Annotated in this window: 46 protein-coding genes (1 of these 46 running past the window's edge); 19 read left to right on the top strand and 27 right to left on the bottom strand. The window is 66.9% G+C overall.

What is annotated here, in order from left to right; genetic code table 11:
• Positions 1 to 153: 153 nt before the first annotated feature.
• From B4920_RS20580 to B4920_RS20590, 3 genes are read left to right on the top strand one after another with little or no spacing between them, the layout of a single operon-like run.
• Positions 154 to 672, top strand: a complete 519-nt coding sequence (locus tag B4920_RS20580) for a FixH family protein (RefSeq protein WP_079436560.1) — start codon at positions 154 to 156, stop codon at positions 670 to 672.
• 13 nt (positions 673 to 685) lie between these two features.
• Positions 686 to 826, top strand: coding sequence for a DUF3149 domain-containing protein (locus B4920_RS20585; protein ID WP_079436619.1), 141 nt, complete (start codon positions 686 to 688; stop codon positions 824 to 826).
• Between the two features lie 48 nt (positions 827 to 874).
• Positions 875 to 1117, top strand: a complete 243-nt coding sequence (locus tag B4920_RS20590; RefSeq protein WP_079436561.1) for a hypothetical protein — start codon at positions 875 to 877, stop codon at positions 1115 to 1117.
• 100 nt (positions 1118 to 1217) lie between these two features.
• On the opposite strand, the gene B4920_RS20595 is transcribed toward B4920_RS20590, so the two are convergent.
• The gene (locus B4920_RS20595) at positions 1218 to 1661 is read right to left on the bottom strand and encodes a universal stress protein (RefSeq protein WP_079436562.1); all 444 of its coding nucleotides are present in this window, start codon (positions 1659 to 1661) and stop codon (positions 1218 to 1220) included.
• Positions 1662 to 1939: 278 nt separating this feature from the next.
• Here B4920_RS20595 and B4920_RS20600 point away from each other — a divergent pair, with 278 nt between their 5' ends.
• A complete protein-coding gene (locus B4920_RS20600) occupies positions 1940 to 3577 on the top strand; it encodes an alpha/beta hydrolase (RefSeq protein WP_088179519.1) in 1638 nt (545 codons plus the stop codon).
• On the opposite strand, the gene B4920_RS20605 is transcribed toward B4920_RS20600, so the two are convergent.
• A complete protein-coding gene (locus B4920_RS20605) occupies positions 3559 to 4089 on the bottom strand; it encodes a DNA-deoxyinosine glycosylase (RefSeq protein ID WP_079436564.1) in 531 nt (176 codons plus the stop codon). The genes B4920_RS20600 and B4920_RS20605 overlap by 19 nt on opposite strands.
• Positions 4090 to 4195: 106 nt before the next feature.
• Here B4920_RS20605 and B4920_RS20610 point away from each other — a divergent pair, with 106 nt between their 5' ends.
• Positions 4196 to 5353 carry an HD domain-containing phosphohydrolase gene (locus tag B4920_RS20610; RefSeq protein WP_088179520.1) on the top strand — a complete coding sequence of 386 codons (1158 nt, stop codon included), beginning with the start codon at positions 4196 to 4198 and terminating at the stop codon, positions 5351 to 5353.
• Positions 5354 to 5358: 5 nt separating this feature from the next.
• On the opposite strand, the gene B4920_RS20615 is transcribed toward B4920_RS20610, so the two are convergent.
• Together B4920_RS20615 and B4920_RS20620 are read right to left on the bottom strand one after the other, a co-directional pair.
• Positions 5359 to 6573, bottom strand: coding sequence for an MFS transporter (locus tag B4920_RS20615; RefSeq protein ID WP_079436566.1), 1215 nt, complete (start codon positions 6571 to 6573; stop codon positions 5359 to 5361).
• Positions 6574 to 6586: 13 nt separating this feature from the next.
• Positions 6587 to 8281: an AarF/ABC1/UbiB kinase family protein gene (locus B4920_RS20620; RefSeq protein ID WP_079436567.1), complete on the bottom strand. Its 1695-nt coding sequence runs from the start codon at positions 8279 to 8281 to the stop codon at positions 6587 to 6589.
• Positions 8282 to 8774: 493 nt separating this feature from the next.
• On the opposite strand from B4920_RS20620, the gene B4920_RS20625 reads away from it, so the two are divergent.
• Positions 8775 to 10151, top strand: a complete 1377-nt coding sequence (locus B4920_RS20625) for a bacteriohemerythrin (protein ID WP_079436568.1) — start codon at positions 8775 to 8777, stop codon at positions 10149 to 10151.
• 15 nt (positions 10152 to 10166) lie between these two features.
• Here the strand turns inward: B4920_RS20625 and B4920_RS20630 are convergent, their stop codons facing one another.
• The 10 genes from B4920_RS20630 to B4920_RS20675 all read right to left on the bottom strand — a co-directional run bounded on the left by B4920_RS20630 (position 10167) and on the right by B4920_RS20675 (position 22278).
• Entirely contained in the window at positions 10167 to 11594 is a 1428-nt protein-coding gene (locus B4920_RS20630; RefSeq protein ID WP_079436569.1) for a hypothetical protein, read from the bottom strand.
• Positions 11595 to 11701: 107 nt separating this feature from the next.
• Positions 11702 to 12367, bottom strand: coding sequence for a signal peptidase I (lepB, locus tag B4920_RS20635; RefSeq protein ID WP_079436620.1), 666 nt, complete (start codon positions 12365 to 12367; stop codon positions 11702 to 11704).
• A 56-nt stretch (positions 12368 to 12423) separates the two neighbouring features.
• On the bottom strand, positions 12424 to 13575 hold the full coding sequence (locus B4920_RS20640; protein ID WP_079436570.1) for an acyl-CoA dehydrogenase family protein: 1152 nt from the start codon (positions 13573 to 13575) through the stop codon (positions 12424 to 12426).
• A gap of 26 nt (positions 13576 to 13601) precedes the next feature.
• The gene (locus tag B4920_RS20645) at positions 13602 to 14471 is read right to left on the bottom strand and encodes an ABC transporter permease (RefSeq protein ID WP_079436571.1); all 870 of its coding nucleotides are present in this window, start codon (positions 14469 to 14471) and stop codon (positions 13602 to 13604) included.
• Complete coding sequence (locus B4920_RS20650) at positions 14468 to 15322, bottom strand: ABC transporter ATP-binding protein (protein ID WP_079436572.1); 855 nt, start codon at positions 15320 to 15322, stop codon at positions 14468 to 14470. Before B4920_RS20650 ends, B4920_RS20645 begins: the two co-directional genes overlap by 4 nt.
• Before the next feature lie 8 nt (positions 15323 to 15330).
• Positions 15331 to 16341, bottom strand: coding sequence for an ABC transporter substrate-binding protein (locus B4920_RS20655; RefSeq protein WP_079436573.1), 1011 nt, complete (start codon positions 16339 to 16341; stop codon positions 15331 to 15333).
• Positions 16342 to 16364: 23 nt separating this feature from the next.
• Positions 16365 to 17258, bottom strand: coding sequence for a TauD/TfdA family dioxygenase (locus B4920_RS20660; protein ID WP_079436574.1), 894 nt, complete (start codon positions 17256 to 17258; stop codon positions 16365 to 16367).
• Between the two features lie 185 nt (positions 17259 to 17443).
• Positions 17444 to 17806 carry a hypothetical protein gene (locus tag B4920_RS20665; protein WP_079436575.1) on the bottom strand — a complete coding sequence of 121 codons (363 nt, stop codon included), beginning with the start codon at positions 17804 to 17806 and terminating at the stop codon, positions 17444 to 17446.
• A 17-nt stretch (positions 17807 to 17823) separates the two neighbouring features.
• Positions 17824 to 19086: an efflux RND transporter periplasmic adaptor subunit gene (locus B4920_RS20670; protein WP_079436576.1), complete on the bottom strand. Its 1263-nt coding sequence runs from the start codon at positions 19084 to 19086 to the stop codon at positions 17824 to 17826.
• Between the two features lie 18 nt (positions 19087 to 19104).
• Complete coding sequence (locus B4920_RS20675; protein WP_079436577.1) at positions 19105 to 22278, bottom strand: efflux RND transporter permease subunit; 3174 nt, start codon at positions 22276 to 22278, stop codon at positions 19105 to 19107.
• Positions 22279 to 22678: 400 nt separating this feature from the next.
• On the opposite strand from B4920_RS20675, the gene B4920_RS20680 reads away from it, so the two are divergent.
• The 10 genes from B4920_RS20680 to B4920_RS29545 all read left to right on the top strand — a co-directional run bounded on the left by B4920_RS20680 (position 22679) and on the right by B4920_RS29545 (position 38833).
• Positions 22679 to 25021: an arylsulfatase gene (locus B4920_RS20680; RefSeq protein ID WP_079436578.1), complete on the top strand. Its 2343-nt coding sequence runs from the start codon at positions 22679 to 22681 to the stop codon at positions 25019 to 25021.
• 59 nt (positions 25022 to 25080) lie between these two features.
• On the top strand, positions 25081 to 27270 hold the full coding sequence (locus B4920_RS20685) for a multiheme c-type cytochrome (protein WP_079436579.1): 2190 nt from the start codon (positions 25081 to 25083) through the stop codon (positions 27268 to 27270).
• Positions 27271 to 27562: 292 nt separating this feature from the next.
• On the top strand, positions 27563 to 28537 hold the full coding sequence (locus B4920_RS20690; protein WP_079436580.1) for an SMP-30/gluconolactonase/LRE family protein: 975 nt from the start codon (positions 27563 to 27565) through the stop codon (positions 28535 to 28537).
• A 31-nt stretch (positions 28538 to 28568) separates the two neighbouring features.
• Entirely contained in the window at positions 28569 to 29459 is an 891-nt protein-coding gene (locus tag B4920_RS20695; RefSeq protein WP_079436581.1) for a dienelactone hydrolase family protein, read from the top strand.
• A 118-nt stretch (positions 29460 to 29577) separates the two neighbouring features.
• Positions 29578 to 30054 carry a cytochrome c gene (locus B4920_RS20700; protein ID WP_079436582.1) on the top strand — a complete coding sequence of 159 codons (477 nt, stop codon included), beginning with the start codon at positions 29578 to 29580 and terminating at the stop codon, positions 30052 to 30054.
• A 143-nt stretch (positions 30055 to 30197) separates the two neighbouring features.
• Entirely contained in the window at positions 30198 to 31973 is a 1776-nt protein-coding gene (locus B4920_RS20705; RefSeq protein ID WP_079436583.1) for an ABC transporter ATP-binding protein, read from the top strand.
• Entirely contained in the window at positions 31970 to 33811 is a 1842-nt protein-coding gene (locus B4920_RS20710; RefSeq protein ID WP_079436584.1) for an ABC transporter ATP-binding protein, read from the top strand. Before B4920_RS20705 ends, B4920_RS20710 begins: the two co-directional genes overlap by 4 nt.
• Before the next feature lie 130 nt (positions 33812 to 33941).
• A complete protein-coding gene (locus tag B4920_RS20715) occupies positions 33942 to 37286 on the top strand; it encodes a PAS domain S-box protein (RefSeq protein ID WP_079436585.1) in 3345 nt (1114 codons plus the stop codon).
• 77 nt (positions 37287 to 37363) lie between these two features.
• Positions 37364 to 38575 (top strand): pyridoxal phosphate-dependent aminotransferase family protein, encoded by a 1212-nt coding sequence (locus B4920_RS20720; RefSeq protein WP_079436586.1) that lies wholly within the window; start codon positions 37364 to 37366, stop codon positions 38573 to 38575.
• 105 nt (positions 38576 to 38680) lie between these two features.
• Positions 38681 to 38833 carry a hypothetical protein gene (locus tag B4920_RS29545; protein WP_161493359.1) on the top strand — a complete coding sequence of 51 codons (153 nt, stop codon included), beginning with the start codon at positions 38681 to 38683 and terminating at the stop codon, positions 38831 to 38833.
• A gap of 89 nt (positions 38834 to 38922) precedes the next feature.
• On the opposite strand, the gene B4920_RS20725 is transcribed toward B4920_RS29545, so the two are convergent.
• The 7 genes from B4920_RS20725 to B4920_RS20755 all read right to left on the bottom strand — a co-directional run bounded on the left by B4920_RS20725 (position 38923) and on the right by B4920_RS20755 (position 45489).
• The gene (locus B4920_RS20725; RefSeq protein WP_079436587.1) at positions 38923 to 39927 is read right to left on the bottom strand and encodes an AI-2E family transporter; all 1005 of its coding nucleotides are present in this window, start codon (positions 39925 to 39927) and stop codon (positions 38923 to 38925) included.
• 211 nt (positions 39928 to 40138) lie between these two features.
• Entirely contained in the window at positions 40139 to 42094 is a 1956-nt protein-coding gene (locus tag B4920_RS20730; RefSeq protein ID WP_079436588.1) for a carboxy terminal-processing peptidase, read from the bottom strand.
• An 87-nt stretch (positions 42095 to 42181) separates the two neighbouring features.
• Positions 42182 to 42661, bottom strand: a complete 480-nt coding sequence (locus B4920_RS20735) for a rhodanese-like domain-containing protein (RefSeq protein WP_216819976.1) — start codon at positions 42659 to 42661, stop codon at positions 42182 to 42184.
• Between the two features lie 270 nt (positions 42662 to 42931).
• Positions 42932 to 43912: a hypothetical protein gene (locus tag B4920_RS20740; protein ID WP_079436589.1), complete on the bottom strand. Its 981-nt coding sequence runs from the start codon at positions 43910 to 43912 to the stop codon at positions 42932 to 42934.
• An 11-nt stretch (positions 43913 to 43923) separates the two neighbouring features.
• Positions 43924 to 44724, bottom strand: a complete 801-nt coding sequence (locus tag B4920_RS20745; protein ID WP_216819977.1) for a hypothetical protein — start codon at positions 44722 to 44724, stop codon at positions 43924 to 43926.
• 64 nt (positions 44725 to 44788) lie between these two features.
• Positions 44789 to 45040, bottom strand: a complete 252-nt coding sequence (locus tag B4920_RS20750) for a hypothetical protein (protein WP_079436590.1) — start codon at positions 45038 to 45040, stop codon at positions 44789 to 44791.
• Between the two features lie 23 nt (positions 45041 to 45063).
• A complete protein-coding gene (locus B4920_RS20755) occupies positions 45064 to 45489 on the bottom strand; it encodes a DUF6152 family protein (protein ID WP_079436591.1) in 426 nt (141 codons plus the stop codon).
• A 400-nt stretch (positions 45490 to 45889) separates the two neighbouring features.
• On the opposite strand from B4920_RS20755, the gene B4920_RS20760 reads away from it, so the two are divergent.
• Genes B4920_RS20760 through B4920_RS20770 form a run of 3 tightly spaced genes read left to right on the top strand, consistent with a single transcriptional unit; the run spans position 45890 to position 47622 of the window.
• Positions 45890 to 46375 (top strand): nuclear transport factor 2 family protein, encoded by a 486-nt coding sequence (locus tag B4920_RS20760; protein WP_079436592.1) that lies wholly within the window; start codon positions 45890 to 45892, stop codon positions 46373 to 46375.
• Positions 46356 to 46922, top strand: coding sequence for a GNAT family N-acetyltransferase (locus tag B4920_RS20765; RefSeq protein ID WP_161493360.1), 567 nt, complete (start codon positions 46356 to 46358; stop codon positions 46920 to 46922). The genes B4920_RS20760 and B4920_RS20765 overlap by 20 nt, the downstream gene beginning before the upstream one ends.
• A gap of 13 nt (positions 46923 to 46935) precedes the next feature.
• A complete protein-coding gene (locus tag B4920_RS20770) occupies positions 46936 to 47622 on the top strand; it encodes a hypothetical protein (protein WP_139379585.1) in 687 nt (228 codons plus the stop codon).
• 57 nt (positions 47623 to 47679) lie between these two features.
• On the opposite strand, the gene B4920_RS20775 is transcribed toward B4920_RS20770, so the two are convergent.
• From B4920_RS20775 to B4920_RS20800, 6 genes are all read right to left on the bottom strand, one after another.
• A complete protein-coding gene (locus B4920_RS20775) occupies positions 47680 to 48234 on the bottom strand; it encodes a hypothetical protein (protein WP_079436595.1) in 555 nt (184 codons plus the stop codon).
• 459 nt (positions 48235 to 48693) lie between these two features.
• Positions 48694 to 50802 carry a carboxy terminal-processing peptidase gene (locus B4920_RS20780; RefSeq protein WP_079436596.1) on the bottom strand — a complete coding sequence of 703 codons (2109 nt, stop codon included), beginning with the start codon at positions 50800 to 50802 and terminating at the stop codon, positions 48694 to 48696.
• 7 nt (positions 50803 to 50809) lie between these two features.
• Positions 50810 to 51526, bottom strand: coding sequence for a cytochrome b/b6 domain-containing protein (locus B4920_RS20785; protein WP_079436597.1), 717 nt, complete (start codon positions 51524 to 51526; stop codon positions 50810 to 50812).
• Positions 51527 to 51602: 76 nt separating this feature from the next.
• Positions 51603 to 53003 (bottom strand): efflux transporter outer membrane subunit, encoded by a 1401-nt coding sequence (locus tag B4920_RS20790; protein WP_216819978.1) that lies wholly within the window; start codon positions 53001 to 53003, stop codon positions 51603 to 51605.
• A 32-nt stretch (positions 53004 to 53035) separates the two neighbouring features.
• Entirely contained in the window at positions 53036 to 56134 is a 3099-nt protein-coding gene (locus tag B4920_RS20795) for a multidrug efflux RND transporter permease subunit (protein ID WP_079436599.1), read from the bottom strand.
• Positions 56131 to 57671, bottom strand: the 3' portion of a protein-coding gene (locus B4920_RS20800; RefSeq protein ID WP_079436600.1) for an MdtB/MuxB family multidrug efflux RND transporter permease subunit. 1549 nt of this gene lie beyond the right edge of the window; 1541 of the gene's 3090 nt are visible here — the last part of the coding sequence; its start codon lies off the right edge, out of view; it ends in the stop codon at positions 56131 to 56133. Before B4920_RS20800 ends, B4920_RS20795 begins: the two co-directional genes overlap by 4 nt.

Raw genomic sequence — 57671 nt, forward strand, 5'->3', positions numbered from 1 at the left:
ATCGAAGTGGCGGCGCCGCCCGAGTCGGGCAAGCCCGGCTCCAACACCGTGTATATCGAAGTGAAGGCGCTGGACGACGAAACCGTGGCGGTACGGGAGAAGTCGGTGTTCCTGATACCGCAGTAGAGAAGCGCATAAATGACTCAAAGAGCAATGGCCCCCAATCAGATTCCCACTCCCTGGTACAAGGAACGCTGGACCTGGTTACTGATGCTGATGCCGGTGACGGCGATTATCGGTGGCAGCATCACCATGTGGCTGGCCGTGACGTCCTTCGACGGCATGGTTGCCGATGATTACTACAAGCAGGGGCTGGCGATCAACCAGACGTTGGCGAGGGCGACGGCCGCGGCCGATCTGGGTTTGAAGGCTGACGTCCGCTTCACCGCGGAAGGCCTGTCGGTGGCCTTGCAAGCCAGACAGGGGGTTGAACTGCCGGCCCGTGTGCTGGTTACACTGGCCCACCCGACCCGTGGTGGTCTGGATCAGCAGCTGGTTCTCGAACGTAATGGCAATGGATATCAGGGGCGCATGCAGAGCCAACTCGGCAGCGCCCACTGGAAGGTGTTGATAGAAGATGAGTCCCGCAGCTGGAGGCTGTCAGGGGCCGCATTCCTCCCCACAGAGACGGAGATCCGGATCGATTCAGCGGATCTGAAACCTGTTGATTGACATGGAGGAAGTCATGGCCTGGAAGGAATTGTTCGGTAGCGACATTGGCCTGTTGAGCTTGTTCACCATTGGGTTCGTCATCGTGATGGCCGGGTATTTGTATCGATTTGCCAAGACCCACATTGCGGAAGACGAACGACGTTCTCATTCCTAGCTGGCTGACGCGGGCCTCAGGGCCCGCATTTTTTCAGGGAGCTTGAGCATGTTGAATCTGATCCAGGTTCTATGGCCTTCATTCTTGGTTGCAGGCGTGGCCGAGATCATTTTTTTTACCGTCATCAGCCCACAGGAGTTGTACCTGCTGGGCGAGCCGGTTCATTTTTCGGCGATCGCCACCTATTCGATCGGTTTCTTCGGCTTCTGGCTGGTTTGTGCTGCATCCAGTCTGACCACGCTGTTTTTCCAGCAGACCTCGGCGGAGATCAACGGGACAGAATCCGATTGATCCCGCGTCCCCCGGTGTAACGGGGGGCATCGGAGTCACCAAGCAGAAGGGCCTCGCGATTTTCGCGAGGCCCTTCTGCTTGGTGCGGGTTGCTGGTGATTCACCGATAGACCAGTACCGGTATCTTGCTGTGGGTCAGTACCTTCTGGGTCTCGCTGCCCAGTAGCAGCCCGCTCAGGCCACGCCGGCCATGGGATGCCATGAAGATCAGGTCGCAGCCGTTGCGTTCGGCTGCCTCGATGATGGCTTCGTAGGGCACTTCGCTGACGAGGGTGTCGCCGCTGGCTTCGACGCCGGCCGCCTCTGCGTTTGCACGGGCACGGGACAGGATCGCCTCCGCTTCCGCCGCGGCTGCACGGCTGAACTGTTCGGGGGTGGTCGGGTCTATCAGGGCGCCCTCGCCATAGATGGGCATGGGGAAGTCCGGCTGGGCATAGAAGAAGGTGACGCGCGCACCAGCTTCCTGAGCGAAGCTGACCGCCCTGGTTACGGTGGAGTCGGAGAGTTCCGATCCATCTGTTGGTACCAGAATGTTCTTGAACATGATGTCGATCCTGTCGGGAACTGAGTGTCCCATTATAAAGCGCAGTCTGTTCGGGAGCTGCTTGACGAATATCAACGGTCCATCTCCAAGGCTGGATCACGATTGAAACAAGCACAAGATTCTGCCGATCCGGCGCATGATGCCGGGTGCCAATTTATTCTGGATGAAAGGAGCTGTGAGTCATGCCCCGTCGTGAACCCGCACCACCACTTGATCTTGCGCGCAAGTCGCTAAGGCAGCTGCATGATTCTGTGGAGTCGTCAATCGATCCCCTTGGCATGGCTGCGCCGCTGGTGCATGCCCAGCTTGCGTGGTCCGCCCATCCCCAGGAACTGGCCGAGGCCATGACGCGTGTCTCCGGGAGCCTGTGGGCCCTACAATGGCACAGCTGGCGCCGTCTGCTCGGCCTGCCCAGCGAGGACCCGGTTCGGCCCCATGAGGACGACAACCGGTTCGCCGACCCGGCATGGGCTGAGTCGCCGACCTGGGATCTGTTGAAGGAGTGGTACCTGGTCATGACCCATCATGCCCAGGACATGTTGTATGACACCCCGGGCCTGTCCCAGAAAGAGCGTCGCCGGGCCGCCTTCTGGTGGCGGAAGTGGCTCAATGCGGTGGCTCCGTCGAACTTCTTCTGGTTGAACCCGGTGGCGATGCGGCTCGCCGTGGAAACCAAGGGCGAGAGCGTTGCGCGGGGTTTCCGGAATTTTCTCGACGATCTGGAAGCGGGCAACATCCGGATGACCGATCCCGACGATTTTACCGTCGGGCAGAACCTGGCCACTACGCCGGGTAAGGTGGTATTCCGCAATCGTCTGCTGGAGGTCCTGCACTACACGCCGACCAAGGCTCAGGTGTATAAGACGCCCATCGTGATCGTCACCCCGTGGATCAACAAGTTCTATATCCTGGATTTGAACTCCAAGAAGAGCATGATCCGCTACCTGCTGGATCAGGGCTTCGATGTATTCATAACCAGCTGGAAGAATCCTGGGCCGGAGATGCGGGACGTCAGCTTCGACGACTACTTGGTTGAAGGCGTGCAGGCCCTCGTCGACACCGCCCGCGGAGTGACCGGTGCGCCAAAGGTACATGCGGTCGGTTACTGCATCGGTGGGACGGCTCTGTCCACCTACATGGCCTGGGCCAACCGCCATTTCGCGCCGGAGGATGTGCCGGTTTCCCACTGGACCCTGTTCACGACCCTGGTCGATTTCCACAAACCGGGCGATATCGAAGTCTTCGTGGATGAGGGCAGCATCCGCTTCATCACCCAGAACATGGAGCGCAAGGGTTATCTGGATGGTGCCGAAATGGCTTCGGCATTCCGTCTGCTGCGGTCGAACAGCCTGATCTGGCACTACGTCGTGCATGGCTGGCTGTATGGCGAAACGCCGCCGCCGTTCGACGTTCTGTACTGGAACATGGATACCACGCGCATGCCGTACACGATGCATGCCTGGTATCTGCGCGAGCTATATCTGCACAATCGCCTGATCGACAAGGACAGCCTCACTGTCGCGGGCGAGCCCATCGATCTGGGCGCAATCACTCAGCCCGTCTATGCGGTGTCGGCCGAGGATGATCACATCGCGCCGTGGAAGCAGACCTTCCGCACGATGAATTTCGTGGGCGGCGTGAAGCGTTTCGTGCTGTCTAGCTCGGGGCACATCCTTGGCATCGTCAATCCGCCGGTCAAGCCACCCAAGCGCAAGTTCTGGGCTGGTCAGGCGCGGCGCAGCGATACCGCCGACGGCTGGTATGAGCAGGCCGACGAGCATGCCGGCAGCTGGTGGGAAGACTGGATGGCCTGGCTCAAGCCTCAGTGCGGAGAACTGGTCGACGCGCCGGCGGTGGCGACCGAGGCCTACCCGGCTCTCGCCGATGCCCCGGGCACTTACGTGCTGGAGCACTGAGCCGGCAGTCCGGTGGCGGCAAGCACGCTTCGCCAGGCCTCCAGGCGCCGGGCGAAGCTGAACGCGGCGTTTGCCGGACTGGTCGATGGCAGGCGCTGGTATTCCAGTTGGCGCGGGGCCAGCGATTTCAACACGTGGCGCCTGAAACTCGCCTCAGCCATCGCTCCGTTGAAAAAGACCCGCGTGATCTGTGGGTGGGCCGCCAGGAAGCCCGGAAAGTCGTTGGGGACGATGGTGCTGGTATCGATCCGCGTATCGAGACTGCCCTCCCGCTCACAGCACTGCAGCACATCCCACAGCGCGATGCCCGCCGTCTCCAGGCAGCGCAGGCGCTCAACGTAGGGCAGGGCGGGATGCGCACCGGTCAGCTCGCCCAGGATGGGCCAGAACAGGTTGCGGGGGTGCGCATAGTACTGGCCGGCCCGCAGGGAGGCCTCGCCGGGCATGCTGCCCAGGATCAGGGTGTGGGCGGAAGGCGTTGCAACCGGGGGAAAACTGTAGATTAGGGCCATGGCGTTTCAGACTGCGCTTGCAGAGGCGGGCAACAGATGTTGGAATGATTTCCCAACAGGCGCTGGGAAAAAAGATGGGTTGTCCGAAATGGTTCTGGAGTTTGCAATGAAACAGCGTGCCCACGTGCTGGTGGTGGATGACCAGGCCGACAATCTGCTGATCCTCGAGGACGTGCTGTCGGAGCATTATGACGTTCACCCCGCCATGAGTGGTGGTGAGGCGCTCGGCTATCTGGAGGCGGGTGGGCGTGCCGATCTCATCCTGCTCGACGTGATGATGCCCGGGCTGGATGGCTTCGAAGTCTGCCGCCGCCTCAAGTCGTCCGAATCCACACGCGGCATCCCGGTCATGTTCCTCACCGGGCTGGATCGCCCGGAAGATGAAGAGCAGGGTTTGTCCCTCGGTGCAGAAGATTTCATCCACAAGCCGATTTCTCCGCCGGTCGTGCTGGCGCGGGTTCGTACCCACCTGGCCCTGTCGCGGGCAACCAAGGCGTTGCAGCGGCGCAATGCGGACCTTGAGCAGCTGGTAGCCGAGCGTACGGTGGAGATCAGCGAGCAAAGCCGACGCCTTGTCGCCAGCAAGCAGGAAGTGATCGCCGCTCAGGCGGCCACCATCACCGCCTTCTGCGCCCTGGCTGAAGCCCGGGACAACGAGACGGGCAACCATATCCGCCGCACCCAGCACTACGTCCGCATCCTGGCCGAACAATTGCAGGACCACCCCCGTTTCAGCGCACAGCTGGATGAAGACGTGATCCAGCTGCTGTTCAAATCGGCACCGCTGCACGACGTGGGTAAGGTAGCGACCCCCGACGCCATCCTGCTGAAGCGGGGAAAGCTGACGCCCGACGAGTGGGTGATCATGAAGCAGCACTGCGCATATGGACGCAACGCAATCCTGCAGGCCGAAAAAGCACTGGGAGGCGTGGCAGACGCGACCTTCCTGCGCTATGCAGCCGAGATCGCCTATGGGCATCACGAACGCTGGGACGGCAGTGGCTATCCGGAAGGGCTGGCGGGCGACGATATTCCGGTGTCGGCACGCCTGATGGCGGTTGCCGACGTGTACGACGCGTTGATCTCCCGGCGGGTGTACAAGCCACCCTTCCCCCACGAAAAGGCCATCGAGATGATGGCACTCGAACGCGGCAAGCATTTCGACCCCGACATCGTCGACATCCTCTTGAAGGTCGACGGCGAGTTTGCCGCCATCGCCCGCAATTTCAGTGATGAAGCCGAGGAGGACGAGGGCGCGCCCTGAGTGCCTCAGCGTCGCTCGACACCCAGCGCAGTGAAGACGGCCGCCGCCTGCAGAATGGCGAAGCCGACCAGTACGGCCCCGAAATGGCCCTTGTCCATGAAGCCGCCGAATAGCAGCGGTGCCAGCGCCAGGCCGGTATCCAGCCCCGAATACACGAAGCCATACACCCGCCCGAAGGCTGCCTGGCCGAAACGGGCCGTTGCCGCGCTACGCACCAGCAGATCTCGCGAAGGTCCGGCCAGACCGGTCAGGAAGCCGATTGCAGCCATCAGCGGCACCACCATGCCGGCGGGCGGCCAGCCGCTGGCGAGCAGCACCGCAGTCAGTGCGGCGGTGCACAGGGCGCCGGCGATGACCTGCCCCTGTCGCGCGTGACGGGTCAGAAATCCACCTACCAGCACGCCCGCCGCCCCGGCCAGCAGATAGGCCGACAAGGTGCCGGCGGCCTGACTGACCGGCATGCCGTACATGCCCTGCATCAGCGGCGTGCCGAAGTTCTGGATGGCACCGAAGGCCGTGGTGAGCAGCAGAAAGAATGTGAAGCACAACCACACGGGGCCGACCTTCAGGATTTCCAGCGTCGTCACCTTGCGGCCGCTCGCCGCGCTTGTGTGCGTGTCGACCACGAAATGGTGCCGCCCTAGCAGCAGCAATGCCAGTGCGGGAATTGCCAGCAATCCGGCGCCCAGCGCGGCGGTACGCCAGCCAGCAAGGGAGGCGATGCCGGTCAGGAATACCGGTGCCAGCGCCCAGCCCAGGTTGCCGGACAAACCGTGCATCGAGAACGCGTGCCCCAGGCGCTGCGGGGAAACGTTGCGGTTGAGGATCGTGAAGTCGCAGGGATGGAAGACGCTGTTGCCCAGACCGGCCACTGCCGCCACGGCCATCAGATCGCCGAGCCCACGGGCCTGGGACAGCCCGAAGCCGGCAAGGATGAAGCACGCAATGCCAGCCGACAGTACCCGCAAGGGGCCGAAGCGATCGACCGCCAGTCCGGCCAGGGCCTGACCGACGCCGGAAACGACGAAAAAGACCGTCATCGTGCTGCCGATGCTTACGAAGTCGAGCCCGAATTCGGGCATCAACCACGGAAACAGCGGTGGTAACAGCAGGTGGAAGAAATGGGATACGCCGTGGGCGAAACTGACCAGCGCGATGATCCGGGCATCCTGGCCCGGTGCGAGCTGGTGGGAGGCGGCTACAGTGGTTGTGGTCGTCATGGAGAGTACATCGTCAGTCGGGATTGCCGCTGCGCCAGATGGAAACCAGCAGCCAGAGTCCGCCGATCAGCGCGGCAATGAAGCCGAGCAGGCCGAAGGACGGCAGGCCGGGCAGGGATGGCGCCTTGTCGACTGTCATCACGATGGCCGAGCCAACGATCAGTGCGGCGATCACGATGGCCAGGGCCAGCCGGCTGGCCGCCCGGTCGATCTGGCCACCGAAGCGCTGCAGTGGCAGGACTTCGACCTGAACCTGCAACTTGCCCCGGCGGGCGGCATGCAGGAACTGGCGCAGATCCCGTGGCAGGCCGGCCAGCAGATCCACTGCATCTGCGAAGGCACGCCAGCCGCGCCGGGCGAAGGCCGCCGGCGCGGCATGGGCCAGCAGGACTTGGCGAAGGAAGGGGCTCGCCTCGGCGGCAATGTCGAAATCCGGATCGAGTTGCCGGCCCATGCCTTCGAGAGTGATGAAGGCCTTGATCATCAGGGCCAGATCGGCGGGTAGGGACAGACCGTGCTCGCGCAGGATGGTCAGCAGGTCCGACAGCATCGCGCCGATGTCGAGGCGCTGCAGCGGCACGCCGTGGTAAAGGTCGACGAAGGTGTCGATTTCGGCACGCAGGGTTGCCAGATCGGAGTCCGGATCGCGCGGATCGTCGTCGCTCCAGTCGAGCAGAACGTCGGCAACCAGACTGCTGTCGCGGCCGACCAGCCCCTGCAGCAGGCGCGCCACCTGGCTGCGGCGTTCCTCGGTCAGGCGTCCGACCATGCCGAAATCGATGAAGGCGATGCGGTTGCCGGTCAGGTACAACACATTGCCGGGATGGGGGTCGGCATGGAAGAAGCCGTCCTCCAGCAGCATCTTGAGTACGGCTTCGGCGCCGCGGCGGGCCAGCAGCTTGCGATCCAGCCCGGCGGCGTCGGCGGCGGCCAGGTCCCGTCCGGAAATGCCGTCCACGTAGTCCTGTACGTTCAGGCGCTCCCCGCACCATTGCCAATGCACGCGGGGAATGGAGATTTCAGGATGCCCGGCAAACTGCTCGGCGATGCGTTCGGCGTTGCGGCATTCGGCGGCAAAATCCAGCTCGCGGCGCAGGGACAGGGTGAACTGGCGGACGATGTCGCGCGGCCGGTAACGGCGCAGGTCGGAGGCCTCGGCCTCGATGATCTCGGCCAGGCGTTCCAGCAGGCGCAGGTCGGCTTCGATGATCGGGCGGATGCCGGGACGCCGTACCTTGAGGATCACGTCGGTGCCGTCGCTCAGGCGGGCGCGATGGACCTGGGCCAGGGAGGCCGCGGCCAGCGGTTGGGGGTCGAGCGCACTGAAGATCGACTCCGGCGCATCTCCCAGGTCTTCCACGAGTTGGGTGCGCAGCTCGGCGAAGGGTACGGCGGGGGCCGCGTCCTGCAGTTTGCTGAATTCGGCGATCCAGTCGGGCGGGAACAGGTCCACGCGCGTTGCCAGGATCTGTCCCAGTTTGACGAAACTGGGCCCCAGCTCCTCCAGTGCCCGGCGGACCCGGGCGGCCGGCTCCAGGTGGGCCAGCTCCTCCGGTTCCCGCCAGCGCAGGGCCTTGCCGGCGCGTTCAAGCGCATGTGCCATGCCGATGCGTCGGACCACGTCGCCGAAACCATAACGGATCAGCACGCTGGCGATGTCATGGATGCGCTTCAGATCGCGCACCGCGCCAAGGGCTTGCCACAGCATCAGCGGCGCCTCGCGTGGCGGTTAGGGGACAGTGCAGGCGTACGGCGGGTGTTCATGGCAGCGGGAAATTTGTTGGTGCGGCAAGGCTGCCTTGCCGGAACGCAAGAGGCAAGCCGCAACGCGGAAAAAGATCGGAAATGTCTGGCAGGCGGCAAATGGGGGCCCACCTGGCATGTGATGGCGTCAAGATTTAATGACGACACTCCCATAATGGTTTTTTTCGTGCATTCTTCACTGACTTTGCGTGCCGAATGACTGATGATTCGCGGATGTCATCTTCCTGGCGTCATTGCCGGGCGATGACCGTCCACTGCCGTGTTGCCGGCTGTATGCCAAAGGGGAATATCTTGCCGTTCGCCAACAGCTTTGCTCCATGTCTCGTGCGGTGGACTGCCGCCGCCATGATTCGAAACGCCATCCAAGGCGGCCACCCTGCCGTACCTTGCCATGGTGAGCGCCCCTTCCGTCCCAGCGACTTCCGACAGAGTCCCTAATGAATTTTCCGCTTGAAGCCTTCGACCTCCTCGATCAGGGGGTGGCCATCTTCGATGCCGAAAGCCGGCTGATCTACCAGAATGCGCCCTTTGCCACGCTCGTGGCACCCGGACGCCATCCATTCAAGGGCGGTTCCGCCCTGACGCTGATCCTCGATTGCATTGCCGCCCAGAGTTCCGGGCAGGGAGGCGATCTGCGTCGTCAGCTGTCAGCGTTTCATGATGCGAAGTTCGGCGGCAACGAATTGCAGGTCGAGATCGTCGGCGAGAGGGGGCGTCACCTTTTTGTCGTCGCCCGCTCCACCGACAGCGGAGTCCTGCTGCTGCAGGTGCGCGACATCACGCTGGAGCGGCGTTCGACCGTCAAGCTGGAAAGCGTCATGAAGGTGGCTGTCTCGACGCTGGCCGACCTGGCCGAATACCGCGATACCGACACCAGCGAACACGTGCTGCGGGTGGCCCGCTTGGCCCACGAGATCGCCCGTGAACTGGCCGGTGTGGGCTATCCCGCGGATGAGTTGGACGCCGACTTTCTGTCCCACCTCGGCACCGCCAGCATCCTGCACGACATCGGCAAGGTCGGCGTGCCGGACAGCATCCTGCTCAAGAAGGGCAAGCTCGATCCCGAAGAGCGGAAGCTGATCGAACGCCATGCCGAGGACGGTGGCAGCATCCTGAAGAAGGCCAGCCGCCTGCTGCCCGAGAGCCTGCACTTCCGGTTGGCCTCGGAAATCGCCCATTCCCACCACGAGCGCTGGGATGGCAAGGGCTATCCCTACAAGCTGGCCGGTGAGCAGATCCCGCTGTCGGCCCGCATCACCTCGGTGGCCGACGTCTTCGACGCCCTGTCGTCGGAGCGCCCCTACAAGCCGGCCTGGCCGCTCGACAAGGTCAGGGCCTACATGCGCGAATCGGCCGGTAGCCAGTTCGATTCGCGCGTCGTGGCCGCCCTAGAAAAAGTGCTCGAGATCCGCGAGCAGGCCAGCGACATCCAGTGGTCCGCGCTGATGAGCCTTAACGATCCGGTGGTCGACCACGACCACAGCGTGCTGCTGACCCTCATCAACCAGATCTCCCTCGACGCCAACTGTCACGACCAGAGCGCGGTCGAGTTCGTCGTCGATGAGCTGGTCGGCTACACGCTGTCCCATTTCGGTCGGGAGGAGCGTCTGCTCGAGCGCAACGGCTATCCCCATCTCGAGGCGCACAAGGAAGTCCACCGGCGTATGGCGGAAGAAGTCATCGCGTTGCGCGACAAGCTGCGCAACAACTTCACGCCGGGCCTGGGGGAGGAAATCTCCCGCTATCTGCGTAACTGGCTCACCGATCACATCCTCGTCGAGGATAAGAAGTTCGCCCAGTATCTGCAGGGCTGACAACGCATACCACGCTCATGCTGGCTGGAGCTCCGGCGCCTTCGAACTGTTGGAGCCTTCTACCTTGCGAAGAAGGGGAAGGCTGAGCATCGGTAGTAAGCCGATCAGGGCCACGGCGACCATCAGTGGGCCCAGGTTGGAGAAGTCCTCGCGGGTGATATGGAAAGCTTCATTGAGATAGCCGGTGAACAACTGGCTTGCAGAAAGAGCGAGGTTCATCAGGGAGGCCATCACGGCGAACACCGTTGCTTCGGCACCCTTGGGCGCGGCGCGGGCGGTGAGGATGAGCATCGGCACCATGGTCAGTTGGCCCAGCGGCGCCGAGATGGTGGTGTCGATGAAGGCGAAAGTGCGGGCGGACAGGCCCAGCCATTCATTGAGGCCATAGAACAGCCCGATATTCGGCAGATAGAGAATCGTGCCGACGATCATCACCCAGCCCAGCGTGAAGCTGACCGGCATGCTGACGATGTACTTCCGGAAGGCGAGCAGGCCGATCAGGCTCAGGATGGAGCTGACCTGGGCCAGCACGCCGAGGAACTCCTGGTCGAAGCCGAGTTTGTCGATGGCCCAGTAGCTGTAGCCCTGGCCGACGTCTGGCGTGGCGCGGAACAAAAAGATGACGGCTGCCGCGATGGCGATTTCCTTCGAAATGCCGACACGTGCCAGCACCAGACCGATCAGGGCCAGCGAGATGAACAGCACGATCTCCTGTGAGTAGGGCACTTCGAGCAGTTTGAGGACGATGCCGCTCGCGGCGTAGGCCAGTCCGACCAGGATGACGATGCGGGCCTTGCCACCGCCCAGTAGATCCTGGCCGGCGTTAGCTTCCGCAGAGGCCGGAAGTTGGATGCGTTTCCGGTCGCGCCGCAACAGGGGCAGGCTGGCCACAATCAGCAAAGGCAGGAGGCTGGCCAGCGCATAAACCTTGCGCGGGCCAATGGCACCGGCCAGTACGCCGGATAGATAGCCCACGCTGATGGCGCCCAGCAGGACGGCAGCCCGTCCGAGGGTCTGGATCTGGTTGCGCTCTTCCTCTGTTTCGACCACTTCGACGCTCAGGGCGTCTGCGATCACGTCCTGGATCATGAAGCCGATGACCGTCAGCAGCGTTGCTACCAAGTAGCTGCTCTTGTCATTCACGACCGTGGCGAGCGCCACATAACCGGCGAAAGTGGCTGCGCATCCAATCAGCAGCCAGGCAATGCGGCGACTGCCGAAGAGGGGTTGGACGTCGGCGGCCGTGCCGACCACCATTTTCATGGACCAGGGCAGGAGTAGCCAGAAACCGATGCTGCTGACTTCGACGGGAGAAAGCTGGAGGGTTTCCTTCTGGAAGAAGACTTCGGCGATACCTGTAATCGAGCTGGCGCCGAAGCAGAAATAAACGAGCAAGACCGTCGTCCATTCGCGGCGATAACCGCCAAGGAATTTGCTGAACACGCTTTCTCCTGTTTGCTTGCTTGTGACGATGTTCTATCGGACAGTTCTGTAGAAGATGCTGCAGGGGCGAATGAATTCGCCCCTGCAGCATCAGCCAGCGTCAGACCTTACAGTGCCCGTGCGAAACGCTCCAGGCGGGGCAGCCAGGTGCCCAGAATGTCGGCCGAGACGAGGATGTGGTGGGCCTTGCCGACCAGCAGATGGCGGGGGACGAGGCCGATCACACGGGAGTCGGCGCTGTTGTCCCGGTTGTCACCGAGCATCAGGTACTGGCCGGGTGGGATGGTGAGGGGGGCGAAGTTGCGCAGCCGCTGCACCTGGGGCAGGTACTGGATGGTGCGTCGTGTGCCAGCCATCGTTTCGGTTGCGCGGACCGCGTCGACTTCGTGGCCCTCGCCGATGGGCTCGGACACCACGCCGGTGATGTCGTAGCGGGCCGCCTCGCCGTTGATGGTCAGCGCACCGTCGCGTAGCTCCACGGTGTCACCGGGCAGACCGATGACGCGCTTGATCAGGCGGATGCCGTCCCTGGGCGAGTTGAAGGTCACCACGTCGCCGCGCGCCGGGTCGCCCAGATGGGCGACGGAGATGTCGGTAAGGGGGAGCTTGGCGTCATAGGCCAGGCGATTGATGAGCACCACGTCGCCTTCCAGGAGGGTGGGGCGCATGGAGCCGGACGGGATCGGGTTCCAGTCGGCGATCGCGGTACGGAAAAAGCCGAGGCAGATCAGGAAGAGCAGGAATCCGCGGTTGTTCTTGATCAAGTCTTTCATGCCGTTCTCATAGGTTGTGATGTTGTCTATCGACCGGTCGGCCACGCATTGGTTCATCAGGTGTACATATTCGGCGGCGGGTATTCCCCGTTGAGGGACCAGCGACCGAGCATGGCCAGCTTGTAGTCGATGGGGTCGTGCAGGGTGTGGGTGCGCACGTTGCGCCAGAAGCGGTCGTAGCCGAGGCTGGCATGGGTGCCGCGGGCGCCGACCACCTCGAAGAGTTCCTGGCTGGCGAACAGTCCGGCCCGGTGGGCGATGACCTTGGCTTCGGCGATCGCGGCGGCAGTCTCGGCCCGCTCCCTTTCGGTCAGTTCGGGGCCGCGTTCAAAGGAGGCCTGGATGGCCTTGGCGGCCCGTTCGGCCAGTGCGTCGGCGGCAGCGATCTGCACGTGGATCTCGCCGAAGCGGTGCAGCGTGTAGGGGTCTTCGGTGGCCTGTTGCACGTTGGCGGCGATCCACGGGCGGGCCCGTTGGCGGGCGAAATCCCGTGCTTCGTCGCGGGCGCCGATGGCGATGCCCAGGTACAGGTTGGCGAGGATCAGCTGGCCGAAGCTGTTGCGCAGGGTGTGGAAGGGGCTGAGGGTGGCGGCGTGGGGGCGCAGCACGTCTTGCCGGCGCAGCAGCACCTGGTGGAAGCTCACCGAGCCGCTGTCGGTCTGGCGTTGTCCGATCGGGTCCCAGTCGTCGTTGATGACGATGCCCGGCCGGTCGGTATCTATCACCCCGATGATGAAGGCGCCGCCGGCCGGGTGCTGGGCGGTGAGCGTCAGGAAACGGGAGCCGCGGGCGCCGGAGCAGAAGCCCTTGGTGCCGTCGAGGAGGTAGCCGTCCGGGTGATCGCTGGCGGTGAGTCCCGCGTCGAGGGGATTCATCGCGTTGCCCCACCAGCCGCCTGCCGTAATCGTGCGGCCGAGCCAGCATCGCTGCTGTGCCTCGTTGCCGTAGATGCGCAGCGTGGCGACCTGCAGGTGGTGGAAGGCCAGCAGGTGGGCGAGGGCGCTGTCCACCGCGGCGACGCGGCGGACCAGCGTGAAGATCTCCGGCCACGGACGTTCGTCGCCGCCATCCACTTTCGGGATGGACAGGCGCAACAGGCCGGCGGCCTGCAGCAGGGCTTTTTCCTCGGCCGCGTGGCCGCCGCGCTTGTCCCGTTCGACGGCAGTGCGGCGGAGTTCGGCGAGCAGGGGGGCGAGATCGTCGGGCATGGGGATTCCGGAAGCGATCGACGCTTTCAGCGTAGCAGGCCCCAGCGCCGCACGGTGACCCGCTCCAGGGTGTTGAAGCCGAGGTTCTCGACGATCAGGCCGATGATGACCACCAGCGCCAAGCCGGCGAAGACCCGGTCGGTGAACAGTTCGTTGCGGTTCTGGAAGATGTACCAGCCCAGCCCGCCCTTGCCGGACGAGGCGCCGAAGACCAGCTCGGCGGCGATCAGCGTGCGCCACGCAAAGGCCCAGCCGATCTTGAGGCCCGACAGGATGGACGGCAGCGCTGCCGGCACCAGGATCTGCAGCACGTAGCGGATGCCGCTCAGGCCATAGTTGCGGCCGGCCATCTGCAGGGTTTGCGGCACGCCCTGGAAACCGGCGTAGGTGTTGAGGGCCAGCGGCCACAGCACCGAATGCAGCAGCACGAAGACCAGGCTGCCGTGGCCGATGCCGAACCACAGCAGGGCGATGGGCAGCAAGGCGATCGCCGGCAGTGGGTTGAACATGGTCGTCAGCGTGGACAGCAGGTCGCGCCCGAGGCGGCTGGATACCGCCAGCGCGGTGAGCACGAAGGCAGCCAGTACCCCGCCGAGATAGCCTTGCAACAGGACTTCGAGGGACAGTGCGGTGCGTTCGAGCAGTTCGCCAGAGGCGACGCCGTCCAGCAGTGCGCTGGCGGTGGCCAGGAAGGTCGGCAGCAGAAGCTCGTTGTCCTGCTGGCGGGCGATGATTTCCCAGGCCAGTGCCAGCACGGCAAGGAGCAGGGTCTTGCGTAGCCAGGCCTGTTCCCACAGGCGGGCGGCCAGCGGCAAGCTGTGTTCGAGGCTCACATGGGTGAGCGGCTCCAGCTGGTGTTCGTATTCCGGCCGGATCGGGGCGTGGAGGGCGTTCATGCGAATCTCTTCAGGTTGCCGGGTGTCGTTGCGGCGGTAATACCGGTCGGTTCTTCATCGAACAGCAGGCGATGGATGCGCTGGGCACTGGCCTGAAAATCGGCGCTGCCGAGGCTGTGCAGGCCGTAGTGATGGCTGTTGATCTCGGCGCGCATGCGGCCGGGGTGGGGCGACAGCAGGCCGATGCGGTTGCCGACCACCAGCGCCTCCTCGATGGAATGGGTGACGAACAGCAGCGTGAAGCGGACCTCCTCCCACAGGGCCAGCAGTTCTTCCTGCATCTTGCGGCGGGTCAGCGCATCGAGGGCGGCGAAGGGCTCGTCCATCAGCAGTACCCGCGGCTGCATGGCCAGCGCGCGGGCGATGGCCACACGCTGCTTCATGCCGCCCGACAGGGTGTGCGGGTAGGCGTCGGCGAAGGCCGCCAGGCCGACCTTGTCCAGGTAGTGCAGGGCTCGCTCGGTGGCCTCCTTGCGGCCGAGGGTGCCGGATACCCGCAGCGGGAAGACCACGTTCTCCTTGACGGTCTTCCACGGCGGCAGCTGGTCGAATTCCTGGAACACCACGATGCGGTCCGGGCCGGGGCCGGTGACGGGACGCCCGTCGAGGCGGATCTCGCCCTCGGTGGGCGGCAGGAAGCCGGCCACCGATTTGAGCAGGCTGGATTTGCCACAGCCGGAGGCGCCGAGCAACACGAAGCGGTCGGCCGCATGTACATCGAAACTGACCTCGTGGGTGGCACGCACCAAGCGTCCCGGTGTGCGGTATTCGAGGCTGACCTTGTCCACCGCCAGCAGCGGCGGTGCGGGGGGCTCAGGCGGAAAGGCGTTGAGGGGGGTGACGGTGGACATGGCGGACCTCAGCTACCGGGCTGCGCGTAGGCTTCCGGGAAGAAGTAGTCCTTCCAGGAGGTGGCGCGGTTCTTCAGGACGCCCAGCTTGTAGAGCTCCTCGGCGTAGGCCAGGCTGCGTTGGGGCTGGATGGTGTAGGTGTTCTCCGGATCTTCGATGATCTTGCGTACGAGCTCCGGTGACAGCTTGGATTTCTGCACGCGGATGAAGATTTCGGCGGCCTTGGCCTTGTCCGCCTTGACCAGCTTGGCCGCCTCGTCGAGGGCGGCGTAGAAGGCCTGATAGGTCTTGGGATTCTCGTCGTGGTATTTCTGAGTGGTGTACAGCACGTTGAAGGTGGCCGGGCCGCCGAGTGCGTCGTAGGAGCTGAGCACCTTGTGCACGTTCTTGTTGGCTTCCAGGGCCTGGTAGTAGAACGGGGCGCTGGAGAAGTGGGCGTTGATCTCCGAGCCGCCGGCGATCAGCGCGGCGGTGGCGTCCGGGTGGGCCAGGCTCACCGAGATGGTGTCGAAGCGCTTGTAATTGTCCTTGCCGAACACCTTGGCGGTTTCGATCTGCAGCACGCGGGACTGGAAGCTGGTGCCGGCGGCCGGCACGGCGATGCGGTCCTTGTCGCTGAGATCCTTGATGGTCTTCACGTTGGGGTTGCTGCTCAGCAGGTAGTTGGGCAGGTTGCCGAGGGCCGCCACTGCCTTCACGTTCTGCTTGCCCTTGGTGCGGTCCCACAGGGCGAGCATCGGCGGTACCCCGGCCGACACGATGTCCAGGCTGCCGGACAGCAGGGCTTCGTTCATCGCGGTGGCACCGGAGATCTGCGTCCACTCCACCTTGATGTCGAGGCCGAGGGCCTTGCCGTGCTTCTCGATCAGCTTCTGGTCGTGGACCACGTCGAGGATCAGGTAGGAGATGCCGAACTGCTGGGCGACGCGGATCTGTCCTTCGGCGTGGGCGGTCCAGCTAGCCGCGAGCAGGCCGAGGCCGCCGAGCAGGGCGAGGGTCTTGCGGGTCAGGGTCTTCATGGTTTCTCTCTGTTTGCGGGGATTCAGAACGGGGCGTCGCCTTCGATGGTGGTGCGGTACAGCTTGCGGCGCAGATGGTCGGGGGTGCCGGCGGCGACGTGCATCACCGCGCGGTTGTCCCAGAACACCATGTCGCGCGCCTGCCAGACGTGGCGATAGACGTGTTCGGGGCGGGTGCTGAGGTCGAACAGCTCGGCGAGGATCTGGCGGCTCTCGTCCTCGGGGACGTCCACGATGCGGGTCGTGAAGTGCTCGCTGACGAACAAGGCCTTGCGGCCGCTTTCCGGATGGGTGCGCACCACTGGGTGGACCACCGGCCTGACCTGATCGATCTGTTCCTGGCTCAGCTTCGGGCGCCACGGGCTGCGGCTGCGCAGTTCCTCGTATTTGGCCAGGTAGCTGTGCTCGGCGCGCAGCGGGGCGATGGCCTTGCGCAGCTCGGCGGGCAGCGCGTCGTAGGCCGTGTGCTGGTTGGCGAACAGGGTGTCGCCGCCTTCCTCCGGCAACTCCTGGGCGTGCAGGAAGGAGCCGAGGCTGGGCTTGTCCACATAGGAGATGTCCGAGTGCCAGAAGTGGCCGGCATCGCCGAGGCCGATGGGCTGGCCGTTCTCGCGGATGTTGGAGACGATCAGGACTTCCGGGTGGTCGGGCAGCGCGAACTGGTGCAGCACGTGGATCTGCAGCGGGCCGAAGCGGCGGCTGAAGTCCACCTGCTGGGCTGGCGTGATGTGCTGGTCGCGGAAGACCAGCACGTGGTGTTCGAGATGGGCGCGGTGGACGCGCTGGAAGTCTTCGGTGCTGACGGGCTGCGCGAGGTCGAGGCCGACGATCTCGGCACCGACGGCACCGTCGAAGGGGCGGATCTCGAAGGATTGGGCACGCGCGTCGGAGGCGGGCGAATTGAGTACGGCTTCCATGAAGTGTCGGGCCGATGGCAACCGGCCGGTCCGATGAAGGAAAGCTGTACTGTAGAAAGCTCAGGCGCGTGGCTGAACCATTATATTTTTCGAAACTTATGAGTCGAAATGCGCCTGAGCTTATTCGATTTCCGAATTAACGGACGCCCTGCTGCCGGGAGCCGGCGGGGCGATACGCGGAGATCTTATTTTCCGTCCCCGAACTTGGCGTCCGCGGTTTTGGCGTCGGCGGCGATCTTGTCGTTGATCTGCTTGGCGGTCTGGGCTTCGGCGTTGATGAACTGGCTGATCACCTGGCTGGTGGCCTGGATGTCGGCATTGCCTTCCTTCTGCAGGCAGTCGAGCCAGGCGCGCTGGGCCTGGCGGTAGGTGTTCACGGCGCCGACGCTCTTGTTGAAGGCGTCGGGGTTCTTCAGGTCGAGATTGACTTCGGCCGGGCGCGGGCCGCAGGCGTGGGTCCAGCTGCCGTTGTCGATCTTGCCGGCGTGGGCGGTGAGGCTGGCGCTGAGGGCTGCGGTGGCGAGGACGAGGGTGAGCTTGCGGGTCATCGGGGTTCTCCGGTAGGTCAGCCCTTGGAGGCGGGCCGGGTTGCTGGGGGGGTATCGGTGGCGGCGGTCTTCGGCGTGGCCGGCTTGTCGCCGGGGCCACCCTTGCGGGCCTTCTCCGGCAGGGCCTTGGGGCGCACGGTTTCGCCGTCGGCGAGCAGGTCGGACGGGCTGCTGACCAGGACCGCGCCGGCCTCGATGCCGTCGACGATCTCGATCTCCTTGCCGAGGTCGCGGCCGAGGGTGACGTTGCGGAAGCTGACGGTGTTGTCCTTGCCGACAGTCACCACGCGGGTGCCGTCCTGACCGGTGACCAGCACGTTGGTGGGCACCAGCAGTGCCTTGATGCTGCTTGACAGGCTGAATGTCACTTCGCCGTAGGTGCCGGGCAGCAGCTTGCCGTCGGGGTTGGGGAGCTCCAGCTCGACCTGACGGGTGCGGGTTACCGGGTCGAGGGCGCCAGCGGCGTGGGCAACCTTGGCGGTGAATTTCCTGCCTGGGGTTTCGGGGATGCGCAGCGTCACTTCCTGGCCGGGGGCGATCTCGCTGGCGTACACCTGCGGAATCCACAGGGTCAGGCGCAGCGGGTCGGTCTGGGCGAGGGCGAAGAGTTCCTTGCCGTTGGCGGCGATCAGGTCGCCGATTTCCACGCTGCGGCGGGTTACCACGCCGTCGAAGGGGGCGACGATGCGGCGGAACTGCCGGAGCTGTTCGAGCCGGCGCACATTGGCTTCCACTGCAGCCAGGTCGGCGCGGGCCTGGGCGGCGGCGCTGCGCTTTTCGTCCAGGTCCTGGCGGGCGACGCTGTCGAGGCTGGCCAGGTGTTCCCAGCGCTTCAGGGTGTCGCGGGTCAGGTCAACGCGGGCCTTGACCTGCTCGCGGGCGGCGCGGGCCTGTTCCAGTTCCTGGTCCTGCTCGGGGGCCTCGATGGTGGCCAGCAGGTCGCCTTTCTTCACGCGCTCGCCGATGGTCTTGTGCCAGGCTGTCAGGTAGCCGCCGCTGCGGGCGATCACGCTGATCTCGCTGCGGCCCTGCAGGGTGGCTGGCAGGGCGACGCTGCGCTTGCTGTCGCCGGGACGGGCGACGATGGTGGACACCGGGCGGATCAGGCTGTCGGCGGTGCGCTGTTCGAGAGCCCGGGCTTCCTGCTGCGCGAAGACGTAGCGCAGGGCGCCGCCGGCGAGCAGCAGTCCGATCAGGCCGAAGCCGGCAAGGCGCGCGTAGCGCAGGGTCTTGCCGCCGGTGTGGCTGGCCAGGGGTGGGGGCGGGGTGATGTCTGACATGGGGTGAGTCCGGTTCGGTCAGGCGGGGGCCAGGTGGTGGCGCGGCCCGCGGCGCTCCAGCCGCAGATGGACGGCGGCGAAGACGAGGGGAACGAAGAGCAGCGTGGAGGCGGTAGCGAAGGCCAGGCCGCCGATCACCGCGCGGCCCAGCGGCGCGTTCTGCTCGGCGCCTTCGCCGAAGCCCAGGGCCATCGGCAGCATGCCGACGATCATCGCGAAGGCTGTCATCAGCACCGGGCGCAGGCGAGTGGACGCGGCTTCCAGTGCTGCGCCGAGGGGCGGTACGCCTTCGGCCAGGCGTGTGCGGGCGAAGGACACCAGCAGGATCGAGTTGGCGGTGGCGACCCCCATCGTCATGATGGTGCCGGTCAGGGCCGGCACGCTGAGGGTGGTGCCGGACAGGAACAGCAGCCAGACGATGCCGGCCAGCGCCGCCGGCAGTGCGCTGACGATGATCAGCGGATCGATCCACGACTGGAAGTTCACCACCAGCAGCAGATAGACCAGCACGATGGCCACTGCCAGGCCTATGGCCAGGCCTGTGAAGGCGTCGTGGAGGGTTTCCACCTGGCCGCGCATGATGAGGTCCACGCCGCGCGGCAGCCTGGTGCGGATGTCGGCCAGCACGGTGGCGATGTCGCGGCTGACGCTGCCCAGGTCGCGGCCTTCCACGTTGGCGTAGATATTGAAGATCGGGTTGGTGTTGAAGCTGGTGATCATCGGTGCCAGGGCCTGGCGGGACAGGCCGACCACGTTGCCGAGCAACTGGGCACCGTCCTCGCCGGCGCCGACCGGCGTGCGCAGCAGGCTGTCGAGGCTGTCGAGGGCGGTTTCCGGCGTGCGCACGCCGATGGTGTACAGGTTGTTGTTGGCGGGGTTGAGCCAGTAGGCGGGGGCCGCCTGCATGCTGCCGGACAGGGACACCATCACGTTCTGGGCCACGTCCTTGGCGGCCAGGCCGAGCTGCTGCAGGCGCACCCGGTCCATGTCGAGGGCCAGCGCGGGCTTGCTCCAGCGCTGGTAGACGTGCGCATCGACGATGCCGGGGATGGCCCGCAGGCGGTTGTTCAGTTCCACCGTCAGCGGGATCACGTCAGCCGGCTTGCCGCCGATGAACTGGATGTCGATCGGAGCTGGGGTGCCGAAGTTGAGGGTCTGGCTGACCTGATCGGCGGGCTGGAAGAAGAACTCCACGCCGGGGAAGCGTTCGGGCAGCAGCGTACGCAGACGGGCCACGTAGTCGCTGCTGGGGGCGTGGCCCGGCTTGAGGGACACCATGATCTCGGTATCGGCGGTCTCGGTGGTGCCGGAGTTGCCGAACAGGGTGTTGCGCGTGGAGTAGGGGCCGCCGACGATGTCGAGGATGTCGCCCAAGTCGCTGGCCGGAATGGTCTCGCGGATGGTGGCCTCGATACGGTCGGCGAGATGGGGCATCTCCTCCAGGCGGGTGCCCGACGGGGCCCGCACGTGCAGGCGCAGCTGGCCGGCATCCACCGCCGGGAAGAGGTCCTGCCCGAGTAGCGGCACGAGGCCCAGGGACAGCAGGCAGAAGCCGGCGAAAGCGCTGCCGAAGCGGCGGCGCTGGCGCAGCAGGGTGGCCAGCAGCACCGTGTAGTGTTCGCGCAGGCGGCTGAAACCGCTCTCGAAGCCCACGTGGATGCGATGGCAGACGGCGGCGAAGCCGGTGGCCGGTGCCGGGCGGTGCACGCCGTGCTGGGAGGCCATCATGTACATCACCAGCGTCGGCACCAGGGTCCGCGACAGCACGTAGGAAGCCAGCATCGCGAAGACCACCGCCTCGGCCAGCGGCACGAACAGTGAGCGGGCCACGCCGGTGAGGAAGAACATCGGCACGAAGACGATGCAGATGCACAGCGTGGACACGAAAGCCGGCACGGCGATTTCCTGGGCCCCGTCGAGGATGGCCTGGTGGGGATTCTTGCCGAGGCCCATCTGGCGCTCGATGTTCTCGATCTCGACGGTGGCGTCGTCCACCAGGATACCCACCGCCAGCGCCAGGCCGCCGAGGGTCATCAGGTTGAGGCTCTCGCCGAGCAGGTAGAGGACGATCAGCGAACAGCAGATCGACAGCGGGATGGACACCGCGATGATGCAGGTGCTGCGCCAGTTGCCGAGGAACAGCAGGATCATCGCGGCGGTCAGCGAGGCGGCGATCAGCGCCTCGTGCAGCACGTTGCCGATGGCCGCCCGCACGAACAGGGACTGGTCGAACATCAGCGTGAGGTTCATGTCCTCGGGCAGCTTGTCGAGGATGCGCGGGATCTCCGCCCGCACCTGGTCCACCACCTCCAGCGTGGATACGCCGCCGACCTTGAATACCGAGGTCAGGATGCCGCGCTCACCGTTCTGGCGCACGATGGTCTGCAGGGGGCCGGCGCCGTCGCGCACGCTGGCCACGTCGCGCACGTGGATGGTCTTGCCGGCGAGGGTCTTGATCGGGATGTCGCCGATCTTGGCGATGGTGGCCACCGAGCCGTTCAGCGCCACGTCGTATTCCCGCTCGCCGATCTTGATGGTGCCGGTAGGCAGCGTGAGGGTCTGGTTGCCGATCGCCTCGCTGACATCGGCCGGCGTGATGCCGCGGGCCAGCAGTGCGGCGGTGTCGATGTCCACCGAGATCTGGCGGTTGCGGGCACCGAAGGGGGCGGTCAGCTCGACGCCCTTCTTGGTGCGCAGGTTGTTGCGCACCACGTCGTTGGTCAGCTCGCCGACCTCGGTTTCCGGCACCGTGGCGCTGGACACGCCGATCTGCAGCAGCGGCAGATCGGTGGCCGAATACTGCACCACCTGCGGCGGCGCGATGCCGACCGGCATCGAGCGGTAGGCCGAATTGGCGGCCGACTGGACCTGGGCCAGCGCGGTGCCGATGTCGGTGCCGGGCTGGAAGAAGACCTTGATGATGGAGGCGCCGGCCACCGACAGGGACTCGGTGTGCTCGATGTTGTCCACCGACTGGGTCATCGCCCGCTCGGCGTTGCGACTGATGCGGCTGTAGATCTCAGGCGCAGGCAGGCCGTTGTAGCTGTACAGCATGGCCACGACCGGGATGTCGATGTCCGGGAAGATGTCCACGGACATCTTCTTCAGCACATAGGGCATGGACAGCAGGATGAGCAGCGCCATGACCAGGAAGGTATAGGGGCGCCGCAGGGCGATATTGACGATCCACATCGGGAATTTCCGGGGCCGCGTCGCGAGGCTGTGCTGCGGAGGCGAGCGGGGGCCGGGCTGGAACAAACCTCTGTGTCGGGCAAATTCCGGGCCATGAGGAAAAACCCTGTATCCGCGCGGGGGATTGCCCGATCTGGGGTTCGAGGCTTGCGTGGGAATCAGCAGTTGACCAGCTGAAAAGTTGGATTTTCAGCAGTTGGCCAATGTCCGGCGTGAAGCGGTGCAGGCACCGCGCGGCAGAGCGGCCCCGGGATTTCTGGGTGCAGGGCAGCTGTGCGGGTGTCCTGGCACGCGCCGTGCGAGGCGATGCGGTTCATTTCCGGTCGATCGGTCCTTGAGGAGTCCTACAGGGAAGCCCGGCCGGGAAGCATCTACAGAAGAAGACCGCACAGGAACAACAATGAAGAAACGCATCTATGTCTGGCTGGGCCGTTCAGCGGCGCTGGCTCTCGGCTTGGCCGCGGGCGGTGCCGGCGCCCAGCAAGTCCTGCCCCGTCCGCCGGAGCCCTTCGCCGGCAAGATCGACCCCGCCCGCGACAAGTCGGTACCGGCCTGGCCGAAGCAGGTGCAGGTGCCGAAGGGGGCGCCCAACGTGGTGGTCGTGCTGCTCGACGACGTCGGCTTCAGTGCTGCGTCTACGTTCGGCGGCGTGGCCGACACGCCGGCGCTGCAGGACCTGGCCCGCAACGGCCTCAGCTACAACCAGTTCCACGTCACCAGCCTGTGCTCGCCGACCCGCGCGGCGCTCCTCACCGGGCGCAACCACCACGAAGTCGGCTTCGGCACCGTGGCCGACAGTTCGTCCGGCTTCCCCGGCTACAACTCGGTGTGGGCCAAGGACACCGTGTCGGTGGCTGAGGTACTGCGCCAGAACGGCTACAGCACCTCGGCCTTCGGCAAGTGGCACAACACGCCGCAGTGGGAGATCACGCCGGCCGGCCCCTTCGAGCACTGGCCGACCAGCCTCGGCTTCGAGTTTTTCTACGGCTTCATGGGCGGCGCCGACAACCAGTGGGAACCGCGCCTGTACCGCAACACCACGCCGGTGGAACCCAAGGCCACGCCAGAGCAGGGCTACCACCTGACCGCCGATCTGGCCGACGAAGCCACCCGCTGGCTGCGTACCCATGACGCGGTGTACCCGGACAAGCCGTTCTTCGTGTGGTTCGCGCCTGGTGGCACGCACTGGCCGCACCACGTGCCGCAGGACTGGATCGCCAAGTACAAGGGCAAGTTCGATCAGGGCTGGGACAAGCTGCGCGAGGAGACCTTCGCGCGCCAGAAGAAGCTTGGCGTGATCCCCGCCAATGCTGAGCTGACGCCGCGCCCGCCTGAGCTGCCAGCCTGGGATTCGCTGCCCGCCGAGCAGCGCCGCCTGCTGGCGCGGGAGGCCGAAATCTCCGCCGCTTACCTGGCCTACACCGACTTCCAGGTTGGCCGCCTGCTGGCCGAGATCCGCGCCCAGGGCAAGTCCGACAACACCGTGGTGTTCTACATCGTCGGCGACAACGGCGCCGAGGTCAGCTCGCCGTTGCTCGGCCGCGATGCCACCGGGCCCGACGGACAGGCGGCAAGCCTGGCCGAGCGCCTGAAGGACATCGACGCGCTGGGCTCCGCGCGCTTCGACAACCTCTATGGTTCCGCCTGGGGCTGGGCCGACAACACGCCTTTCCAGTACGGCAAGGGCATCCCGTCCTACTTGGGCGGCACCCGCAACCCGCTGGTGGTGTCGTGGCCCAAGGGCCTGCGCGACAAGGGCGTTGTGCGCAGCCAGTTCAGCCACGTCACCGACATCGCGCCGACGATCTACGAGCTGGCCGGCATCACCTTCCCGGACAAGGTCGAGGGCATCCAGCAGGTGCCGCTGGAAGGGCGCAGCCTGGTGTACAGCTTCGACAACGCCAGGGCCGAATCGCCGCGCACGCTGCAGTATTTCGAGATGGGCGGCAGCCGCGGTATCTACAAGGACGGCTGGTGGGCCGGTAGCCGCAATGTGACGCCGCGCGGTAACGCGGTGCTCAACCAGGCCCCCTTCGGCCAGCGCCAGTGGCAGCTCTACAACCTGAATGCCGACTACAGCCAGGCCCACGATGTGGCTGCTGCCAACCCGGACAAGCTGGCCGAGCTGGTTGCCACCTTCGACAAGGAAGCCTGGCGCAATGACGTCTATCCGCTGACGCCGGAGGTCGGCGTCGGCCGTCCCAGCCCGGCCGCCGGGCGCACGCTGTTCACCTACCGGGCCGGCGTCACCCGCATCCCGTCGCGGGTCGGGCCGGACGTGACACGGCGTGCCCACCGCATCACTGCGGATATTGAACTGCCGGCCCGCGGGGGCGACGGCGTGCTGATCGCCGACGGTGGCCGCTGGGGCGGCTTCAGCCTGTTCGTGAAGGACGGGCGGCTGGTCTATGAGGCCAACGCCCACGGCCATCGCAGCGGCCACATCGTGTCGTCGCGCCCGCTGCCGAAGGGCAAGCTGCAGGTCGCCTTCAGCTTCACGCCGGACGGCGCCGCTTCATCCGCGCCCGTCGTGCAGGGCCAGCCGCCGGTGGCGGTGCCCGGTGTCGGGCGCTTGTTCGTGAATGGCGAGCAGGTCGGCGAAGGACGCATCGCCAAGATCGTCTACGGCCCCTACGAGTCCCTCGACATCGGTGCCGACCTTGGCTCGCCGGTGAGTTCGGACTATAAGGTGCCGTTCTCCTTCACCGGCATCCTCGGCAAAGTCGAGGTTGAGTTGCGCTGAAAGCTGTCGTCAGCCGCTCCCACCCGTCTTGCGGCGGGTGGTGGCGCATCGTCTTCCTGATGTTCCTGCTCGCCGCTCCGGCTCTGGCGCCGGCCGGCGAGCCGGCCCGCTACGTGGGTAGCGGCGCCTGTGCCGATTGCCATGCCGACGAGGCCCGGCGCTGGCAGGCGTCCCATCACGCCCAATCGATGCAGCTCGCCAGCCCGGCCACGGTGCTCGGCGATTTCCGCGATGTGCGCGTCAGCCACCATGGCCAGACCACGCGCTTCTTCCGCAGGGGCGAGGCCTTCTACGTGCGCACCGCCGGGCCGGATGGGCGCGAGGCGGACTTCCAGGTCACCCACACCTTCGGCGTGCATCCGCTGCAGCAATACCTCGTCGCGCTGCCCGGCGGACGCCTGCAGGCCCTCGGCGTGGCATGGGACGCACGGCGCCGGGAGGAGGGCGGCCAGCGCTGGTATCACCTCTACCCGGATGCGCCGCCCAAGCCCGGCGAGTCCGTGCATTGGAGCGGCCGCGAGCAGAACTGGAACTTCATGTGCGCGTCCTGCCACTCGACGGAGCTCGCCAAGAACTACGACCTCGAGTCCGACAGTTACCGCACGCGCTGGGCCGAAATGGCGGTCGGTTGCGAGGCCTGCCACGGACCTGCTTCGACACACCTGGTCTGGGCGCGGGGCGGCAAGCCGGCTGCAGTGGCCGACGCGGGCCTGACGGTGGCGACGCGCCAGCTGCGCCGGCTGGGCTTCCGCTACGACGGCAGCCATCCGATCGCCCGCAGCGACGGTGACGTGAAAGCCGGCCAGCGGGCCGGCGAAGCCTGCTTCGGCTGCCACTCCCGGCGCCAGCAACTCACGGCGGAACCCCAGCCCGGCGCGGCCTTCCTCGACGACTACCGGCCGGTGCTGATCGAGCCCGGCCTCTACCATCCGGACGGGCAGATCGACGACGAGGTCTTCGAGTACGGTTCCTTCGTGCAGAGCCGCATGCACCGGGCCGGCGTCACCTGCAGCCATTGCCACGACAGCCACAGCCTCAAGCTGCGCGCCGACGGCAACGCCCTGTGCGGGCAATGCCACCTGCCGTCCCGCTACGACCGGCCCGAGCACCACCGCCACGGCGAGGGCTCGGCCGGCGCCCAGTGCGTCAGCTGCCACATGCCGACCAAGATCTACATGGGCGTGCATGTGCGCCGCGACCATCGCCTGGCGGTACCGCGCCCGGCGCAGAGCGCCCGCCTGGGCACGCCGGACGCCTGCACCGCCTGCCACAAGGACAAGAACCCGGCCTGGGCCGCCGCCGCCATCGAACGCTGGACCGGCCGGCCGGAAGTCGCCGCCACGCCGCCGGTCGCCGTGCTGGCGGGGCGCCGCGCCGGCGTGCCGCTGGCCGAACTTCTGTCCGTCGATTATCCGGCGATTCAGCAGGCCGGCGCGCTGTTGCGCCTGGCGGTCAGCCCTGCGGCGGCGGACGCGGTGGCCCGCGCGGCCCGCTCCGGTGAAGGTCTGCTGCGCCTCGGTGCCGCGCGGGCCCTGGCTGGCCTGGCGCTGCCCGAGGCCTGGCGCATCGGCGATGGCCTGCTCGACGACCCGCTGCGGGCGGTGCGCACCGAGGCTGCCCGCACTCTGGCCGGTGTGCCGGTCGAGCGCCTGCCTCCGGCCCGCCGGGCGCGCCTGAGCGCCGTGCTGGCGGAGTTGATCGCCAGCGAAGAACTGGCCGCGGATCGCCCTGAGAGCCACGTCAATCTGGCCCGCATTCACGCCGCCCGAGGCCAGTCCGAGGCGGCTGAGCAGGCCCTGCGCACCGCCTTGCGTCTGGATGCCGCTTTCGTGCCGGCGCTGGTGAACCTGGCCGACCTGTACCGCGCCACCGGCCGCGAGGCGGACGGCGAGGCCCAGCTAAGGCAGGCCGTCAGACTCGCCCCGGCGGCCGCCGAGCCGGCCCATGCCCTCGGCCTGGCGCTGATCCGCCAGGGCCGTCGCGATGCCGCGCTACCAGAGTTGGCGCGGGCGGCTGCGCTGGCGCCGGACAACGGCCGCTACGCACTGGTGCTGGCCGTCGCGCAGCTCGAGAGCGGGCAGGGCGACGCGGCGCTGGCCACGCTGGCGGCGGCGCGGACGCGCCTGCCGGAGGACGCGGCCTTGCTGCGCACCCAGGTGCAGATCGAACGCCGCCTCGGCCGGCCGGAGGCCGCGGCGGCGCATCAGGCCGAATTGCAGCGTCTCGAACGGGGGGGCGCGGTGCCTTGAGGTGCCTTGACGGGGCTGCTGCGTGGCAGCCCGCCGAGGTTGAAAAATCAGCAGAGCGGCAGCAGACGATGGCGTGATCTGTGTGCAGCGCAACAGCCCGGCCAGCGTGCCGGCATTGCGACGCTGTCCGCGCGGCTCCCCGAACGCCCGGATTTTTTCCTATAAATCAAGCGCGTGGCGGTGAGGCGCGATGACTTTGCAGGGGATTGGCACGGGCCGTGCAGGGAAAGGGCCTGCCCCCGCGGCCGAGGCCGCTCACCTCAATGTCAGTCACCCCCGAATATCGACCGTCATGAAAATCAAAGCCTCCCTCCGCGCCCTGGCCGCTCTTGGCGGTGTGTTGCTGAGCCTGTCCGGCGCCCATGCCCAGGAAGCCGTGACCCCGGCCATCTCCGGCGTGGTTGCCGCCGGCACCAAGATCGAACTCATCAAGGACGGCTTCAAGGGCACAGAAGGCCCGATCGCCGCGCCGGACGGCAGCGTGCTGTTCACCGAAAACCAGAACGCCCGCGTGATCCGCATCGCGCCGGATGGCTCTACCTCGGTCTTCCTCGACAACACCAACGGCGTCAATGCGCTGGCCTTTGCCGCCAACGGTGACCTGGTGGCGGTGCAGACGCTGCAGCCGAAGGTCGGCGTGATCCTGCCGGCCGGCAACGCCCGCACGCTGGCCGAGAAGGTGGACGGCGGCCTGTCCTTCGGCCGCCCCAACGACCTGGTGGTGGACAAGGCCGGCAACGTGTATTTCACCGACTCCGGCGCCAATGCCAATGCCAATCCCAAGCCGGACCTGTCCAAGATCTCGCCGCCGGCGGTTTACCGCATCAGCCCCGAGTTCGTCATCGAGCGCCTCGCCAAGGACATCGAGCGTCCCAATGGCATCCAGCTGAGTCCCGACGAGAAGGTGCTGTACGTGGCCAACACCGCCGGCGAGTACGTGTTCGCCTACGACATCGGCGCCAACGGCAAGCTCGGCCCGAAGCGCCAGTTCGCCAAACTGGAAGGCTTCCGCCAGACCGACAACGGTCCGTCCAGCGGCGCCGACGGTCTGGCGGTGGACAAGGACGGGCGCCTCTACGTGGCCAGCAGCGCCGGCGTGCAGGTGTTCAGCAACAAGGGCGAGCCCCTCGGCATCATCGCGCTGCCGAAGGCGCCGCAGAACCTGGCCTTTGCCGGGCCCGGCAAGCAGCAGCTGTACGTGGTCGGCCGCGGTGCGGTGTACCGCATCCCGGTGCTGACCGCCGGCTATACCGGGCGCGCCAAGTAAGTCCGCTTTTTTCCGATTGTTGGAGGTTTCCATGACCCGCAAGACCGCTGCCGATTTCGAGCCCGAAGTGCTCAAGCTGTTCGACAAGTACGTGCATGGCATCATCCCGCGCCGGGAGTTCCTGAAGAACGCCGCCAAGTTCGCGGTGGCCGGGGTGACTGCCGAAGGCCTGCTGGAAGCGCTCAGCCCGAAGTTCGCCGAGGCCCAGGAAGTGCAGGGCAACGATCCGCGCATCAAGGCCCAGTACGTGGAATACCCGTCCCCGGCCGGCTACGGCACGCTGCGTGGTTACCTGGTGCAGCCGGCCAATGCCAGCGGCAAGCTGCCGACGGTGCTGGTGGTGCACGAGAACCGTGGCCTCAACCCGCACATCGAGGACGTCACCCGCCGCCTGGCCCTCGACGGCTTCATCGCCTTTGCGCCGGACGCCCTGTTCCCCCTCGGCGGCTATCCGGGCGACGAGGACAAGGCCCGCGACCTGTTCACCAAGCTCGACCAGAACAAGACCCGCGAGGACTTCGTGGCCGCCGCGGCGATCCTCAAGAAGCTGCCCCAGGGCAACGGCAAGGTCGGCGTGACCGGTTTCTGCTACGGCGGCGGCATCTCCAACTTCCTCGCCACCCGCATCCCCGACCTGGCCGCCGCGGTGCCCTTCTACGGCAACCAGCCGGCACCCGAGGAGGCCGCCAAGATCAAGTCGCCGCTGCTGATCCACTACGCCGAGAACGACGAGCGCATCAACGCCGGCTGGCCCAAGTACGAAACGGCCCTGAAGGCGGCCGGCGTGAAGTACGAGGCCTACATCTATCCGGGCACCCAGCACGGCTTCAACAACAACACCACGCCGCGCTTCGACGCCAACGCGTCCAAGCTGGCCTGGCAGCGCACCGTGGCCTTCTTCAAGCAGAACCTGAAGGCCTGATTTTGTGTTCCCGTGGGGGCGAATTCATTCGCCCGCGGAGCCCGTTCCTACCGACGGTGGGCGAATGAGTTCGCCCCTGCGGTTCAATCACTCAGCACCTAGATAGTACGGAGAAACAATGAAGAAGTTCGTCAAACCCTTGCTTGCCGCCCTGATCGTGACCACCACCGCGGCGTCCACCCTGGCCTTCGCCCAACAGGCGCCGAAGCCCGAGCAAGTCATCAAGTGGCGCCAGTCGGTGTATCAAGTGCTGGCCTGGAACAACGGCCGCATCAAGGCCAGCATCGACGGCACCTACAACAAGGACGAAGTGATCCGCGCCGCCAACGCCATCGCCGCGATCGCCAACTCCGGCCTCGGCGCGCTGTACCCGGCCGGCACCGAAACCGGCAAGGGCTGGCGTGAAACCACCGTCAAGCCGGAGCTGTTCACCGACCACGCCAAGGCTGGCGAAGCCGCCAAGAAGTTCACCACCGAAGCCAACGAGCTGGCCAAGGTTGCCGCCACCGGCGATGCCGGCGCGGTCAAGGTCGCCTTCGGCAAGCTCGGCCAGACCTGCAAGGGCTGCCACGACGACTTCCGCAAGAAGGACTGAGCGGACTCCGGATCTGTCCGGGCCCGCCCTTTCGCCCGACCGGCGGTAGTGGCCCGGACAATCCGTGGCGGGGTGGCTTCGGCCGCCCCGTTTTTCATTCTGCCGTGCGCTGGCACGGCGCCTACCGCTGAGCCCCGACTGCCATGACTGCCGGCATCGCTGACCGACCTGCCGAGCGGGCAGGGGACGTGGTCGCCTTCTTCCGCCGCATCGGCCCCTATTTCCGGCCCTGGCGCGGACCCTGGCTGGGCGCGCTGGCGGCGCTGATCGCGGTGCATGGCATCGAGATCCTGATTCCCCTCGGCGTGCAGCGTGCCGTGGACCGCATCGCCGCGCAGGGCGACGGGCTGGCCGAGGCCGTGCTGGCGGTGCTCGGGCTGGCCCTGCTGCGCTTCCTGGCCCTCAATATCGGCCGCCGCCGCAACGCGTTGGTGTCCATCGGCCTGACCACGGCCCTGCGCCAGGCCTTCTACGAACACCTGCAGACCCTCGGGCGGGGCTTCTACGCCCGCCACGGCATCGGCGACCTGATGGCGCGGGCGACCAGCGACATCGCAGCGATCCAGCGCTTCTTCCGCTTCGCGGTGCACCAGTTGATCAGCCTGGCGAGCGTGGTGCTGATTGCCCCGGCCTTCATGGCCGCCCAGTCGCCCGAACTGACCCTGTGGCTGCTGCCGCTGCTGGTGGCGATGGGGTGGAGCGGCTGGCGCCTGGCTGGCCGCCTGCGCACCGCGTCGGCAACCAGCCAGACCGCCTATGGCGCGCTGACCGAAACGGTCCAGCAGAATCTCGGCGGCATCCGCAGCATCCACGCCCATGCCCAGGAGGCGCGGGAAATCCGCCATTTCCGGCGCGTCGCCACCGACTACGCCGGCGTCGTGCGCCGTCTGTCCCGCTGGCAGGCCCTGCTGGCGGCGCTGATGGGACTGCTGTGCGGGCTGATGAGCCTGGTGGTGGTCGCCGTGGGCGGTCGGCAGGTGCTGGCCGGCACGATGAGCGTCGGCACGCTGGCGGCCTTCATCCTCTACCTCGGCATGATCCTCGGCGTGCTGCGCAACTGCGGCCATCCGGTCTATGTGCTGCTCAATGCCAGCACCGCGGCGCGGCGGGTGTTCTGCATCCTGGACGAGCAGCCGGAGATCGACGAACGGGCCGCCGGGCCGGCTCCCGCGACGCCCGCGTCCGCTTGCGGCGAACTGCGGGTCGAGGCGCTGAGCTTTGCTTACCCGGCCCGCGGCGCTGCCGGGCCGGTCACGGTGCTCGACGGCATCGGGCTGCACATCCGGCCGGGGGAGATGCATGCGCTGATCGGGCCGATCGGCTGCGGCAAGTCCACCCTGCTCGGGCTGCTGGCCCGCCGCCTGGCGCCCACCGCCGGGCGCATTGCGCTGGACGGCCGCGGCCTGGAGAGCCTGCCGCTGGACTACCTGCGCCGCCAGGTGGCCTTCGTGACCCAGGACAGCTTTCTGTTCGCCACCTCCATCGGCGAGAACATCTCTTTCGATGATCCGGGCCGGCCGCCGGAACCGGTGGCGGCAGTGGCCCGAGTGGCCCGTCTGGAGAGCACCATCGCGGCCTTTCCGGATGGTTTCGCGACGCGGGTCGGCGAGCGTGGCATCACCCTGTCGGGCGGCCAGAAGCAGCGCACCGTGCTGGCCCGCAACCTGATTTTCGATGCGCCGGTGCTGCTCCTCGACGACTGCTTTTCGGCCCTGGATACGGAGACGGCGGCAGCCATCCTGGCCGAACTGCGGGCGCGCCGGCCGCGGCCGACCATCGTGCTGGCCTCCCACCGCCTGGCCACCGTGCGCGAGGCCGACTGCATTCATGTCATGGAGGGTGGCCGCATTGTCGACTCGGGGCGCCATGAAGCCTTGCTGGCCGGTGCCGGCCATTACGCGGAGCGGGTCGAGCCATGAGCCCGCAACCGCCGAAGCTCGGGCCCTTCGCCCCCACGCCAGATGCCGGCAGCCAGCTGTGGCGGCTGGCGCACTGGCTGGCCCCGTATCGCTGGCGCGTCGCGGTGGCGCTGTTGCTGGCGGTGGTCGCCGCACTGACGGCGGTGCTGATTCCGGTAGTGTTCAGCCGCGTGGTGGTGGACGACATCCTGCTGCACGCTCACCACGACGGGGTGCCTGACCTGGGCCAGCGCAGGCTCGTCCAGGCTCTGGCGGCAGGCCTGGAGGTGATGCCGCTGGCCGCCGCCGCCGGGCTATACCTGCTGTGGGTGGGGCTGCGGGCGGTGTGCACCTACGCCTTCGAGACCCTGTTTGCCGGTGCCGTGCTGTCGGCCCTTGCCGATCTGCGCAGCGACCTCTTCGCCCACGTGGAGCGACTGCCGGCTGCTTTTTACGACCGGGTCCGCGTCGGCCAGGTGTTGACCCGCATCACCACCGACGTGGAAAGCCTGGCGGAAATGCTGATCGGCATGGCCGAGGTGGCTGGCGAGGTGGTGCCGCTGACGGTGGCCATCTGCGTGATGCTGTCCCTCGACGGTACGCTGACTGCGGCGCTGTCGCCGGTGCTGCTGGTGATCGTGCTCGCCACCGCGCTGTTCCGCCACCTGTCGGGCCCGGTCTATCGCCGCATGCGCGACACCGCGTCGCGCCTCAACGAGGACATCCATGAGAACCTGTCGGGTATCGAGGCCATTCAGCTGGCCCGCCGGGAGGCCTACAACGCACGCCGCTTCGGTGGTCTGAACGACGCCAACCGGCAACTGGAAAGCCGCGCCATCCGCATCGAGACGGCCTATTACCCGGTGGTCGAAAACCTGTCCTATCTGGCCGTCGGGCTGATCCTGTGGCTGGGCGGCGCCCATGTGGCAGCCGGCACGGCCACCCTGGGCTCGGTGGTGCTGTTCCTGCAATTCACCGACATGCTGTTCCGGCCGGTGGTACTGGTGGGCTTCCAGGCCAGCGCCATCTTCCGTGCGGCGGCGGCCAGCGAGCGCATCTTCCGCTTGCTCGACTGGCAGGAGAGCCTGGCCGTCCCGGCCGCGCCGGTGCCGTTGCCGCCGGACCTGCACGGGCGCATCGAATTCCGCGCACTGGATTTCCGCTACGAGAGCGGCGAGCCGGTGATCCACGCCTTCAGCCTGGACATCGCGGCCGGGGAAACCGTCGCCATCGTCGGCCCGACCGGCTCCGGCAAGACTACCCTGACGCGGCTGATCTGCCGTTTCTACGACGTCGAGCCGGGCCGGCTGTTCATCGACGGCGTGGACATCATGCAGATTGACCCGGCCGAGCTGCGCCGCCGCGTCGGCGTGATCCTGCAGGACTTCCACCTCTTTCCCGGCTCTGTGCTGGACAACATCGGCCTCGGCAACCCGGCGGTCAGCCGGGACGACGCGCGCCGGGCCGCGGCGGCTGTCCAGGCGCTGGATTTCATCGAGGCATTGCCCGAGGGCTTCGACACGCTGCTCGAAGACCGCGGCGGCAACCTGTCCCAAGGGCAGCGGCAGTTGCTGGCCTTTGCGCGGGTCGTCGCCCTCGATCCGGAGATCCTGATCCTCGACGAGGCGACCGCCAGCATCGATCCGGCCACCGAGGCGGCGATCCAGGCCGGGCTGGAGCGGATCATGGCCGGGCGGACCTGCATCGTGATCGCCCATCGCCTGCAGACCATCCGCCATGCGGACCGTATCGCGGTCGTCGACCGCGGCCGTCTGGTCGAGCTTGGCCCGCACGAAGCGCTGCTCGCCCGCGGCGGACTGTACCGCCGCTTGCACGAGGCCCAGCAGCAGGCCGGCTAGCCGCGGAGATCGTCGCCGGGGTGTTAAGAATTTGGCCTGCCCGGCCTGAAAACGGCTGGGCCGGGCGTCGATAACGCGGTACCTTCCACCGCAAATCCACGCCCTCCGGCCCGCCGGCTCTTATTACCCCATGCGCCCCGTCAAGCTGCACTGGCTGTTTCTCGCTGTTTTGCTGCCGGGCATCGTCGCGCTGGTCGTCCTGCTGGTCGATTCCTACCGCCGCGAAGAGGCCAATCTGCAGCAGAACGCGCTGCAGACGGCCCGCGCCCTGCGCCAGGTAGTGGAAGAGCAGATCATTGGCAAACAGAAGGTGTTGCAGGGCTTCGCGATGGGCAGCGGAGCCTTCGACCGCCGCGACGACGCGGCACTGCGCCGTCAGGCCGTGCAGTTGCTGACGGAAACGGATTTCGCCGATGCGCTGGTGGTTACCGATCCGAGCGGCCAGCAATATCTCAACACCCTGATCCCCGAGGGGCTGCCGCTGCCCACGACCAAGAACATGGCCCGAGTGCGGCGGGTCTTCGAAACCCGGGGCCCCTATATTTCCGATGTGGTCATCGGGACGGTGGCCAGGCGGCAGCTGATCACCATCGATGTGCCGGTGATCCGCAACGGGGCGGTGTTGTTCGACCTGAACCTGGTTCTTTTCCCGGAGCGGCTCGGCCGCATCCTCAACACCCAGCAGTTGCCGGAAGGCTGGGTGGCGTCGATCTACGACGCCACCGGCCACATTGCCGCCCGCAGCCGCAACGGGGCCGCCGTTGTCGGCCAGCCGGTTCCCGCGGTGCTGATGGCGCGCCTGCGCGGTCCGGCCGAGGGAAGCGTCAAGGGGGTGAGCCAGGAAGGCGAGGAGGTCTTCGGTGCTTACAGCCGCTCGGACGTGACCGGCTATTCGGTGGCCGTTGCCGTGCCGGTCGCCATCCTGCAGCGGGAGCTGACCAGGAACCTGGCCCTCAGCGCGCTGATCGTCGCTGCGATGACGGTGGCCAGCCTGTTGCTCGCCCGGCGTTTTGGCGGGCAGTTGCAGGCGGCTTTGCATGGGCTGGTTGCGGCAGTGGACTCCGCCGCCGCAGGGCGCTCGGGAGTGATTGTGCTGCGGGAGGGGCCGGCCGAGGTTCGCCATCTGTCTGCCCAGTTCGAACTCATGTTGCAGGCCCGCAATGAGGCGGACAGCGCGATCCGTACCGAGCGCCAGCGTCTGTACGACATTCTCGAAACGCTGCCGGCTTTGGTGGTGCTGCGCACCCCGGATTTCCGGGTGGTGTTTGCCAATGCCATCTACCGTCAGCGTTTCGGCGAGGGGCACGGGGACAACTGTGCGGATCTGTTCAGCAGCCATGCGGCTCGCCATGCGGGGAAGGGGGGCGGGGAGTGGGAGTGGGTCGGCCCGGACGGGCGCATCTACGCGATCCACGACAGCCCCATCGTCGGTCCCGACGGCGCACCGCTGGTGCTCAAGATGGGGATCGACATCACCGCCAGGCGCGCTGCCGAAGCGGCCCTGCGGGACCGTGAGGAAAGCCTGCGCATTGCGCTGACCTTCTCGCCCAATGTGATCGTGATGGCCACCCAGCAGGCCCGTTTCATTTTCGCCAACCGGCAGGCCGAGCTGTGCTTTGGCTACAGCCAGCCGGAATGGCTGTCGATGGATGTGGCAGACCTCTTTCCGCCCTCCGAGGTCGAGCAGGTGATGACCCACTTCCGCCGTAACGTGGCGGGCAGTCATGAGTTCTTCGAGGTGCTCGCCCGCCACAAGAGCGGGCGCCTCGTCGACGTGGAGATCAACGGCGTGCTGCTGCCCGACGGGCGCGTGCTGGGGGAGATCATCGACATCTCGGCACGCAAGGCGGCGGAGAAGCAGATCCGCCAGCTGTCGATGGCGGTCGAACAGAGTATCGAGAGCGTCGTCATCACCGATCTCGAGACCCGCATCGAATACGTGAACGAAGCCTTCGTGCGCAGTTCCGGTTACCGCCGCGATGAGGTGCTCGGCCAGACGCCGGCCCTGCTCAAGTCCGGCCAGACGCCCCGCTCAACCTACGACGGGTTGTGGACTGCGCTGCATGACGGGCAGCCGTGGCGCGGCGAGTTCATCAACCGGCGCAAGAACGGCGAGGCCTACGTCGAGAACACGATCATCGTGCCGATTCGCGAGCGGGATGGGCAGATCACCCATTACCTGGCGATCAAGGAAGACGTGACCGAGAAGCGGCGCATCGAGGGCGAGCTGGAGCGCTACCGCTACCATCTGGAATCGGTGGTCGAGGAGCGCACCGCCGCGCTGTCCGTCGCCAAGGAGGCGGCGGAGGCGGCCAACCGGGCCAAGAGCACCTTCCTGACGACGATGAGCCACGAACTGCGCACGCCGATGAACGCCATCATGGGCATGACCGCGATGGCTTTGCGCCGGGCTACCGATCCGCGCCAGATCGAGCAGCTCAACAAGGCCCGCCAGGCGACCCAGCACTTGCTGGCGCTGATCAACGACATCCTCGACATCTCGCGGATCGAGGCCGACCGCCTGAGCCTCGACCAGCTCGATTTCCGCCTGGACAGCGTGCTCGACAATCTGCGCACGCTGATGGAGGGCTCCGTGGAGCAGAAAGGCTTGCGTCTGCTGATCGACGTGACGCCCGGCCTGGCGGAGATGGCATTGCGCGGCGATCCGCTGCGTCTGGGGCAGATCCTGGTCAATCTGGTCGGCAATGCGCTCAAGTTCACGCCCGCCGGGCAGATCGAAGTCCGTGTGCGACAGGACAGCGACACCGCTGGCGACGTGTTGCTGCGTTTCGAGGTGCGCGATTCGGGCATCGGCATCGCGGCGGAAGATCAGCAACGCCTGTTCGCCACCTTCGAGCAGGTGGATGGTTCGATGACCCGCAAATATGGAGGATCGGGCCTGGGGCTGGCGATCAGCCGGCGCCTGGCCAGGATGATGGGCGGCGACATGGGGGTGGCGAGCGAGATCGATGTGGGGAGCACCTTCTGGTTCACCGCGCGCCTGCAGAAGGGTGACGAGCGTGCCGTGCGCCCGCGGAGCAGGGCGGATGCGGAGCTGAGCTTGCGCGAGCGCTTTCCCGGCGTGCGCCTGTTGCTGGCGGAGGACGACCGGGTCAACCAGGAGGTCGTGAAGGCCCTCATCGAGGAGGCCGGCATCGCCGTCGATGTGGCCGGCGACGGGGCCGAGGCGCTCGCCATGGCGCAGCAGACGCCCTACGCGCTGATCCTGATGGACATGCAGATGCCGGTGCTGAACGGCATCGAGGCGACCCGACGGATCCGGCAACTGGCCGGCTACGCCGACACGCCAATCGTGGCCCTGACCGCCAACGCCTTCGAAGACGACCGCCGCGCCTGCCTGGCGGCTGGCATGGACGACTTCATCACCAAGCCGGTGGAGCCGGCCCGCCTGCTCGAGAGCCTGTTGCAGTGGCTCGAGCCGGCGGCGGCAGGGCGCAAGTCTGCCGACAGCTAGCCGCCAGACCTGCGCCAGCCTGAATCGCTAGTCTTTCGGACTCTGACACTCCGTCTTCACTGTGCAGGTCCGAACCCATGAAAGAATTCCAGGATATCGCCCGCTGGCTCGAAGAGCGCGGCACCGTGCATCTGATTCCCCGCGTGGAGTCGCTGCCGTCACCGGCCTTCCGCATGGATGGCCGCGAACATGTCTCCTTCAGCACCAACAACTATCTCGGGCTGGCGTCCCACCCGCGCATGATCGCCAAGGCCCGGGAAGGGCTGGAGCGCTACGGCGTCGGCAACTGCGAGTCGCGCCTGCTCGGCGGCGACCTGGAAATCTACGATCAGCTGGAGCAGAAGCTGGCCGCCATGAAGGGCAAGGATACGGCCCTGTTGTTCGCTACCGGCTACCTGACCAATCTCGGCGTACTGTCGTCGCTGGTCAAGACGGCTCAGTTTGCGCGCATGTACGGCTACCGCACCCGCGGCCGCCACAGCTACGCCTTCTTCTCGGACGAGTACAACCACGTCAGCATCCGCGAAGGCATCCGCCTGTCGGGGGCCGACCGCCTGACTTTCCGCCACCTCGACCTGAATCACCTGGAGTCCCTGCTGCAGGCCTCCGAGGCGACCACCCGGATCATCGTCACCGACGGCGTCTTCAGCCAGGATGGCGACATCGCGCCGCTCCCCGCATTGCTGCAACTGGCCGAGCGTTACGACGCGATGGTGTATGTGGACGATGCCCACGGCACCGGCGTGCTCGGTGTCAATGGCGGCGGCATCACGGAGCATTTCGGCATCGACGATCCGCGTCTGATCTGCATGGGCACCCTCAGCAAGGCCTACGGTGCGATCGGCGGCTTCATCGCCACCGACAAGTACATCGGCGAACTGCTGCGCCTGACCTGCTCGGCCTACGGCTTTACGTCCACGTTGCCGCCGGACCAAGTGTTCGCGGTGAGCGAGGCGATCGACATCGTGGCCGATGAACCGGAGCGCCGCCAGCGCCTGTGGGCCAACCAGCGTTATTTCGTCGAATCGATGAAGGGCTTGCCGTACCAGGTGGTGTCCACGACCACGCCGATCGTGCCGGTGCTGATCGGCGACGAGGTGCTGACCGACCGCCTGTCGGAGCAGTTGCGCGGCGTCGGCCTGCACGTGGATAGCGTCAAGTTCCCGGCCGTGCCGAAGAACCAGGGGCGCCTGCGGGTCATTCTCAACGCGGGCCACACCCGTGAGCAGATCGATCTGCTGGTGTCGCTGCTGCGGGAGCAGCATACGGTGCTGCTGAAGGCAGCGTAAGCGCTGCGTCCCGGCTGGCTTCTCGCCGCCAGCGCACCTGGACCGTGGGGCCGTATCCGGTTCACGATACTGATCCTGACCCTGCTGACCGTGGGCAGCTTCATCATGATCAGCCGGGGGATTGTCGGCGCCTACATCGCCAAGATCTTCGAGGAAATCAAGGGGCGGCCGATCTATCTGGTCGCCGAACGGGTGGGGGCAGAGGCGCGCCCGTCAGCCGTGCTGCCGGGCGCAAGAGGCGTGTTCGGTGGCCCTTGACGGTGCCTGCCGCGCGAGTGGGACGGATCTCGCGCGCAGGGTCAAGAAGCGGGCTCCGCGCGTGAACATCCCCGGCGATGCCGCGTCTCTCAGATCAGCCGGGCGGTCTTCAGCTCTGACTTGATGTAGGCGTACACCACCGGGGCCAGGGCGACGCCGCCGAAACCGAACATGGCCTCCATGACGACCATCGCGATCAGGATCTCCCAGGCCTTGGCGTCGATCTCGCCGCCGACGATGCGGGCGTTGAGGAAATATTCGGCCTTGTGCAGCACGATCAGGAACAGCAGGGACAGCAGCGCCGCGTAGGGCGACACTGAAAAGCTGATCATCACGATGATGGAGTTGGAGATCAGGTTGCCCACCACCGGCAGCAGGCCGACGATGGCGGTGATCAGCACCATCGTCTTGCCGAAGGGCAGGTGGATGCCCAGCGTCGGCAGGACGGCCAGCAGGTAGAGGCCGGTGAAGAAGGCGTTGATGGCGGCGATCTTGCCCTGGGCCACGAAGACCCGGCGGAAGGCCTTGTAGAAGGTGCCGACCCGCTCGTGCATGGCCGCGGCGAGGGGGCGTCGCTCGTTGCGCGACGACACTTCGTGCACGGCCACCATCGCTCCGATGATCATGCCGATCAGGATGTGCGCCGCGGCGAGGCCGGCTTCCTTGCCGAGCAGGCGGAGTTCCGGCGCGTGTTCGCGCAGCAGGTGCACCGCTTCGGCCTTCAGTTCGGGGCCGCTGCTGGGCAGGCTACCGAGCAGCCACGGCGGCAGCACGTCGTTGGCGCTGTCGAGGGTTTCGGCCATCGTGCTCCAGATCGCGTCGAGGCCGGCGCCGCCATGCAGCATCGAGGCGATCCACAGGCCCAGCCCGACCATGCCGGCGATGATCAGTATCGCCAGCACCGCTGTTGCTACCAGCTTGCCGCGCGACCCGGCGACCACCCGGCCGACCAGCGGCTGGGCCAGCTGGACCAGCAGGAACACCAGCATGCCGGCGAACAGGGCCTGCAGTAGATGCAGGCCGAGCACCGCCAGGATGCCGCCGGCGGCCAAAAGGTAGGAGCTGCCTTTTACCCAGTTGTACTGTCTTTCCATCGGTCGACGAAGCCCTGTGCGAGTCAGGGCGCCATTCTACGCCCGTGGCCGTGACAACTCCGGGCAGGGATAAGTCCGGCCGGGTGCCTGTCGGGGGCGGTTGGGGGCATCTGTGAGGAGGTCTCTGTGGGCGATACCTGTGGGGGCGAATGAATTCGCCCCCACAGGAGCGGAGTTTGCGGGACGGGGTGCGTGGAGCGTGGCAGCGGTCTCAGCGGGACAGCTCGATGCGGTCGCTGAGGACTCTTGCGGCCTCGTGTTGCAGCAGGTCCGGTCCGGCCGGCCGGGCCGGCGTGGCCGCTTCGGCAGCCAGCTCGGTGCGGCGGGTGACTTCCTTGAGGGACACTTCGACGCGCCCCTGGCGTGCTTCGAAGGCGTTCAGCGCGGCTTGCTGGGCCTGCAGTTCGGGGCTGGCGGCGACGCGTGCGGCATGGCGCTGTTGCAGTACGGCGGCGCTGTCGTCGAGGGGGGCGAGCGTGTCGTAGTTGGCGGCGCGGATGCGCAGGAAGGGCAGCGCGTTGTCGAAGCTGGCCTCGCCGGGCTGGGCGTGGGCGGGTAGCACCGGCAGCACGACGTCGGGCTTTACGCCGCGCAGCTGGGTGGTGCTGCCGTTGATACGGAAGAACTGCTGGATCGTGAATTTCACCTCGCCGAGCCCGGCCACGCCGCCGGCGGCCATGCGGTCCAGGTTTACCAGGGTCTGTACCGAGCCCTTGCCGTAGCTGTTCTCGCCAACGATCAGGCCGCGCCGGTAGTCCTGGATCGCGGCGGCGAAGATTTCCGATGCGGAGGCCGAGTTGCGGTCGATCAGTACGGCCAGCGGGCCGTTCCAGGCGATGGCCGGGTTGTTGTCGCCGCTGACCTGGGTGCGCCCGCGGCCGTCGCGCTGCTGCACCACCGGGCCGGTCTCGATGAACAGGCCGGTGAGTTCGACGGCTTCGTCGAGGGAGCCGCCGCCGTTGTTGCGCAGGTCCACCACCAGGCCATCCACCTTCTCGGTGCGCAGTTCGGCGAGCAGGCGGGCGACGTCGCGGGTGGCGCTACGGAAGCCGGCTTCGCCGCGGTTGCGCGCTTCGAAATCCTGGTAGAAGGCGGGCAGGGTGATGACGCCGATGCGGCGCGGCCGGCCGCCCTCGATGGTGTCGATGACGGCCTTGCTGGCCGCTTGGTCGTCGAGGCTGATCTTCTTGCGGACCAGCGCTACGGATTGCAGGCTGCCGGTCTGGGCGCCGCCGTTGGGCAGAATATCCAGGCGCACCACGGTGTCGGCCTTGCCGCGTACCTTGGCGGCGATGTCGTCGAGGCGCCAGCTCAGCACGTCTTCCACCTTGTCCTGGTCGCCCTCGCCGACGCCGACGATGCGGTCGCCCACGTGCAGGCGGCCGGACGTGGCGGCCGGTCCGCCGGGGGTGAGCTCACGGATCGTCGCGTAGTCGTCCTTGTCTTCCAGTACGGCGCCGATGCCTACCAGGGACAGACTCATGGAAATGTCGAACTCCCCGGCCGCCCGGGCGCCCAGGTAGGCGGTGTGCGGGTCGATGCTGCCGGTGTAGGCGCCCATGAAGAGCTGGAAGGCGTCTTCGCTGCGGGCCCGTTCGAGGCGGCGCTGGAAGCTTGCGTAGCGGCGCTCCAGGTTGCGGCGGATGGCGTCGTCGTCCTGGCCGGCGAGGCGCAGCTGCAACCAGTCGCTCTTGACGCGCTTGCGCCACAGCTCGTTCAGCTCGCTGCCGGAACGGGCCCACTCGGCCTTGTCCCGGCGCAGGGGGTAAGTCTCGTCGGTGTTGAAGTCGAAGCCGGCGGCCAGCAGTTTGCGCGCGTAGGCAAAGCGTTCGTCGGCGCGCTTTGCGTAGCGGTTGTAGATGGCGAAGGGAACGCGCAGATCCTTGTTGACGATGGCGTCGTCCAGGCTGAGGCGGGCGATCTGCCAGTCGTCGAGGTCGGTCTGCAGGAGGTACAGGCGGTCCGGGTCGAGGGCCTTGAGGTAGCGCGTGAAGATGCGCTCCGACTGGATGTCGTCGAGGGCGACCGGCGTGTAGTGGTAGTGGCCGACCAACTGCGAGGTCAGGTTGGCGGCCTGGCCCTGCCAGGGCTGCGGGCTGAGATCGGGCGGCGCGGCATGGACGGTGGTGGCGAAGATGCCCGTCAGGCACCAGTGGAGCGGTTTCATGGGGTCTCCGGGTGCGCGGGCAGGCCCCGTTTGCCGCCTGGGTGTCCGGGATGGACGGCAGCGACCGGGGCGGGCTTCATCGGGGGCTTACTTGGCGGCTGCGGCAGTGGCGGCGCGGGGGGCCGGCGGCGTGATGCGGGCCACCTTGCCGCCCTGGTCTTCATAGTCCAGGGTGCCGGCGGCGCCAGCGATCTTGAAGCCGCGGGCTGTCAGCTTGTCACCCACGTCGCCGGCCCGGTGGGCGCGGTTGGAGACGGTGATGATGCTGCGGTCCTTGGGAATGTAGTCGGCGTACTTCTCGACGTCGGAGGTCTGGATGTTGAGGAAGACCGGGAAGCTGCCCTTGGAGATCAGTTCGTCCGGGCGACGCACGTCGAGGACCAGCACCTGGCCGGGCTTGGCCAGCAGGGCGTCGATTTCGGCGCGGTTGAGCTGCTTGGTCTTGTAGGTCCAGGGCGGGGCCACATAGGGTTGCTGGGCGCCCGCGGCGGGGGCGGCCTGCTGGGCGATGGCGAGGGTGGAGCCGGCGGCGATCAGCGCGGCGAGCAGGAACTTGGCTTTCATCATGGTCCTTGGTGTTGGCTGTGTGGGTCGAATCCGCACGGGGCGGTGTCCTGCTGCTGTTCTGCAACAATCGCGCCGACTTGTGGCTGGCGCGTGTCATGTGCAGGTCTGGCGTTGACCCGTGCGGGCAAATCCCTGAAAGATGGTGCTTTTATTCATCTCCAGCGGCCGCCAGACCCGGCGGCGCGATCTCCGCTGTCCGGCTCATCTGCTGGTAGCGCATCAGCCGGGCGGGCAGTGCTGCTGCTCGTGGAGCAGCGCACCGGCGTCCTTTCAGCGCGCCGGGGTGCCGGTGGCTACGTTGCCGAAGCCGCCGTTGTTCTCCACGCAGATGCGCTCGTCCCGTTCGACGATGACCTCGCCCTTCGGGTGGTTGGCCAGTGTGGTTTCAAAGTGCCAGCCGTCCGGTGCGTCCTTGGCGGTGTAGCGTACCGCGGGGATGGTGGCAGTCCATGGCCGGGTGTAGACGGTGGGGTCGGTGATTTTCGCGACGTAGTTATAGCGCTTGCCGTCGGGGGAGAAGATGTAGCGTTCCTCGATGTGTACGTTCTCGCTGGCAAACTCGCCGGTGCGGCCAAACAAGGCCTTGCCGTTGTTGTTGGTGACGTCCACCACCAGCGTGTTGCCTTCCCAGTGGCCGCGGGAGTCGGCGTTCCACAGCTTGATGGCGGGCGGCAGGTGGGGTTTGCCGTCCAGGTGGATGACGCGGGTGCCGGAGTTGAACAGAAACACCACGTAGCCGGGGAACTGGCGGATCTCGTAGCCGTGCCAGATGAAGGACTTGGGCACGCCGCCGGGGGCGCAGCGGGCCAGCGGCTCGATGTATTTCGGCTCGGTGGGGTTGAAGAAGTGGGCCAGGAAGTCTTCCTGGGCGGCCTTCGCCCACGGCTGGAAGGGCACCTGCCCGTCGGCGGGATCGCTGACCCGGCTCGGCGCGCGTTCGGCCCGCGGGCCCAGCTTGCGGTTGCGGGTCTGCGGATCGCCGGGGATGCCGCCCTGCGGATCGGTCCAGTTGTTGTGGTTGCCTACGGTGTTGGACCAGTGGCCCTGTACGTCGGGCTGGCCGTCGGCCAGGCGCGGGCCGCTCCACTTGCCGGATTCGATGGCGGGAAAAGACTTCTCGATGAAGATGCCGCGGGTCGGTGGCGTCCGCGGCGCGGCCTGCTGGGCAGCAGCAAGGACAGGCAGGATTGCCAGAAGGCCGACAGCAAGGGCTGTGGGCCGGCGGGGGCGGCTATGGTTTTCATGTGTCATGGACTCCTCCCTCACGGCTTGGGCGGGTAGTGCGGGTCATAGTCGAGGGTGTAGCAGTAGTTCTCGACGAGTTGGAAGTTCTTCTCGCGGTGCCGGTGCAGCAGCACACCAAGGGTCCACGGGCGGCTGTAGACCTGTGGGTCGTCGAGGGTGGCCTTGTATTCGATGGTGTTGGCGTCGAGGTAGCGCCAGCGCTCCACCACGTGGAGGGCGTCGCTGTGGAAGTTGCCGGCGCGGTCGAGCCAGGTCTCGTCGTTGAAGTGCTTCGCGTCCACTACCAGGGTGTCGCCTTCCCAGCGGGCGCGGGAGTCGCCGAGCCACCAGTCGTTGGGTACCTTGGGATGGTCGGTGCCGTTGGTGTGGATGGTGCGTACCGAGTGGCCGAACTGGAACAGCAGGGTCAGGTCGCGCTCGCGCTGGAAGATCTGGAAGGGTTCCGGGTAGTAGATGCCGCGCGGCACGCCGAGGGTGAAGCACTTCAGGCGCGGGTCGGCGCTGTTGCGGGCCTCAAAGTTCTTGCGGCGCTGCTCCAGGGCTTTGGGCAGGTAGGGGATGGCGTCGCCCTCGACGATGCCGGGGCTGGGCGGCGCGTCCTTGCGCGTGGCGTGGGGCTCCAGGTCGTAGTCGGCGGCGCTGGTGGTCTGCCAGATGCCGGAGAAGTCGGGCTTGCCGTTGGCGAGGCGGGGAATGCGTTCCCCGTGGGCCGCCTGGCCGGGTTTGCCGGCGGCGCCGGCCAGCGGTGGCAGGGCCGCAGCCAGCGTGGCGCACAGCAGGGCCAGGCCGAAGGCCCGCCGGGTGGTGGTGTGTGTCATCAGCTCGGAGTGGGGGTTTGGGAGTGTTGGGGGCGTCGGGGAATCTTCAGGGCAATCCGTGCGCTCAGGGCTTGCGGCGGGACGCGCGCAGGCGCCGCAGCCAAACGCCCAGGCCCAGAAACACGCCCGCCAGCACGACCAGCGCAGGCCGCAGCAGGCTCCCGGTATCGGGATCCTGGCTGCGGGTCCATTCGAGCAGGGCGGCGCCGACGGTCGACGCGATGGACAGGGTGGCCGCCCCCAGGATGGTGGCGATGGCCAGGGCGAGCACGTTTCTGCTGCCGATGCGGGGAAAGGCGCCGCGGGGCAAGGGCATGGGCGAGGGGGCGGTGGTCGGCCTTAACGGGGTGCGGTGGGGCTGTCCTGGGCGCCGCCGGTCTGGAAGCTGCGGCCGTCGGCCAGCGCGACGGATACCGAGTAGCCGAAGGGGCCGCCGTTCTTGGCCTTGTAGCCCTTGACCCGGACTTCGGTGCCGGGGGGCAGTTCAGCCTTGGTCAGCCCTTTCTGTGCCAGCGTGAAGGGCGCGCCGAATTCGACGCCCCAGTTGGTCACCGTGCCGTCGGGGTTCTTGACGTCGAAGTACAGCCAGCTGTGGGGATTGACCCACTTGGCCTTGGTGACGGTGCCCTTCAGTTCGAGGGGTTGGTCGGCATCGAACTCGGCGGCGAAGGCGTGGTGCGCATGGGCCGGCAGGGTGCTGCCGGCCAGCAGCGCAATGAGGGCCAGCGCCGGCAGCCGTGCAGTAAGGGAGGCAGTGGTGGACATGGGGGTTCTCGTGTTTGCTGTTGCACACATCGAGCAAATCCGGGGCCATCGTGGAGGCTGTCGCCAGGGCGTGGCGTAGCATGCGTTCCGGGGCGAAATAAATGCCTTGTGAAACAAGCATGCACCGCCTATGACCGGCGGCCGCGCACGGCTGCCCGGCCCCAATATCGCGGGGCCGGGCAGCCGTGCGGGCTGCTGCCTGCCGAACAGCAGGGCAACCGCGTTTCGTGGATTTCAACAGTTGTGGGCGACGCTGCACCGGAGATGCGGGTCCGGGGCATGAAGATCGGCAGGCGCGGAAGTTGCCTGCAGTGGATCTGCGCCGGTACTCGGGCGAACGGGCAAAAAATGCGAACGGGGTTCGTCGCCGCCCGGCGTTCTTCCGTAAAATGACGATCAAATGAAAAACAATCTCCTTGCTCTGGCCCTGATGGGGCTGCTCAGCGTAGGCCAGGCGGCCGCCTCGGAGCCGGTTACCGGCAATCCCGACCACGAGGCGCTGCTGTCCAGCGCCGACCCGCGCCAGGCCGCCAACAAGCGCCTGGTCTACGATTTCTGGCGCGAGGTGTTCGAGGGCGGACACCTGGAACTGGCCGACAAATACCTGGCCGAGTCCTACATTCAACACAACCCGCGGGTGCCCACCGGGCGTGCCGGCTTCGTCGAGTTCTTCGGCAAGGTCACCAGGCCGAAGCCGATCGAGTCCCGCGTGCGCACGCCCATCGTCAGCATCATTGCCGAGGGTGAACTGGTGCTGCTGAGCTTCGTGCGCGAATATCCGGATGCCCGCGAGCCGGGCAAGAGCTACACGTCCACCTGGTTCGACCTTTTCCGGGTGCGGGATGGGCGTATCGTCGAGCACTGGGATGCCGCAACCCGCCCGTAATCTCATCGCCGCTGGCGTCCATGTCCGCCCGGGCCGCGCCGCGGACGTGGATGCCGTGGCCCGCCTGCTGGTGCGAACCTGGCGCACCAACTATCGCGGCCTGGTGTCCGACGCCTTTCTGGACCGCCTGAGCCCCGAGGAGCAGGCGGCGCGCCAGCTGCGCCTGATGACCCGGCCGGGGGCCTGCTACCGGGTGGCCGTCGAGGGCAGCACGGTGCTGGGTTTTGCCTGTGGCGGTCCGGCTCGCGATCCGGCCGACTGCTGGCGCCTGGAGCTGTACGCCCTTTACGTGGCGCCGCGTCTGCAAGGCCAGGGCATCGGCCGGCGTCTGCTCGAAGCCCTGTGGCGCGATCTCGGGGTGGAGGGGGGCGACGAGCTGGGGGTGTGGGTGCTGGCCGCCAATGACGAGGCCCGCGCCTTTTACGAGCGCCTCGGCGGCCGGCCGCGTTCCGCCGGCTGGCTCGATCTGGGCAGCCGGCGTTATCCGCAGGTTTCCTATGTGCTCGATCCGCCGGGCGTCGGCGGCAGGGCACGCGTCGCGAACTGAATGGATGGCGGTGATGGTGGATTCCTGGCCGGGGCGCGCCCCCGACGCCGGCGCCGTGCGGCGCCTGGGTCCGTATCTGTTGGTGGCGGCGCTCCTGCATGGCCTGGCCGGCCTGGGGTTGAGGCTGCCTGACCCGGCCGGAACGCAGGTGCCACCGCCGCTGCGCTTGAGCTGGAGCAAGCCGCCATCTCCGGCCGTTGTCCCACTGCGGCAACAGCCGTCCGAATCGTCACCTGAACCGGTGAGCACATCCGGCTCCCGCAACCTGCGCGGAGCGGTGGCCATCGCGCCTGCCCGCGTGCCACGGGTTGCAATTCCAGAGCCACCAGCGCCGGCTGCCGTCACACCGCCGAATCCATCCGCCCCTGCCGTGGAGCCAGTACGTGCACCGGCCGGTGCCGATCTGCTGGAGGGGGCCCGGCGGATGGCGCGGGATATCGGCCGCGAAGCGGCACGGGAAGGGGGCGTGAGCGGTAGTGCTGTGGCCGTCGTGCGCGCCACCCCTTCTGCGGTCGACCGTGCCGTGCTGCCGGAACTGGACCGGGCCCTGCGCAAGCGTCCCGCCGGCGAGGAGCGGCTCGGCGGTGGCATCCTGCGGATCACCACCGAGTCGGGACGTGTCTATTGCCTCAAACCTCCGTCGGATCTCGTTCGCGACGGTCCGGTCGAGCCCCTGGCAGTGCCGACGAATTGTCCGTGACGGGAAGGGGCGGCAGAGCGGATATACCGGGACAAGGGGCGCGATGCCGTCGGTGGCTCACGACGTCATCATGCTGTGCCTGAATCCCCGGTTGGCGCTCAGGAGTGCGTTGGCCTGGCGGATGCGCCGCCAATGGAGCGTCCACAGGGGGAGGGCGGCGAGTCCGGCGATCAGGCCGATGTCGTTGGGCAGCAGGGAGACGATCTGGGCGGAACACCAGCCGATCCCGCTCAGCGCACCGAAATTCCGGAACTGCCCGAAGACCGCATTCTGGCTCGATTCCCGCCGCAGGGAGCGGGTTACGTTGAGGATGATGAAGAAATCCTCGATGAAGTTGTACGGGATGAGGAACATCAGCCACACGCTGCGCGGGGAGGCTGCGCGGGAGCGTGGATGGATGAGCGACAGGGTGGTATGGAGGTCGCGGCAGTAGAGGAAGACCAGTGACAGGAACAGCAGGCCGATGGCGATGCTGCCCGGAACGCCGAAGGCCGCGAGCTCCCGCAGGATGCCGCCGCCCGCCGAAGGGGATATGAAGGGAAGCCCCAGCCCCAGTGCGACGGGGACTGTCAGGCACAGCTTGAGGGCGAGCAGGGCGGAGATTCGACTCATGTTCTGGAGTGCCTCCAGTCGATGGCCTGGTCGATCAGGGCGAATGCGGTCAATCCACGGGTCTCGATGAATGCCAAGGCAGTCTCCGGAGCGGCAATTCAGCTACGCCGCGGCTCGCGTTTGAGTATGCCTAATGGATCTGTTTGAATTGACTGCGATGATAATGTAATAAATTGATTCTTTGCGCAGGCACTTTGCCCGTTTTGAGGGGCGCGTGTCGGGAGGCCACGAAAGTGCTTCGGCAGTGGGCGGCATACGCCGTGCGGTCTGCTCGTGGAAGAGAAGTGGCCGCCATGCCCGGATGGCAGAGGCAGCGGAGGATCAGGTGCGGGCGGAAGCGCACGGCGCGCATGGCACGCTCGCTACCGGAACGGAAGAACCAGAGGCGTGAAGGAGGGCATGGCCGCTCTCCGCGTGATCGCCACCGCGGAGAGCGTGTGCTATTTGTGAGGCGAGGCCTCAGCGTCGTACCGGGGCTTCGCTGCCCTGGGCTACGCGGCGCCGGGGCGTGAGGAGTTCGATCTCGTCGGCGACGATGCGGGTGGCCTCTTGCAGCAGCACGTCCTTGCGGCCCTTGAGGGCTTTTTCGGAGTCGAGTTCGGCGCGCAGGCTGCGCTCCCCGGCTTGCAGACCATCGTCACCCAGGTGGGCGGCGGCTGTGGCGCCGGCGCGCTGGCGCAGGCGCGCTTCGCGGGCCTCCTTCTCGCGCTTGCGTTCTTCTTCTTGCAGAGAGAGCTCCTGCTTCTCGCGCAGCTTGAGGGCTTCGGCGACGTCTTCGGCCAGTTCGCGCAGTTCCTTTTCCTTGGCGGCGCGGGCTTCGTGGCGACGTTGCAGGTCGGGCAGGATGGCCTGCAGCTCGGAGGCCGGCCGATAGCTGGCGGGCGGGATCTGGATCGCCGGCAGGGCATTGTCGAAGCCCGTTTCGCCGAACTCCTTGGCCTCGAAGGCGGAGGGGAAGCGGATGTCGGGCGTCACGCCGTTGAGCTGGGTGGTGCCGCCGTTGATGCGGAAGAACTGGGCGATGGTCATCTTCAGCTCGCCGAACTGGGGCTGCTTGTTCTTGGCGATTTCGTCCAGATCGATGAGGGTCTGCACGGTGCCCTTGCCGAAGCTCGGCTCGCCGATGAGCAGCGCCCGGCCGTGGTCCTGCAGGGCGGCGGCGAGGATTTCCGACGCCGAGGCCGAGCCGCGGTTGATCATCACCGCCAGCGGGCCGTCCCAGGCGGCGCCGGGGTGTTCGTCGCTTTCCACCTCGATCTGGCCTTGCGAGTTGCGCTGCTGGACGACGGGGCCCTTGTCGATGAACAGGCCCGTCAGTTCGACGGCTTCGCGCAGGGAGCCGCCGCCGTTGTCGCGCAGGTCGAGGATCAGGCCTTCGACGCGTTCCTTCTTGAGTTCGCCGATCAGGCGGGCCACATCGCGGCTGGCGCTGCGATAGTCCTTGTCGCCGCGGCGGCGGCCCTCGAAGTCCTCGTAGAAGGCGGGCAGGGTGATGACGCCGATGCGCTGGCTCTTGCCGTTCACTTCGACGCGGGAGACGGATTTCCTGGCGGCCTGTTCCTCGAGCTTGATCTTGTCGCGGACCAGGGTGATGGTCTTGTGGCGACCGTCGGGGCCGCTGTTGGCGGGCAGGATGTCGAGGACCACGCGGGTGTCTTTGGTGCCGCGGATCAGCTTGACGGCTTCGTCCACGCGGGCGCCGACCAGGTCGGCCATCGCTGCGCCTTCGCCTTGGGCCACCCCGACGATGCGGTCGCCCACGCCGAGCTGACCGGAGCGCGCTGCCGGGCCGCCCGGGGTGAGTTCGCGGATCGTGATGTAGTCGTCGCGCTCCTGCAGCACGGCGCCGATGCCCACCAGCGACAGGCGCATCGAGATGTCGAAGGAGTCCGCCGAGCCGCGCCCCAGGTAGCTGGTATGCGGCTCGATGGTGCCTGCATAGGCGTTCATGAAGATCTGGAAGACGTCGTCGCTCTTGTTCTTGGCGCCGCGGGCGATGAAGCTCTCGTAACGCTTGTCGAGGGTTTCGCGGATGCCCTTGTCGTCCTTGCCGGCGAGGCGCAGGCGCAGCCAGTCGTTCTTGACGCGCTTGCGCCACAGGTCCTGCGCCTCGGCGTCGTCCTTCGGCCAGGCCGCCTTGCTGCGGTCGAGGGGGTAGCTCTCGGCCACGCTGAAGTCGAAGCCACTGGCCAGCTGGGCACGTGCGTAGGCGAGGCGCTCGGCGGAGCGCTCCTGGTAGCGCCGGAAGATCGCGAAGGGGCCGTCAAGTTCGCCTTGCAGGATGGCGTCGTCGAGCTGGGTCCGCAGATCGGCGAAGCCGTCGATGTCGGCCTGGGTGAAGAACAGGCGTTCCGGATCGAGGGACTTGAGGTAGGCATCGAAGATCTTTGCCGACAACGCGTCGTCGAGGGGCTTCACCGCGTAGTGGTAGCGGCTCAGGAACATCGAGCTGAGGTAGGCCGCCTGCGCCTGCTCGGGTGTCGGCGTGAGGCGCGGCGGCGGGGCATCCGCGAGTGCCGTGCCGCAGAAGGCCAGGGCCAGCAGGGTTCCGATCAGGCGCTTTTTCATGGGGCGATTACCAGGCGGGAGTGGTCGAGGTGGCGGCCGGTTGGGCCGGGGCCGGTTCGGGGGTCGGCAGCAGACCGCCGGCCACCGCGTAGGTGGCGCCGCCGGCGATCAGCAGCGAAAGCACAAAGGCTACCAGACCGCCCCCGCGCTTGGCATCGGAGGTGGGCAGCGGTGCATGCAGATCGGCCTCCTGCCAGCCGGTGATCATCGGCTTGACCAGATTCTCGCCCTTGACCCGCAGGTAGAAGGCGATGGCGCCGACGTGCAGGACGATCAGCGCCAGGAGGCCGTTCTGCAGCCAGGCGTGCCAGGAATGGAAGCTGTCGGAGGCGTCCTTGCCGACCAGGTCGGCGAGGGGGCCCTGGAAGGCGATGTCGTCATTGGTGAACAGGCCGGTGGCCGCCTGGGCGCCGACCAGGGCCAGCAGGCCCAGCACCGACAGGGCGCCGATCGGGTTGTGGCCGATGCCGCGCCATTCGCCGCGCAGGTAGGCGCGGATCGCGCCGGGGCCGCGCACGAAGCTGGCGAAGCGGGCGGTGGCGGAGCCGACGAAGCCCCACACGATGCGGAAGATCACCAGGCCGACGATCAGGTAGCCGGCGCGGCCATGCCATTCGATGAGATTGCCACCGATCTTGCCGGACACATAGGCGAAGGCGACGCTGATCACCAGCGACCAGTGGAAGAGACGGATGGGAAGGTCCCAGACGCGTTGTCGGTTCATGATTGCTCCTGGATATGGGGAAGGGATCCGGTTTTTCAAGTCGGGCCGGCGCCCGGGCTACAGGGGCGGGGGCGGATCACAGCCGGCCTCCGCCGGCGGCCTTGAAGAGCGCCACGCTGCCGGTCAGGCGGCGCACCATGATGTCGAGGCGGGCCCGTTCGGCGTTGAGGGCGACGGTCTGGGCGTTGGTCACATTGAGGTAGCTGACGGTGCCGGCCAGGTACTGGTTGTTCACCAGTTCGAGGGTTTCAGTGGCGGCGGCCAGGGCTTCGGCCTGCGCAGCGGCTTCGGCTTCGAGGGTCTGCAGCGCGGCCAGGTTGTCTTCCACCTCCTGGAAGGCGGTCTGCACGGTCAGGCGGTAGTTGGCGACGGTTTCGTCCCAGGCTGCGACGGCCTGGGCTTTCCGTGCGTCGCGGGCGCCGGCGTCGAACAGGGTCAGTGCGAGGTTGGGGCCGAGGGACCAGAAGTGGTTGGGCAGGGAGAACACCCGTTGCAGCGCGCTGCTCTGGGTGCCGCCGCTGGCGCCGAGGGTCAGGGTCGGGAAGAAGGCCGCTTGGGCGACGCCGATCTGTGCGTTGGCGGCTGCCACCCGGCGTTCGGCGGCGGCGATGTCGGGGCGCCGTTCGAGCAGCGTGGACGGCAGCAGGCCCGGCACGGCGGGCAGGTTCGGTGCTGCGCTGGAGGGAGCCAGCACCAGTTCGCCGGGGGCCCGTCCGGTCAGCACCGAGAGGGCGTGTTCGAGCTGCTTGCGTTGCACGTCCAGGTCGATCAGCTGGGCTTCGGCGGTCTTCAGCTGGGCTTGGGCCTGGGTGACGTCGGCACGGGCGGCGACGCCGGCGTCGAAGCGGTTGCGGGTGATGTCCGCGGAGCGCTTGTAGGCCGCAACGGTACGCACCAGCAGCGCGTGCTGGGCATCGTTGATGCGCAGCTGCAGGTAGGCCTGGACGACCGCCGCCTGGGCGCTCAACTGCACGCCGGCCAGGTCGGCGGCGACGGCGGCGGCACTGGCCGCGCTGGCTTCGTTGGTGCGGGCGATACGGCCCCACAGGTCGGCTTCCCAGCTGGCCGTGAGGGACAGCCGGCTTGTGTTGCGGGCCGGGATGCTGGCGGTGCTGCCGGTGGTCGTGCTGGTGGTGGCGCCCTGGCTGCGGGTGACCGCCAGGTTGCTGCCGAGGGTCGGGAAGTACTGGGCCTGGGCTGCGTCGAGCAGGGCGGTGGCCTGGCGGTAGCGCGCCTCGGCGATGCGGATGTTCTGATTGGCGCGGCCTGCTTCATCGACCAGGGTGTCCAGCTGGGCGTCGCCGAAGCGCTTCCACCATTCGCCGGCCTGCTGGCCGTCGCCGGGTTCGGCCAGCTTCCAGCCGGCGGCTTCCCGGAACTGTGCCGGCACGGCGGCTTCCGGGCGGTGGTGGTCGGGGCCGACGGCGCAGCCGGCGAGGGCGAGCAGGTTGAAGGAGACGAGGAGGCTATGCTTCATGGAGAAAGGCATGACGAGGAATGGGTGGAAACTCACGGCTGGGCGGTGGCCGGGCGGGCCGTGCGCCAGCGGCCGGCGGCGCGGCGCAGGCGGTCGAGTTGCAGGAAGACGACGGGGGTGGTGTACAGGGTCAACAGCTGGCTGAGAATCAGGCCGCCGACAATGGTGATGCCCAGCGGCTGGCGCATCTCGGCGCCGTCGCCGACGCCGAAGGCCAGCGGCAGCGCACCGAACAGGGCCGCCAGGGTGGTCATCATGATCGGCCGGAAGCGCAGCTGGCAGGCCTCGAAGATCGCCTCCCGCGGCGACAGGCCGCGGCTGCGTTCGGCGTCGATGGCGAAGTCCACCATCATGATGGCGTTCTTCTTGACGATGCCGATCAGCAGGATCACGCCGATCAGCGCGATGATCCCGAACTCGGTCTTGAACAGGATCAGCGCCAGGATCGCCCCGACGCCGGCCGACGGCAGCGTGGACAGGATGGTGATCGGATGGATCAGACTCTCGTAAAGGATGCCGAGGATCAGGTACACCGCCACGATGGCCGCCAGGATCAGCAGCGGCTGGCTTTGCAGCGAGGCCTGGAAGGCCTTGGCATTGCCCTGGAAGCTGCCGTGCACCGAGGTTGGCACGCCGATGCGGGCCATCTCCTGGCGTACTGCGTCGGTGGCCTCGGAAAGGGACGTGCCGAGCGGCAGGTTGAAGGAGATCGTGGTGGCCACGCTGGCGCCCTGATGGTTGACCGCCAGCGGCGTGGGGCCCGCGTCCCAGCGTGCGAAGGCGGCCAGCGGTACGCGATCGCCGTTCGGGCTGACGAAGAACAGGTCGTTGAGGACTTCCGGCCCTTGCAGATAGGCCGGCGGCGCTTCGAGGACCACCCGGTACTGGTTGAGCGGGCCGTAGATGGTGGACACCAGGCGCTGGCCGAACAGGTCGTTGAGGGTCGCGTTCACCAGGCGCTGGTTGAGCCCCAGGCGGGCCAGCGCGTCGCGATCGATACTCAGGAAGGTCTGTTCGCCCTTGTCCTGGCGGTCGGAGTTCACGTCCTCCAACTGGGGCAGCTTGCGCATCGCGTCGCGGATGCGCGGCTCCCAGGTCTTCAGGTCCTTCAGGGAGTCGGCCTGCAGCGTGAACTCGTACTGGGCGTTGGACATCCGCCCGCCCATCCGGATGTCCTGGGCGGCGACGAGGAACAGGTTGGCGCCGGGTACGTGGCCGAGCTTCCCGCGCAGGCGGGCGATCACCTCGTCGGCGCTGGCCTTGCGTTCGGTCAGCGGCTTGAGGGTGACGAACATCATCCCGCCACCGCCCCGCGGGCCGCCGCTGCCACCGGCATAGCCGACCACGTTGGCGACAGCCGGATCGCGGCCGACGATGTCGACGAAGCGCTCCAGCTTGCCGCGCATGGACTGGAAGGACGTGCGCTGATCGGCATCGATGAAACCCATGATGCGGCCGGTGTCCTGCTGCGGGAAGAATCCCTTCGGCACGACGCCATAGAGGTAAACGTTGAAGACCACGGTGCCGACCAGCACGCTGAGGGTGATCCACGGGTGGTTGAGGACCACCCGCAGGCTGCGTCCGTAGCCGTGGATCACGCCATCCATCAGGCGGGCGCCGAGTCCGGGGCGTGCGTCGGGGGCGGGCTTGGGGTGGGCGCGCAGCAGGCGTGCGCACATCATCGGGGTGAGGGTCAGGGACACCACCAGCGATACCAGGATCGCTGCCGACAGGGTGACCGCGAACTCCCGGAAGAAGCGTCCGACGATGCCGCCCATCAGCAGGATCGGCAGGAACACGGCGATCAGCGACAGGCTCATGGACAGCACCGTGAAGCTCACTTCGCGGGCACCCTTGAGGGCCGCGTCGAAGGGCTGCATGCCGGCCTCGATGTGGCGGCTGACGTTCTCCAGCACCACCACCGCGTCATCGACGACGAAGCCGGTGACGATGACCAGCGCCATCAGCGAGATGTTGTTCAGCGAAAAGCCGCACAGATACATCACTGCGAAGGTGCCGAGCAGGGATACCGGCACCGCCACGCTGGGGATGATCGCCGCGCGCACGTTGCGCAGGAACAGGAAGACCACCATGATCACCAGCGCCACCGACAGCAGCAGGGTGTGCTGGACCTCGCGCAGGGAGGCGCGGATGGTGACGGTGCGGTCGGCCACCACGTCGAGCTTAACGCCCGGGGGCAGCTCCTCGCGTAGCATCGGCAGTACTTCCATCATCCGTTCGACGGTCTCGATGACGTTGGCGTCCGGCTGGCGATTGATCAGCAGGATCACAGCCGGCTTGCCGTCGGCGATGCCGGCGTTGCGGGTGTCCTGTTCGCTGTCGGTCACGCGCGCCACGTCCTGCAGGCGCACCGCGGCACCGTTCTTCCACGACACGATGGTGGGGATGTAGTCGGCGGCCTTGGCAGCCTGATCGCTGGCGCCCAGCTGCCAGTGGCGCTGGCCGCTTTCGAGGCTGCCTTTGGGACGATTGACGTTGGCGTTGTCGATGGCCTGGCGCACGCTCTCCACGCCAATGCCGGCGGAAGCGAGGGTGGCCGGATCGACTTCGACGCGTACCGCCGGCAGGGAGCCGCCACCCAGGTTGACCTGGCCGACGCCCTTCACTTGGGCCAGCCGCTGGGCCAGCACGGTGGAGGCGAAGTCGTACATGTCGGCCCGCGAGACGGTGTCCGAGGTCATCGACAGGATCAGCACCGGCGCGTCGGCCGGGTTGATCTTGCGGTAGCTGGGGTTGCCGGCCATGCCGCTGGGCAGTTGCGGGCGGGTCGCGTTGATGGCGGCCTGCACGCTTTTGGCGGCAGACTCCACATCCTGGTCCAGGTCCATCTGGACGGTGATGCGGGTGTTGCCGAGGGTGCTGGTGGACGTCAGCTCGGTGACCCCGGCGATGGTGCCGAAGGCCCGCTCCAGCGGCGTTGCGACGGTGGCCGCCATGGTCTCAGGGCTGGCACCGGGCAGGTTGGCGGATACCGAGATGGTCGGGTAATCCACCTGTGGCAAGGCCGCCACCGGCAGTAGCTTGTAGGCGACCAGCCCGACCAAGGCGATAGCCAGGCCGAGCAGGGATGTGGCGACCGGGCGCCGGATGAAAACAGACGAGATGCTCATGCCGGACGGTCTGCCGTGGTCGGCTCAGCCGAGCCCTTGACGCGCCGCGCCAAGCGGTCGAAGGCCAGGTAGATCACCGGCGTGGTGAAGATCGTCAGCACCTGGCTGACCAGCAGGCCGCCGACCATCGTGATGCCCAGCGGCTGGCGCAGCTCGGAACCGACGCCGTTGCCGAGCATCAGCGGCAGCGCACCGAGCAGCGCGGCGAGGGTGGTCATCAGGATCGGCCGGAAGCGCAGCAGGCAGGCCTGGTAGATCGCCTCGCGGGGCGACAGGCCGCGTTCCCGCTCGGCCTCCAGCGCGAAATCGATCATCATGATGGCGTTCTTCTTGACGATGCCGATCAGGAGAATGATCCCGATGATGCCGATCATCCCCAGCTCGTGGCCGGACACCAAGAGCGCCAGCAGTGCGCCGACGCCGGCCGACGGCAGCGTGGACAGGATGGTGATCGGGTGGATGTAGCTCTCGTAGAGCACGCCCAGCACGATGTACATGGTGATCACGGCGGCGAGGATCAGCAGCAGGGTGTTGTCCAGCGAAGCCTGGAAGGCCAGCGCGGCGCCCTGGAAGCTGCTGCGGATGTTGCGCGGAAGGCCCAGTTCCGCCTCGGCGGTGTGGATCGCCTTGACGGCGTCGCCGAGGGCCACGCCCGGCGCCAGGTTGAAGGACAGGGTCACCGCCGGGAACTGGCCGATGTGATTGACTGCCAGCAGGGTTTTCCGCTCGCTGATGCGCGCCACCGAGGACAGTGGTACGGTGCGCCCGTTGGCGGCGGGTACGTAGATGTGTTCGAGGGCCGCCGGGCTGCGCTGGAAGTCCGGCGCCACCTCCAGCACCACCCGGTACAAGGCCGACTGCGTGAAGATGTTGGATACCTGACGCTGGCCGAAGGCACTGTACAGCGCGTTGTCGATGGCTGCCGGAGTGATGCCGAGGCGGCCGGCGCTGTCCCGGTCGATGTCCACGAAGGCCTGGGTGCCCTGGTTCTGAAGGTCGCTGGCCACGTCGGCCAGTTCGGGCAGGCTGCGCAGCTTTTCGAGCAGGCGCCCGGACCACTGGGCGAGCAGGCTCTCGTTGGTGCTCTCCAGGCTGAACTGGTACTGGGTGCGCGACAGGCGGTCCTCGATGGAGAGATCCTGCACCGGCTGCATGTACAGTTTGGTGTCGGGTCGGCGTACTTCCAGGCGTTCCTGCAGGCGGCGGATCACTTCGCCGACGTCGGCGCTGCGATCTTCCTTGGGTTTCAGCTTGATCAGCATGCGGCCGCTGTTGAGGGTGGTGTTGGTGCCGTCCACGCCGATGAAGGACGACAGGTTCTCCACCGCCGGGTCTTCCAGCACGATGTTCGCCAGTGCGTGTTGCCGTTCGGCCATAGCGGTGAAGGAGATGTCCTGCGGGGCGTCGGAGATGGCCTGGATCAGCCCTGTGTCCTGGGCCGGGAAGAAGCCCTTGGGGATGAACACGTAGAGCAGCACCGTCAGCGTGAGGGTGCCGAGGGCCACCAGCAGGGTGAGGCCCTGGCGGTCGAGTACCC

The sequence above is a fragment of the Zoogloea sp. LCSB751 genome, assembly GCF_002028455.1.
Classification (GTDB): Bacteria; Pseudomonadota; Gammaproteobacteria; order Burkholderiales; family Rhodocyclaceae; genus Zoogloea.

Excerpts from the sequence above, each read along its gene's own strand:
- B4920_RS20580 (WP_079436560.1), top strand. The coding sequence starts at position 154 with ATGGCCCCCAATCAGATTCCCACTCCCTGGTACAAGGAACGCTGGACC.
- B4920_RS20585 (WP_079436619.1), top strand. The coding sequence starts at position 686 with ATGGCCTGGAAGGAATTGTTCGGTAGCGACATTGGCCTGTTGAGCTTG.
- B4920_RS20590 (WP_079436561.1), top strand. The coding sequence starts at position 875 with ATGTTGAATCTGATCCAGGTTCTATGGCCTTCATTCTTGGTTGCAGGC.
- B4920_RS20595 (WP_079436562.1), bottom strand. The coding sequence starts at position 1,661 with ATGTTCAAGAACATTCTGGTACCAACAGATGGATCGGAACTCTCCGAC.
- B4920_RS20600 (WP_088179519.1), top strand. The coding sequence starts at position 1,940 with ATGGCTGCGCCGCTGGTGCATGCCCAGCTTGCGTGGTCCGCCCATCCC.
- B4920_RS20605 (WP_079436564.1), bottom strand. The coding sequence starts at position 4,089 with ATGGCCCTAATCTACAGTTTTCCCCCGGTTGCAACGCCTTCCGCCCAC.
- B4920_RS20610 (WP_088179520.1), top strand. The coding sequence starts at position 4,196 with ATGAAACAGCGTGCCCACGTGCTGGTGGTGGATGACCAGGCCGACAAT.
- B4920_RS20615 (WP_079436566.1), bottom strand. The coding sequence starts at position 6,573 with ATGACGACCACAACCACTGTAGCCGCCTCCCACCAGCTCGCACCGGGC.
- B4920_RS20620 (WP_079436567.1), bottom strand. The coding sequence starts at position 8,281 with ATGCTGTGGCAAGCCCTTGGCGCGGTGCGCGATCTGAAGCGCATCCAT.
- B4920_RS20625 (WP_079436568.1), top strand. The coding sequence starts at position 8,775 with ATGAATTTTCCGCTTGAAGCCTTCGACCTCCTCGATCAGGGGGTGGCC.
- lepB (WP_079436620.1), bottom strand. The coding sequence starts at position 12,367 with ATGAAAGACTTGATCAAGAACAACCGCGGATTCCTGCTCTTCCTGATC.
- B4920_RS20640 (WP_079436570.1), bottom strand. The coding sequence starts at position 13,575 with ATGCCCGACGATCTCGCCCCCCTGCTCGCCGAACTCCGCCGCACTGCC.
- B4920_RS20645 (WP_079436571.1), bottom strand. The coding sequence starts at position 14,471 with ATGAACGCCCTCCACGCCCCGATCCGGCCGGAATACGAACACCAGCTG.
- B4920_RS20650 (WP_079436572.1), bottom strand. The coding sequence starts at position 15,322 with ATGTCCACCGTCACCCCCCTCAACGCCTTTCCGCCTGAGCCCCCCGCA.
- B4920_RS20655 (WP_079436573.1), bottom strand. The coding sequence starts at position 16,341 with ATGAAGACCCTGACCCGCAAGACCCTCGCCCTGCTCGGCGGCCTCGGC.
- B4920_RS20660 (WP_079436574.1), bottom strand. The coding sequence starts at position 17,258 with ATGGAAGCCGTACTCAATTCGCCCGCCTCCGACGCGCGTGCCCAATCC.
- B4920_RS20665 (WP_079436575.1), bottom strand. The coding sequence starts at position 17,806 with ATGACCCGCAAGCTCACCCTCGTCCTCGCCACCGCAGCCCTCAGCGCC.
- B4920_RS20670 (WP_079436576.1), bottom strand. The coding sequence starts at position 19,086 with ATGTCAGACATCACCCCGCCCCCACCCCTGGCCAGCCACACCGGCGGC.
- B4920_RS20675 (WP_079436577.1), bottom strand. The coding sequence starts at position 22,278 with ATGTGGATCGTCAATATCGCCCTGCGGCGCCCCTATACCTTCCTGGTC.
- B4920_RS20680 (WP_079436578.1), top strand. The coding sequence starts at position 22,679 with ATGAAGAAACGCATCTATGTCTGGCTGGGCCGTTCAGCGGCGCTGGCT.
- B4920_RS20685 (WP_079436579.1), top strand. The coding sequence starts at position 25,081 with ATGTTCCTGCTCGCCGCTCCGGCTCTGGCGCCGGCCGGCGAGCCGGCC.
- B4920_RS20690 (WP_079436580.1), top strand. The coding sequence starts at position 27,563 with ATGAAAATCAAAGCCTCCCTCCGCGCCCTGGCCGCTCTTGGCGGTGTG.
- B4920_RS20695 (WP_079436581.1), top strand. The coding sequence starts at position 28,569 with ATGACCCGCAAGACCGCTGCCGATTTCGAGCCCGAAGTGCTCAAGCTG.
- B4920_RS20700 (WP_079436582.1), top strand. The coding sequence starts at position 29,578 with ATGAAGAAGTTCGTCAAACCCTTGCTTGCCGCCCTGATCGTGACCACC.
- B4920_RS20705 (WP_079436583.1), top strand. The coding sequence starts at position 30,198 with ATGACTGCCGGCATCGCTGACCGACCTGCCGAGCGGGCAGGGGACGTG.
- B4920_RS20710 (WP_079436584.1), top strand. The coding sequence starts at position 31,970 with ATGAGCCCGCAACCGCCGAAGCTCGGGCCCTTCGCCCCCACGCCAGAT.
- B4920_RS20715 (WP_079436585.1), top strand. The coding sequence starts at position 33,942 with ATGCGCCCCGTCAAGCTGCACTGGCTGTTTCTCGCTGTTTTGCTGCCG.
- B4920_RS20720 (WP_079436586.1), top strand. The coding sequence starts at position 37,364 with ATGAAAGAATTCCAGGATATCGCCCGCTGGCTCGAAGAGCGCGGCACC.
- B4920_RS29545 (WP_161493359.1), top strand. The coding sequence starts at position 38,681 with ATGATCAGCCGGGGGATTGTCGGCGCCTACATCGCCAAGATCTTCGAG.
- B4920_RS20725 (WP_079436587.1), bottom strand. The coding sequence starts at position 39,927 with ATGGAAAGACAGTACAACTGGGTAAAAGGCAGCTCCTACCTTTTGGCC.
- B4920_RS20730 (WP_079436588.1), bottom strand. The coding sequence starts at position 42,094 with ATGAAACCGCTCCACTGGTGCCTGACGGGCATCTTCGCCACCACCGTC.
- B4920_RS20735 (WP_216819976.1), bottom strand. The coding sequence starts at position 42,661 with ATGATGAAAGCCAAGTTCCTGCTCGCCGCGCTGATCGCCGCCGGCTCC.
- B4920_RS20740 (WP_079436589.1), bottom strand. The coding sequence starts at position 43,912 with ATGACACATGAAAACCATAGCCGCCCCCGCCGGCCCACAGCCCTTGCT.
- B4920_RS20745 (WP_216819977.1), bottom strand. The coding sequence starts at position 44,724 with ATGACACACACCACCACCCGGCGGGCCTTCGGCCTGGCCCTGCTGTGC.
- B4920_RS20750 (WP_079436590.1), bottom strand. The coding sequence starts at position 45,040 with ATGCCCTTGCCCCGCGGCGCCTTTCCCCGCATCGGCAGCAGAAACGTG.
- B4920_RS20755 (WP_079436591.1), bottom strand. The coding sequence starts at position 45,489 with ATGTCCACCACTGCCTCCCTTACTGCACGGCTGCCGGCGCTGGCCCTC.
- B4920_RS20760 (WP_079436592.1), top strand. The coding sequence starts at position 45,890 with ATGAAAAACAATCTCCTTGCTCTGGCCCTGATGGGGCTGCTCAGCGTA.
- B4920_RS20765 (WP_161493360.1), top strand. The coding sequence starts at position 46,356 with ATGCCGCAACCCGCCCGTAATCTCATCGCCGCTGGCGTCCATGTCCGC.
- B4920_RS20770 (WP_139379585.1), top strand. The coding sequence starts at position 46,936 with ATGGTGGATTCCTGGCCGGGGCGCGCCCCCGACGCCGGCGCCGTGCGG.
- B4920_RS20775 (WP_079436595.1), bottom strand. The coding sequence starts at position 48,234 with ATGAGTCGAATCTCCGCCCTGCTCGCCCTCAAGCTGTGCCTGACAGTC.
- B4920_RS20780 (WP_079436596.1), bottom strand. The coding sequence starts at position 50,802 with ATGAAAAAGCGCCTGATCGGAACCCTGCTGGCCCTGGCCTTCTGCGGC.
- B4920_RS20785 (WP_079436597.1), bottom strand. The coding sequence starts at position 51,526 with ATGAACCGACAACGCGTCTGGGACCTTCCCATCCGTCTCTTCCACTGG.
- B4920_RS20790 (WP_216819978.1), bottom strand. The coding sequence starts at position 53,003 with ATGAAGCATAGCCTCCTCGTCTCCTTCAACCTGCTCGCCCTCGCCGGC.
- B4920_RS20795 (WP_079436599.1), bottom strand. The coding sequence starts at position 56,134 with ATGAGCATCTCGTCTGTTTTCATCCGGCGCCCGGTCGCCACATCCCTG.